The organism is Pseudoalteromonas sp. Ld20, from assembly GCF_045064175.1.
Lineage (GTDB): Bacteria > Pseudomonadota > Gammaproteobacteria > Enterobacterales > Alteromonadaceae > Pseudoalteromonas > Pseudoalteromonas neustonica.
In genome coordinates this window covers 115,343-173,013 of the sequence record NZ_JBISHB010000027.1, presented here as the reverse complement: position 1 = coordinate 173,013, position 57,671 = coordinate 115,343, and the positions used below count along the sequence as shown (strand labels likewise).

The 57,671-nt window shown below is 40.1% G+C and carries 49 protein-coding genes (2 of these 49 running past the window's edge); 28 read left to right on the top strand and 21 right to left on the bottom strand.

Annotated features, from left to right (window positions below):
• Both gppA and rhlB read right to left on the bottom strand, forming a co-directional pair.
• Positions 1 to 1,091 carry the 5' portion of a guanosine-5'-triphosphate,3'-diphosphate diphosphatase gene (gppA, locus tag ACJJVX_RS04880; RefSeq protein WP_054454394.1) on the bottom strand. It extends 403 nt beyond the left edge of the window, so 1,091 of the gene's 1,494 nt are visible here — the first part of the coding sequence; the start codon lies at positions 1,089 to 1,091; its stop codon lies beyond the left edge, outside the window.
• A 47-nt stretch (positions 1,092 to 1,138) separates the two neighbouring features.
• On the bottom strand, positions 1,139 to 2,416 hold the full coding sequence (gene rhlB, locus ACJJVX_RS04875) for an ATP-dependent RNA helicase RhlB (protein ID WP_054205210.1): 1,278 nt from the start codon (positions 2,414 to 2,416) through the stop codon (positions 1,139 to 1,141).
• Positions 2,417 to 2,507: 91 nt separating this feature from the next.
• On the opposite strand from rhlB, the gene trxA reads away from it, so the two are divergent.
• From trxA to ACJJVX_RS04860, 3 genes are all read left to right on the top strand, one after another.
• On the top strand, positions 2,508 to 2,834 hold the full coding sequence (gene trxA / locus ACJJVX_RS04870; RefSeq protein ID WP_054205211.1) for a thioredoxin TrxA: 327 nt from the start codon (positions 2,508 to 2,510) through the stop codon (positions 2,832 to 2,834).
• Between the two features lie 179 nt (positions 2,835 to 3,013).
• Positions 3,014 to 4,273 carry a transcription termination factor Rho gene (gene rho / locus ACJJVX_RS04865; protein WP_054205212.1) on the top strand — a complete coding sequence of 420 codons (1,260 nt, stop codon included), beginning with the start codon at positions 3,014 to 3,016 and terminating at the stop codon, positions 4,271 to 4,273.
• A gap of 353 nt (positions 4,274 to 4,626) precedes the next feature.
• A complete protein-coding gene (locus ACJJVX_RS04860) occupies positions 4,627 to 5,886 on the top strand; it encodes a methyl-accepting chemotaxis protein (protein WP_054205213.1) in 1,260 nt (419 codons plus the stop codon).
• Here ACJJVX_RS04860 and ACJJVX_RS04855 read toward each other — a convergent pair.
• Positions 5,883 to 8,705, bottom strand: a complete 2,823-nt coding sequence (locus tag ACJJVX_RS04855) for an ATP-binding protein (protein ID WP_405630443.1) — start codon at positions 8,703 to 8,705, stop codon at positions 5,883 to 5,885. The two genes, ACJJVX_RS04860 and ACJJVX_RS04855, sit on opposite strands and share 4 nt — an antisense overlap.
• Positions 8,706 to 8,784: 79 nt before the next feature.
• Here ACJJVX_RS04855 and ACJJVX_RS04850 point away from each other — a divergent pair, with 79 nt between their 5' ends.
• On the top strand, positions 8,785 to 9,381 hold the full coding sequence (locus ACJJVX_RS04850; protein WP_054205215.1) for a DNA-J related domain-containing protein: 597 nt from the start codon (positions 8,785 to 8,787) through the stop codon (positions 9,379 to 9,381).
• A 3-nt stretch (positions 9,382 to 9,384) separates the two neighbouring features.
• Here ACJJVX_RS04850 and dbpA read toward each other — a convergent pair whose 3' ends face one another.
• Positions 9,385 to 10,773, bottom strand: coding sequence for an ATP-dependent RNA helicase DbpA (gene dbpA, locus ACJJVX_RS04845; protein ID WP_054205216.1), 1,389 nt, complete (start codon positions 10,771 to 10,773; stop codon positions 9,385 to 9,387).
• 190 nt (positions 10,774 to 10,963) lie between these two features.
• On the opposite strand from dbpA, the gene ACJJVX_RS04840 reads away from it, so the two are divergent.
• From ACJJVX_RS04840 to ACJJVX_RS04830, 3 genes are all read left to right on the top strand, one after another.
• Positions 10,964 to 13,042: a TonB-dependent siderophore receptor gene (locus ACJJVX_RS04840; protein ID WP_405630441.1), complete on the top strand. Its 2,079-nt coding sequence runs from the start codon at positions 10,964 to 10,966 to the stop codon at positions 13,040 to 13,042.
• A 129-nt stretch (positions 13,043 to 13,171) separates the two neighbouring features.
• Positions 13,172 to 14,569, top strand: coding sequence for a M20/M25/M40 family metallo-hydrolase (locus tag ACJJVX_RS04835; RefSeq protein ID WP_405630439.1), 1,398 nt, complete (start codon positions 13,172 to 13,174; stop codon positions 14,567 to 14,569).
• A gap of 84 nt (positions 14,570 to 14,653) precedes the next feature.
• On the top strand, positions 14,654 to 15,595 hold the full coding sequence (locus ACJJVX_RS04830) for a tetratricopeptide repeat protein (protein ID WP_054205219.1): 942 nt from the start codon (positions 14,654 to 14,656) through the stop codon (positions 15,593 to 15,595).
• A gap of 48 nt (positions 15,596 to 15,643) precedes the next feature.
• Here ACJJVX_RS04830 and ACJJVX_RS04825 read toward each other — a convergent pair whose 3' ends face one another.
• Complete coding sequence (locus ACJJVX_RS04825) at positions 15,644 to 17,602, bottom strand: S9 family peptidase (RefSeq protein WP_054454403.1); 1,959 nt, start codon at positions 17,600 to 17,602, stop codon at positions 15,644 to 15,646.
• Between the two features lie 468 nt (positions 17,603 to 18,070).
• The gene (locus ACJJVX_RS04820) at positions 18,071 to 18,991 is read right to left on the bottom strand and encodes a DUF808 domain-containing protein (protein ID WP_054205221.1); all 921 of its coding nucleotides are present in this window, start codon (positions 18,989 to 18,991) and stop codon (positions 18,071 to 18,073) included.
• A 118-nt stretch (positions 18,992 to 19,109) separates the two neighbouring features.
• Here ACJJVX_RS04820 and ACJJVX_RS04815 point away from each other — a divergent pair, with 118 nt between their 5' ends.
• The gene (locus ACJJVX_RS04815) at positions 19,110 to 19,397 is read left to right on the top strand and encodes an MliC family protein (protein ID WP_054205222.1); all 288 of its coding nucleotides are present in this window, start codon (positions 19,110 to 19,112) and stop codon (positions 19,395 to 19,397) included.
• 76 nt (positions 19,398 to 19,473) lie between these two features.
• Positions 19,474 to 21,495 carry a methyl-accepting chemotaxis protein gene (locus ACJJVX_RS04810; RefSeq protein WP_405630436.1) on the top strand — a complete coding sequence of 674 codons (2,022 nt, stop codon included), beginning with the start codon at positions 19,474 to 19,476 and terminating at the stop codon, positions 21,493 to 21,495.
• Here ACJJVX_RS04810 and ACJJVX_RS04805 read toward each other — a convergent pair.
• Positions 21,485 to 24,118 carry an EAL domain-containing protein gene (locus ACJJVX_RS04805; RefSeq protein ID WP_235575764.1) on the bottom strand — a complete coding sequence of 878 codons (2,634 nt, stop codon included), beginning with the start codon at positions 24,116 to 24,118 and terminating at the stop codon, positions 21,485 to 21,487. The genes ACJJVX_RS04810 and ACJJVX_RS04805 overlap by 11 nt on opposite strands.
• Before the next feature lie 168 nt (positions 24,119 to 24,286).
• Here ACJJVX_RS04805 and ubiD point away from each other — a divergent pair, with 168 nt between their 5' ends.
• The 5 genes from ubiD (at position 24,287) to ACJJVX_RS04780 (ending at position 28,344) form a co-directional block, all read left to right on the top strand.
• Positions 24,287 to 25,753: a 4-hydroxy-3-polyprenylbenzoate decarboxylase gene (ubiD, locus tag ACJJVX_RS04800; RefSeq protein ID WP_054205224.1), complete on the top strand. Its 1,467-nt coding sequence runs from the start codon at positions 24,287 to 24,289 to the stop codon at positions 25,751 to 25,753.
• Between the two features lie 106 nt (positions 25,754 to 25,859).
• A complete protein-coding gene (fre, locus tag ACJJVX_RS04795) occupies positions 25,860 to 26,573 on the top strand; it encodes an NAD(P)H-flavin reductase (protein ID WP_054205225.1) in 714 nt (237 codons plus the stop codon).
• Between the two features lie 126 nt (positions 26,574 to 26,699).
• Positions 26,700 to 27,020: a hypothetical protein gene (locus tag ACJJVX_RS04790; RefSeq protein ID WP_054205226.1), complete on the top strand. Its 321-nt coding sequence runs from the start codon at positions 26,700 to 26,702 to the stop codon at positions 27,018 to 27,020.
• 77 nt (positions 27,021 to 27,097) lie between these two features.
• Positions 27,098 to 27,811, top strand: coding sequence for a YafY family protein (locus tag ACJJVX_RS04785; protein ID WP_054205227.1), 714 nt, complete (start codon positions 27,098 to 27,100; stop codon positions 27,809 to 27,811).
• A gap of 119 nt (positions 27,812 to 27,930) precedes the next feature.
• Positions 27,931 to 28,344: a CBS domain-containing protein gene (locus ACJJVX_RS04780; protein WP_054205228.1), complete on the top strand. Its 414-nt coding sequence runs from the start codon at positions 27,931 to 27,933 to the stop codon at positions 28,342 to 28,344.
• Positions 28,345 to 28,360: 16 nt separating this feature from the next.
• On the opposite strand, the gene add is transcribed toward ACJJVX_RS04780, so the two are convergent.
• The 8 genes from add to cyaY form a co-directional block, all read right to left on the bottom strand.
• Positions 28,361 to 29,362, bottom strand: coding sequence for an adenosine deaminase (gene add / locus ACJJVX_RS04775; RefSeq protein ID WP_054454413.1), 1,002 nt, complete (start codon positions 29,360 to 29,362; stop codon positions 28,361 to 28,363).
• A gap of 151 nt (positions 29,363 to 29,513) precedes the next feature.
• The gene (locus ACJJVX_RS04770; protein WP_405630430.1) at positions 29,514 to 32,195 is read right to left on the bottom strand and encodes a CHASE domain-containing protein; all 2,682 of its coding nucleotides are present in this window, start codon (positions 32,193 to 32,195) and stop codon (positions 29,514 to 29,516) included.
• 39 nt (positions 32,196 to 32,234) lie between these two features.
• Complete coding sequence (locus tag ACJJVX_RS04765) at positions 32,235 to 33,344, bottom strand: heme biosynthesis HemY N-terminal domain-containing protein (protein ID WP_054205231.1); 1,110 nt, start codon at positions 33,342 to 33,344, stop codon at positions 32,235 to 32,237.
• Positions 33,341 to 35,188, bottom strand: a complete 1,848-nt coding sequence (locus ACJJVX_RS04760) for a uroporphyrinogen-III C-methyltransferase (protein WP_405630429.1) — start codon at positions 35,186 to 35,188, stop codon at positions 33,341 to 33,343. Before ACJJVX_RS04760 ends, ACJJVX_RS04765 begins: the two co-directional genes overlap by 4 nt.
• Positions 35,189 to 36,127 carry a hydroxymethylbilane synthase gene (gene hemC / locus ACJJVX_RS04755; protein WP_405630427.1) on the bottom strand — a complete coding sequence of 313 codons (939 nt, stop codon included), beginning with the start codon at positions 36,125 to 36,127 and terminating at the stop codon, positions 35,189 to 35,191.
• A gap of 50 nt (positions 36,128 to 36,177) precedes the next feature.
• The gene (locus ACJJVX_RS04750) at positions 36,178 to 37,014 is read right to left on the bottom strand and encodes a DUF2914 domain-containing protein (RefSeq protein ID WP_405630425.1); all 837 of its coding nucleotides are present in this window, start codon (positions 37,012 to 37,014) and stop codon (positions 36,178 to 36,180) included.
• A gap of 24 nt (positions 37,015 to 37,038) precedes the next feature.
• Positions 37,039 to 37,695, bottom strand: coding sequence for an alpha/beta hydrolase (locus ACJJVX_RS04745; RefSeq protein WP_405630423.1), 657 nt, complete (start codon positions 37,693 to 37,695; stop codon positions 37,039 to 37,041).
• Complete coding sequence (cyaY, locus tag ACJJVX_RS04740; RefSeq protein ID WP_405630420.1) at positions 37,692 to 38,015, bottom strand: iron donor protein CyaY; 324 nt, start codon at positions 38,013 to 38,015, stop codon at positions 37,692 to 37,694. Before cyaY ends, ACJJVX_RS04745 begins: the two co-directional genes overlap by 4 nt.
• A gap of 134 nt (positions 38,016 to 38,149) precedes the next feature.
• Between cyaY and ACJJVX_RS04735 the strand changes: the two genes are divergently transcribed.
• The 8 genes from ACJJVX_RS04735 to ACJJVX_RS04700 all read left to right on the top strand — a co-directional run bounded on the left by ACJJVX_RS04735 (position 38,150) and on the right by ACJJVX_RS04700 (position 44,313).
• A complete protein-coding gene (locus ACJJVX_RS04735; protein WP_054205237.1) occupies positions 38,150 to 38,341 on the top strand; it encodes a lipoprotein in 192 nt (63 codons plus the stop codon).
• Between the two features lie 3 nt (positions 38,342 to 38,344).
• Positions 38,345 to 39,598: a diaminopimelate decarboxylase gene (gene lysA, locus ACJJVX_RS04730; protein ID WP_170173337.1), complete on the top strand. Its 1,254-nt coding sequence runs from the start codon at positions 38,345 to 38,347 to the stop codon at positions 39,596 to 39,598.
• A gap of 63 nt (positions 39,599 to 39,661) precedes the next feature.
• A complete protein-coding gene (dapF, locus tag ACJJVX_RS04725) occupies positions 39,662 to 40,492 on the top strand; it encodes a diaminopimelate epimerase (RefSeq protein WP_054205239.1) in 831 nt (276 codons plus the stop codon).
• Positions 40,489 to 41,118, top strand: coding sequence for a DUF484 family protein (locus ACJJVX_RS04720; RefSeq protein ID WP_054205240.1), 630 nt, complete (start codon positions 40,489 to 40,491; stop codon positions 41,116 to 41,118). The genes dapF and ACJJVX_RS04720 overlap by 4 nt, the downstream gene beginning before the upstream one ends.
• The gene (locus ACJJVX_RS04715) at positions 41,115 to 42,080 is read left to right on the top strand and encodes a tyrosine recombinase XerC (RefSeq protein WP_054205241.1); all 966 of its coding nucleotides are present in this window, start codon (positions 41,115 to 41,117) and stop codon (positions 42,078 to 42,080) included. Before ACJJVX_RS04720 ends, ACJJVX_RS04715 begins: the two co-directional genes overlap by 4 nt.
• Before the next feature lie 9 nt (positions 42,081 to 42,089).
• Positions 42,090 to 42,812 (top strand): HAD-IA family hydrolase, encoded by a 723-nt coding sequence (locus ACJJVX_RS04710; protein WP_054205242.1) that lies wholly within the window; start codon positions 42,090 to 42,092, stop codon positions 42,810 to 42,812.
• A 7-nt stretch (positions 42,813 to 42,819) separates the two neighbouring features.
• Positions 42,820 to 43,941 carry a retroviral-like aspartic protease family protein gene (locus ACJJVX_RS04705; RefSeq protein ID WP_054454428.1) on the top strand — a complete coding sequence of 374 codons (1,122 nt, stop codon included), beginning with the start codon at positions 42,820 to 42,822 and terminating at the stop codon, positions 43,939 to 43,941.
• Between the two features lie 12 nt (positions 43,942 to 43,953).
• Positions 43,954 to 44,313 (top strand): HopJ type III effector protein, encoded by a 360-nt coding sequence (locus ACJJVX_RS04700; protein ID WP_054454430.1) that lies wholly within the window; start codon positions 43,954 to 43,956, stop codon positions 44,311 to 44,313.
• Positions 44,314 to 44,654: 341 nt separating this feature from the next.
• On the opposite strand, the gene ACJJVX_RS04695 is transcribed toward ACJJVX_RS04700, so the two are convergent.
• Positions 44,655 to 44,960, bottom strand: coding sequence for a DUF6482 family protein (locus ACJJVX_RS04695; RefSeq protein ID WP_054205245.1), 306 nt, complete (start codon positions 44,958 to 44,960; stop codon positions 44,655 to 44,657).
• An 85-nt stretch (positions 44,961 to 45,045) separates the two neighbouring features.
• Between ACJJVX_RS04695 and ACJJVX_RS04690 the strand changes: the two genes are divergently transcribed.
• The 3 genes from ACJJVX_RS04690 to ACJJVX_RS04680 all read left to right on the top strand — a co-directional run bounded on the left by ACJJVX_RS04690 (position 45,046) and on the right by ACJJVX_RS04680 (position 47,415).
• Entirely contained in the window at positions 45,046 to 45,738 is a 693-nt protein-coding gene (locus ACJJVX_RS04690; RefSeq protein ID WP_054205246.1) for a pseudouridine synthase, read from the top strand.
• 81 nt (positions 45,739 to 45,819) lie between these two features.
• A complete protein-coding gene (locus tag ACJJVX_RS04685) occupies positions 45,820 to 46,194 on the top strand; it encodes a BlaI/MecI/CopY family transcriptional regulator (RefSeq protein ID WP_054205247.1) in 375 nt (124 codons plus the stop codon).
• Between the two features lie 9 nt (positions 46,195 to 46,203).
• Positions 46,204 to 47,415 (top strand): TonB family protein, encoded by a 1,212-nt coding sequence (locus ACJJVX_RS04680; RefSeq protein WP_405630414.1) that lies wholly within the window; start codon positions 46,204 to 46,206, stop codon positions 47,413 to 47,415.
• Positions 47,416 to 47,542: 127 nt separating this feature from the next.
• Here the strand turns inward: ACJJVX_RS04680 and ACJJVX_RS04675 are convergent, their stop codons facing one another.
• The gene (locus tag ACJJVX_RS04675) at positions 47,543 to 47,926 is read right to left on the bottom strand and encodes an MAPEG family protein (protein WP_054205249.1); all 384 of its coding nucleotides are present in this window, start codon (positions 47,924 to 47,926) and stop codon (positions 47,543 to 47,545) included.
• Between the two features lie 292 nt (positions 47,927 to 48,218).
• Here ACJJVX_RS04675 and ACJJVX_RS04670 point away from each other — a divergent pair, with 292 nt between their 5' ends.
• A complete protein-coding gene (locus tag ACJJVX_RS04670; RefSeq protein ID WP_197279073.1) occupies positions 48,219 to 49,100 on the top strand; it encodes a DMT family transporter in 882 nt (293 codons plus the stop codon).
• Positions 49,101 to 49,165: 65 nt separating this feature from the next.
• On the opposite strand, the gene ACJJVX_RS04665 is transcribed toward ACJJVX_RS04670, so the two are convergent.
• From ACJJVX_RS04665 to ACJJVX_RS04655, 3 genes are read right to left on the bottom strand one after another with little or no spacing between them, the layout of a single operon-like run.
• A complete protein-coding gene (locus ACJJVX_RS04665) occupies positions 49,166 to 49,483 on the bottom strand; it encodes a multidrug efflux SMR transporter (protein ID WP_054205251.1) in 318 nt (105 codons plus the stop codon).
• A 3-nt stretch (positions 49,484 to 49,486) separates the two neighbouring features.
• The gene (locus tag ACJJVX_RS04660) at positions 49,487 to 51,019 is read right to left on the bottom strand and encodes a carbon-nitrogen hydrolase family protein (RefSeq protein ID WP_054205252.1); all 1,533 of its coding nucleotides are present in this window, start codon (positions 51,017 to 51,019) and stop codon (positions 49,487 to 49,489) included.
• A gap of 57 nt (positions 51,020 to 51,076) precedes the next feature.
• Positions 51,077 to 51,925, bottom strand: coding sequence for an MBL fold metallo-hydrolase (locus ACJJVX_RS04655; protein ID WP_170173327.1), 849 nt, complete (start codon positions 51,923 to 51,925; stop codon positions 51,077 to 51,079).
• A gap of 119 nt (positions 51,926 to 52,044) precedes the next feature.
• Between ACJJVX_RS04655 and ACJJVX_RS04650 the strand changes: the two genes are divergently transcribed.
• Positions 52,045 to 53,127 (top strand): diguanylate cyclase, encoded by a 1,083-nt coding sequence (locus ACJJVX_RS04650; RefSeq protein WP_249118437.1) that lies wholly within the window; start codon positions 52,045 to 52,047, stop codon positions 53,125 to 53,127.
• Here ACJJVX_RS04650 and ACJJVX_RS04645 read toward each other — a convergent pair.
• The gene (locus ACJJVX_RS04645) at positions 53,109 to 55,430 is read right to left on the bottom strand and encodes a penicillin acylase family protein (protein WP_054205255.1); all 2,322 of its coding nucleotides are present in this window, start codon (positions 55,428 to 55,430) and stop codon (positions 53,109 to 53,111) included. The genes ACJJVX_RS04650 and ACJJVX_RS04645 overlap by 19 nt on opposite strands.
• A 224-nt stretch (positions 55,431 to 55,654) precedes the next feature.
• Between ACJJVX_RS04645 and ACJJVX_RS04640 the strand changes: the two genes are divergently transcribed.
• A protein-coding gene (locus ACJJVX_RS04640) for an ATP-binding protein (RefSeq protein WP_405630408.1) crosses the window boundary here: on the top strand, positions 55,655 to 57,671 show its 5' portion. 1,346 nt of this gene lie beyond the right edge of the window; only the first 2,017 of its 3,363 coding nucleotides appear in the window; the start codon lies at positions 55,655 to 55,657; its stop codon lies off the right edge, out of view.

The window sequence follows — 57,671 nt, the reverse complement described above, 5'->3', positions numbered from 1 at the left end:
TGTGCAATCGCTTTGAGCAAAGGCAATCCGCTTGTATCTAGTAGTGTCCATTGCTCACTAACTTGAAGCGCTAGCTGGCTGGAAAGATCTGCTACACGATTAGCTTGTTTTTGGTCTACATGATAACGCGCCATTAAACCATCAATAGTACGCTTACGAATGTTATGGTTATGAAACTCAGGGATCATGCTATACAAGACGCCTTCTCGGAGTGCTCCTCCGGCAAGTCCCATTTTGTCAATTTCAAGCGACTCAAATAAAGCAATCAAAATTGCTAGCCCAGAAACAAAGACTAATCTGCGTTCTTCACTTAAGCCTGGCAAATCTAATGCGGCAATAGTTTTATAGGTAATTGATTGCTCTTTAATAGCATTGAGTTTGTCTAGACTCAGTAATTCATCTAAAGATTGCGCGACCATAATTTCTTGGATCGCTTGCACTGTACCAGAAGCCCCAGAGGCAATTTCCCACCCAGCGCTCTTATAATCAGATGCTATTTCATCAATCACGAGACGCGCGGCTTTTATTGCTGCATTAAAATTGATTTCATTTAGCTGACAATCTTTGAAGTAGCGTTCAAGGTAGGTAACGCAACCCATATTTAGGCTTTTATAATGCAGTGCATCAAAACCTTTACCAATTACAACTTCAGTGCTCGCACCGCCAATATCGATCACTAACTGACGACCACTACAAGAAGAAGTATGCGCGACACCTTTGTAAATAGTTCGCGCCTCTAACTCACCACTGATAACGTTAATTTTATGGCCAAGAATTTGCTCTGCTTTAATTCTAAATACATCAGCATTTGTTGCTAAGCGTAAAGTAGCTGTGGCAACAATTGTAATATTTTTTTTAGGGATATCCTGTAGACGCTCAGCAAATAAGGCAAGACATTCCCAGCCTCGCTGCATTGCTTGCGTGCTCAGTAAATTATCGTCATTAAGCCCAGCAGCTAATCTGACTTTGCGTTTAACCCGGCCTATGGTTTGTAAGCCGCCAGCAATTGATTTAGCAATCAGCATATGAAAGCTATTTGATCCCAAATCAATTACTGCGTAAACATTTTTTTGCGGTTTAAGTTGCCCCACCGTTCAAAAACCTCTAGTTACTACTACGACTATAATGACGGTCGTAATTACGACCGTGCTTTTTGGTAATTATTATTAGGTCTACGTCCGCTGTTATTATTACGATTACGAGGACCTGTTGAATAGTTACGCTTTCTTTGAATAGTAGGTTTTGTTAAATCATCAAGCAATGCACTTTTATCGTAATGCGATAAAGGAATGCTATGTTCTATATATTCTTCAATTTCATGAAGGTTGTACGCGTATTGTTCACATGCAAAACTAATCGCTTTACCTGATGCGCCTGCACGACCAGTACGACCAATACGATGTACGTAATCTTCACAATCATCTGGTAAGTCAAAGTTAAATACATGACTCACTTCAGGGATATGTAATCCTCGTGCTGCAACATCCGTTGCTACTAGAAAATCTAGATCACCTTTAGTGAACTGCGCTAAAATTGATTGGCGCTTTTTCTGATTTACATCACCGGTAAGCATACCAACACGATGTCCATCTTCTTTTAACCATGCGTACACTGTTTCACAACTATGCTTGGTATTAGCAAAAACAATCGCTTTTTCAGGCCATTCTTCTTCAATCAAGGTTAATAACAGCTTAACTTTGTCTTCTTGAGATGGCTGAAATAACTCTTCACTGATTCGCTTGCCCGTTTTTACATCTGGCTCAACTTGTACATGCTCTGGGTTTGTCATGTGCTCAAACGCCAGCTCTTGAACACGATATGAAAGTGTTGCAGAAAACAATAAATTAAGGCGTTGCGATGTATCCGGCATACGGCGAAACATGTAACGAATATCTTTAATAAAACCCAAATCAAACATACGATCGGCTTCATCAAGTACCACTACTTCGATTTCATTGAGGGTATAACACCCTTGTTTATATAAATCGATTAAGCGCCCTGTGGTGCCAATTAAAATATCAACGCCTTTTTCTAACTGTGCACGTTGTTTTTCGTAATCTTCGCCACCATATACTAAACCTAAGTTAAGATTACAGTGTGGCGCTAAAATTTTTGCATCTTTGTGGATCTGAATCGCAAGCTCCCGAGTTGGGGCCATGATCAGGGCTCTTGGATGTTTACTAGGTGCTTTGCTAGATTGTAATAACCGATGGCACGTGGCTGTTAAAAACGCCAACGTTTTGCCTGTACCTGTTTGTGCTTGACCCGCAATATCACGGCCATCACAAATAAAAGGTAGGCATTTAGCTTGAATGGGTGTGCAATATTCAAACCCACTTTCGGTTAACCCGGCAACCACTTCCGGTGCAATAGCAAAGTCTGAAAACTTTTTATCGGTCAAATGTGTCTTAGTCATAGCGTTTAAGCATAACGTTTAAACTTGCAATAAGAAACAAGAGTGTTTAAATACGCATTAAATAAATTCGCCTAACTTATCGGAGAGCGCAATGAGCGAGAAAATAATTCAATTAACTGACGATGGCTTTGAAGCTGACGTACTACAATCAGACAAACCTGTACTGGTTGATTTTTGGGCAGAATGGTGCGGACCTTGTAAAATGATCGCCCCTATTCTTAATGAAGTAGCTGACGAATTTGACGGCCGTGTTGTTATCGGTAAATTAAATATCGATCAGAATGCTGGCACACCACCTAAGTTCGGTATTCGTGGTATCCCTACATTATTACTTTTTAAAGATGGCCAAGTTGCAGCAACTAAAGTTGGTGCATTATCTAAAACTCAGTTAATTGAGTTTTTAGAAAATAACATCTAATATTGAATCTAAAAAAGGGCAAATGCCCTTTTTTAGATTTTTTTTGTATAAAGACTGGACGCTACGCCAGTGAGCTGCTAGTTTATAAAGCCAACTAATCCTTAGTTTACCAACGAACCTCTCTCATTAATTAATATCGATTATATGAGCATGATAACTGTAATAAAGAACCCACCAATATGCATTTACGCGAATTAAAAGACAAGTCGATTAAAGAGCTTGTAGACTTAGCTGAGTCCATGGGGCTCGAAAACGTAGCCCGCTTAAGAAAGCAAGATATAATCTTTGCTATCCTTAAAGCCCACGCCAAAAGTGGAGAGAACATTTTTGGCGGTGGTGTACTAGAAATCTTACAGGATGGTTTTGGTTTCTTAAGATCATCAGAAGCCTCTTACCTTGCTGGTCCTGATGACATTTATATATCACCTAGCCAAATTCGTCGTTTTAGTATGCGTACTGGTGACTCTATAATGGGTCTCATACGTCCACCTAAAGACGGTGAACGTTACTTTGCACTACTAAAAGTAAACGAAGTAAATTTTGATAGACCAGAAAATTCTCGCACTAAAATTCTTTTTGAAAATCTAACACCACTTCATGCTAACGAACGTTTACGTATGGAGCGTGGTAATGGTAGTACTGAAGATATTACTGCTCGAGTACTTGATTTAGCCTCACCTATCGGCCGTGGTCAACGTGGTTTATTAGTAGCACCGCCAAAAGCGGGTAAAACAATGCTACTGCAAAATATCGCGCAATCAATTACCCATAATCACCCTGATGCAACGTTGATGGTATTACTAATCGATGAGCGTCCAGAAGAAGTAACTGAGATGCAGCGTCTTGTAAAAGGCGAAGTAATTGCATCTACGTTCGATGAGCCTGCGAGCCGTCACGTTCAAGTTGCTGAAATGGTAATTGAAAAAGCAAAACGTTTAGTTGAACATAAAAAAGATGTCATCATCTTACTAGATTCAATCACTCGTTTAGCGCGTGCTTATAACACCGTAATTCCTTCATCAGGTAAGGTACTCACCGGTGGTGTTGATGCTAACGCATTGCACAAGCCAAAGCGTTTCTTTGGCGCTGCACGTAACGTTGAAGAAGGTGGTAGTTTAACAATTATCGCAACTGCCCTTATCGATACCGGCTCTAAGATGGATGAAGTTATCTACGAAGAGTTTAAAGGTACCGGTAATATGGAACTGCACTTAAATCGTAAGATTGCTGAAAAGCGTGTATTCCCTGCAATTGACTTCAATCGTTCAGGTACTCGTCGTGAAGAATTACTGACGAAGACAGATGAACTACAAAAAATGTGGATTTTACGTAAAATCGTACATGAAATGTCTGAAATTGATGCTATGGAATTTTTAATTGATAAACTTTCTATGAGCAAAACCAATGATGAATTTTTTGACTCAATGAGACGTCAGTAAAACTATTCATATTAAAAAAGCCCGTTTAAAACGGGCTTTTTTTTCTCTTATTTACCAACCTACCAATGATTATTTGTCTTACTCTATGCTTTACTCTATAACTTAATTAGTATGCAAAATAAAATCATATGAAATGATTGCTGCTCTGCTAGGGCGTGTTGACCTTTCGTGATTAATTTTGCAGCGGTGTGCTTGGTATTTAGGCAGGGCAGCGCCTATGGTGTGTGGTTATTCCCCATAAATAGGCGATAATGCAGTATAAATGCCAAACATGCGCTGCCCAAAGAGTTCTTCCTAGGGGCGATTAAATACATTATTTTATCTGACAAAATTAAGATCTTAAGGTGTAACGGATGACAATAACTAAAAGTATTTTAATTCTAACTGGCTTTTTAATACTTGGTACGTGTCTAATATGCTACTTTTTTGACCTACAACTCTCTGCACTTTTGAGCTTATTATTTATAATAATGGTAGGTAATGGCACGACCTTACTCATTTATAAAAATGTTGTGTTACCAACTCCGCACTTAGATAACCTAGTCGAAAATTTAATCACCAGTGATTATATAAATTTCACTTTTCGTTTTGACGAAAAACCTAATATCACCCCAAAATCATGCTTTGCACTCAATGCAAGTTTAACCACCATAGAGCATATGTTTCATGAGATATATTGTACTTCATCGCGCTTACTCCCTATGGCAGATGCATTACGAGATACTTATGCTTCAATGACCCAAAAAGCCAGTATTCAACATGCACATGGTGAAGAATTAGCCACAACTATAGAGCACACTATACGTATATCCAGAGAGCTAGAAGGTGATGTTGAACTTATTTACACCTCTGTCGCCTCTGCAACTCAATCAGTTCAACAGACGCGTATTGATAGCGATAATAGCCAAGCAAGCTTATCAAAATTAGCTACAAATATAGAGCAAACAAGTGAACATATGAAAGTCTTAAAACAAGACAGCGATAATATAGGCTCAGTGATTGAAGTAATAAATGCAATTGCAGAACAAACAAATCTACTAGCTCTCAATGCTGCAATTGAAGCGGCCCGTGCTGGCGAGCAAGGCCGAGGCTTCGCTGTTGTCGCTGATGAAGTACGTAATTTAGCAGCACGAACAAGTAATTCCACACAAGAGGTTCGTACTATGGTGGGGAAAATTCAAGAAAGCACTGATCGTGCTGACACTTTGATGCGCAATGCACTAACTGAAGCACAACAAACCGTTAAGCTATCGCATGCAACAAGTAACGAGATTAATACCATTGAACAAGCTATGCTGGCCATCAACGCACTATCAGAAAAAATTAACCATCAAGTTGCTCAACAAAAAATAATGTCCGATGAAGCCCAGTCAAACATTGAAGCAATGGTGGAGCTAAATTCGGATGCACTTTCGAGCACATTGATCCAATCGGTTTCCAGTGAAGATCTTCGAAATTTAGCAAAAAGCCTACATGAAAAGTTGGGGTTATTTCATGTTAGCGAGGGCATTATTGATAACACTCAACGTAATGATAGCGCTAGACGCAACGAAAACACCTCCAGTAGCAACCAAAACACGACCGCACCAACAAATGATATAGAGTTATTCTAAACCTTAAACTGCTCTAACTCATGGATTAATGACTCAACTAATTCTGTTAACCCTGTATTATTTTCGGCTTCGGTACTGTTTAACAATGCCTTATCCAATAATAATGCTGGTTGAATGACACTATCTAATGCGAACATTTGTGCTGCACCAAGGATCCGATGACTATCTTGTTGCAAAGCAGACAGGTCACCTTGCTGATAGTGATCTTTTAATGCATTTACTTCATCATCAAAGCTGGCTACAAAACTTCTGATTAGATCACTAACATCGATATCGATAGCCATTTCTTTTGAAGCTGGTAACACACTTAAGTGCTCGCTAAGTTTAGTGTAAAAATCTTCTTTATCTAGGGGTTTACTTAAATACCCCGAAAAACCTAAGGCCAGATAATCTGCAATTTCATGGCTCATTGCATTGGCTGTCAGTGCAAAAACCGGTTTATTAAAACCACACTTCTCTAGCAAATCGAAGGCTGTTAAGCCATCCATTATTGGCATTTGTATATCTAGTAAAACTACGTCGGGAAATTCACTAAGGCATTGTTCAACAGCTTCTTCACCATTGCTTACAGCAATAACATCTAGCCCTAAGGTGTTTAAGAAGCGTGTAATTAAGCGACGGTTATCCGGATGGTCTTCAGCAAGTAATACCTTCCCAGCCAATGTTTTCGCTGTAGTGGTTACTGGTAATGATGAAACTGGTATGCCTGGTAGATATTGTTTACATGGCAAATAAAGCATAAATTCACTGCCTTTACCGTATTCACTTTGTGCATTGATATAACCCCCCATCATCATAGCTAACTGTTGTGATAAACTTAAACCAAGCCCCGAGCCACCAAAGCGTCGACTGATTGTGTTATCCCCTTGTTGGAAACACTCAAAAACTATCTTTAACTGCTCAGCCTGAATACCGATACCTGTATCTATTACTGCAAACTGGACGCCCAAAGCGGTTTCATTGATGCGTAATGTAACCGAGCCTTGTTGAGTAAACTTAACTGCATTACTAAGTAAGTTGATTAAAATTTGCTTTACTCGCATCAAATCTAGCTTAACCCAGTACTGCTCACCAATTTGATTATCCAATGTAAGCGTCAAACCCTTGCTTCTCGCTTGCAAACTAGACATTGAATACACATCCATTACCAACTGCACTAAATCAAAATCACAAACACTCAGCTCTAAACGATTTGCTTCTATCTTACTGAGATCAAGCACATCATTAATGAGCTCTTTGAGATGATCACTGTGCTTTTTAATTACCAGTAACTCCGTACCTAATTGCTCCGTGTCATATAAACCATTTAATAAATCATCAGTTTGCCCCAAAATAGCTGTTAGAGGAGTGCGGATCTCATGGCTAATATTTGCTAAAAATTGGCTTTTCACTTCATTTGCTGACTGTAATTTTTGAGCAACAGATCGTAACTCTTGCGTACGCTTTTCAACTTTCTCTTCTAGTTGTACTTTAGCTTTTCTTTCAATTGTACGGCGATATAAAGCAACACTGCAGATCAAAACCAGTACGAATACTATCGCCAACAAAATAGTGAGTTGTGAGCGCTTTGCTATCTCTAACTCTTGTAATCGACTAGTTTGCTTCAGATCTTGAATCTCCTGATTCAATTTATTGGATTCAAATTGAGATTGAAACACATTTAGGGCTTTAATTATTTCCTCGCTTGTCATACTACGTTGATACTCTACAAATTTGTCATGTAAGTGCATCGCTCGTCCAAAATCACCTAAGCTTGCACTTAACAACGCTTCAATTCCTAAGCCATCTCTTAAGCGCATTTCATCTTTGTATTGTTTCGCCAGCGCTATTGATTGCTCTAAATTTTTCTTTGCAGCATCAATATCACCTTTGACCAACTGTATTTTTGCTAACACATGCAAAGCGGCTAATAACAGCTGTTTATTATCAATTTGTCGTGCATATCCTTGTGCGGCATTTGAGTGATAATATGCAGCATCCAGTTCGTTTATTTTTAAATTAATGTTGGCTAAATTATTATGTCTTGTAGATAGTTGAAAGGCATTATTGGTACTTTGGTAATAACGTAAAGCCAACTGGTAGTAATGCAGAGCTAGTTGATTTTGACCCGACTCATCATATGCAACGCCCATATTACCGTGCACTTGAGCAACACCATCTTCATCGCCCAACGCTTGAAATACACTTAGTACTTTGCGGTATATTTCCAATGCTGAATCATACCGAGATAAACGAATATAAACCCCTGCAATATTATGCAAAATGTCGGCTTGATCTTGTGCACTGCCATCTTGCTCATAAATAACTTTAGCTTGCTGATAGTAATCAAGGGCTAGTTCCATATTATACATATCGAAATATGATAATCCTATATTACTCAATAAATTAGCTTGTTTTAAAGGGCTATTTAAACGAACGGCAAGACTTAATGCTCGACTATAATCAATAACGGCTTGTTGCATCAAACCTTGGTAATACAGCACCACACCCTGCATTTTTACAGCTCTAAAATGCAACTCAGGTAAATCATTAAAATCGCTGCCTTGCTCCAATAATTTATAGTAATGAAGCGCTTGAGTGTATTCGCTTATTTCAAAAGCATTTTTAGCCATTTCAGAATAAATAGCATTTTTTTGTTTATCTGATAGCTGCACTGAAGATAATAACTCACTAGCCAACAACTGTTTTTGAGGCCAATTTTCAGCCAAATCAAACTGCTCTAACATACTGCTTTGTTGCTTTGCAAAACTCGATACTGCAAAAACACTGATGTAGACCATGAGGCCAATAAGCAATGAGCATTTCAACTGGCTCGGCATAATTATATCCTTGAAACTTTTGTAGCCGTGAAAGCTGTGATAGTTTGTCAAAGATACACTAATTACTAGATTGCAAACAATGCTTAACCCTCTGATTGATGAGATTTTTGAATTGATTTTAACAAAGCAAGTGTGGATGGTTCATACTTTAGCATTGAAATTAAAAGACCGTGGTGTCATTGATAATTTAGACCCTCTTCCTGAACGTGACTTATTTAAACGTAACTTTTTAATCATGAACGCTTTGTATCAGCTTCAACAGCAAGTATTGCCAACGCAGCAATTACTGATATCCAGTTTACATATTGAATTAATCACTGCGCCATCTAATCACTCAGCATTAGATGCAACTGATCCGCTACGTATTTACTACCTTGACTGGAATAATTTTGAGACATCCAGTGTTGAAATAGAAAAGTTATTAAATAGCTTTTGGCATAGCTTCACAACTAAGACTGGTTCGACATTAAAAGTAGATATAACAACCCGAGAACTGCTTTTAAAACGCTGGCAATTACCACCGCAAAGTAAGATAAAAGATGTGCAAAAACGCTGGCGACAGCTAGCAATACAATACCATCCGGATAAAACACACGGCAATGCAGATAAATTTAAACAATTGAAGAGTGAATACGAGCAGCTAAAGAGTAGCTGCTCAACAATATGTAACGGGTAATTATTAACGCGTTAAGCGACGAGCGCGAATTTTACGGCCTTTAATATTACCTTCGGTCAATTTACGTAGTGCAGGTTTTGAAGAGTTACGCTCAACGGCTACAAATGCTACGTTATCAAGTACATTAATTTTACCAACTTGACGCCCTGCAACACCATCTTTACCTGTTAGTGCTCCTAAAATATCACCTGCACGGACCTTCTGCTTTTTACCTGAATCAATCATCAGTGTCACCATTTCAGGCTTGTAAGGCGGTTTTTCTAGTAAGCTAAATGGTGGTAATTGCTCTGGTAAAAAGTCGCATTCATAGTGGTCACCAATTTGCGCCACTTTAAACTGCTCTGCATCACCGTAAATAGAACACGCAATACCTTTTTTACCCGCACGGCCAGTACGACCAATACGATGTACATGCGTTTGTGGGTCATGAGCAAGGTGATAGTTAATTACCATATCCATGTCGTCAATATCCAAACCACGCGCTGCAACGTCTGTAGCCACTAATATTGACGCGCTTTTATTCGAAAAATGGATAAGTGTACGCTCTCGATCTCGCTGCTCTAAATCACCATGCAATGAAACTGCACTAAACCCTTCATCAGCTAGATCGTCACATACTTGTTGAGTTTCAACTTTGGTATTACAAAACACCACACAGCTTTCTGGCTGAAACTTTAACAACAACAATTTTAATGTATTAAAACGTTGTTTGTTATTATCCATTTTATAGAAGTACTGTTTGATAGTGCTTTTTTCTTGCTCTTCTTCAACTTTCACCATTACAGGGTTACTTAACACCCGTTTAGCGATTGCTTCAATAGCGCGCGGGAAAGTAGCACTAAATAGTAATGTTTGACGTTGTTTTGGTATACGCTCGATAATTGCATCTAACGTATCTTGAAAGCCCATATCAAGCATTTGATCTGCTTCATCAAGCACTAAAGTTTCTACGTCGTCTAAACGTAACGTACCTTTGCGGATATGATCATCAACACGCCCTGGCGTACCAACAATAATATGCGCGCCGTGTTCAAGCGAGCCTATTTGCGGTCCAATCGATACACCACCACATAAGGTGAGTATTTTAATGTTATGAATGCCGCGTGCTAATTTACGCATTTCAACAGCAACTTGCTCCGCTAATTCACGCGTTGGGCAAAGCACCAAAGATTGAATACGAAAGCGCTTAACATTAAGCTTGGCCAATACACCCAAACTAAACGCCGCAGTTTTACCTGACCCCGTTTTAGCTTGTGCAATAATATCTTTACCTTCAAGTACTGGAGGAAGACTTTGAGCTTGTACAGCAGTCATGTGGGCGTAACCTAAAGTAGATAAGTTATCAACCAAACCTGATGGTAAAGCGAGTGATGAAAAAGCAGTAGCAGTCACAATAAATCCCGAAACAAAAAATAAATTAGCAAGGAATAGCCCTGCCTCTAGTTGCGCTAATGATAGCAGAAATCAGCCATAGCAACCATTAAGGCCTTTATTATAAATCAATCAATAAAGGCATTGTAAATAAAATCTATTTTCATTAAGAACCGCATCGCTTTTTATCTCACTCAGCCGGAACCATTTAATGAAACTTTGCCCGCTTTATCTTGCACTGCTTACCTCTGTAACCGCTGCACACGCCTCAACTACGGATGAAAACATAGAAAAAATTGAAGTTAAAGGTACTTACTTCAATGACTATAAAGTAGACCATGCAAAAGGCGCTATGCGCACATCAGCTTCATTGCTTGAAACCGCACAATCAGTCACCGTCATCACTGACACAATTGTGAATGAACAATTAGCCACAACACTGGGCGAAGTATTAACAAACGATGCCAGCCTAACCGCTGGCTCACAACAACGTAACCGCGAAGTATTTAATTTACGTGGCTTTGGGTTAAGTTCATCAACAGGTTACTTACGTGATGGTCATCAGCATTGGTCTCACTATCAACAGCCGATTGAGATTTTACAGCAAGTAGAAGTTATTAAAGGACCATCAAGTATTTTATATGGTCAATCAGGTCCTGGCGGCTTGGTTAATATGGTGACAAAAAAGCCAACTGCACAAACAATTTTTAATGCAGGTGGCGATGTCGACCAGCATGGTTCTACACGTTTTATGGTCGATGCCGCAGGTGCGCTCACTGATGCTGAAGATTTACGCGCCCGTGGTATTTTAGTAAAACAAGATGTGCAGTACTGGCGTGAATACCAAAATGGCGAAAACCGCGAACGCGACCGTTTTTTAGGTGCTTTCGTGGTTGATTACGATATCAGTGATAATGCATTAGTACGCGTACATTATGATCGTACAGATGATAAAGCAGGCCTAGATACAGGCGCATGGATTGATGAAAATACCAATGTAATTGGTGATGATAAAACAATTCGCGATATGTCTTGGGCATTTACTGATATTACAGTTGAAAACCTAGGCATTGATTTTAATGTGTTTTTATCTGACAACTGGCAAGTAAACCTTGGTTATAACGAACAGACGTTTGAACGCCAACGTTTTGAATCTTCACCAAGTAAAAGTAGTTTTAATGAGGCAACAAACAGTTATAAATCAAACCCGTACGATCGCTATGATGATTGGCAGTTTACCACCGCATTCGTTGATTTTATCGGTGAATTTGAAACTGCGGGCATTGAACATCAGTTTTTAATTGGTGCTAATTCACTTGACTACTTTTACCGCCAATTACGCACCTCTGCAGACTCTTTTAACTTCACTGCTGGTCAAAATGAGCCTGCTCGACCTGATATAAGCTATAAAACACCAGATAGAACAAGCGAAACTGAATACGATTACTACGGTATTTATATACAAGATTTAATTACTTTCTCACCACAGTGGCAAGTTTCACTTGGTGGTCGTTACGATAAACAAACGAGGAAAGGTAGAAATAACGAATCTTTCTTACCTAAATTCGGCGTGCTATATCACCCCAATGAATCAGCGACGATATATACTAGTTACTCTGAAGGATTTGAACCTCAAAACGAAACTATTAATAATCAAAATGATATTAATGATGGTATGAAGATTGATGCGGTTACCTCTGAGCAAAGAGAAGTAGGCATTAAATGGCAATTGTTTGATGATCGCTTAATGCTTAGCAGTGCACTTTTCGACATTAGCAAAACAGGCACGCTCGTTACTGAAGATTTACCTGTCGCTATTGGCGATATAACAACTATTACCACTCAAATTGGTGAACAACGTCATAAAGGCTTTGAACTTGCAGCACAAGGGGCGGTAACTGATCGCCTATTTGTGATGGCATCAACCATGTATTTAGATGCAAATTACGAGCGCGATGCTAAATTACAAGGTAAACGCCCTGCAGATGCACCTAAATGGTCTGCATCACTTTGGACTCGCTACGAATTAAACGATGCGATTGCGTTCAATGCTGGTGCTTTTTATGAAGGGGATCGCTTTGCTGATAGTAAAAATACAATTACCAAAGACGCTTATACGCGTGTAGATGTGGGTGCAACTTATAAATTTGTTATGAGTAACACCGATATTAACTTACGCCTTAACGTTGAAAACCTATTTGATACCAACTACCTTGGCGGTGGTGGTACAAACAATGTAACGGTCGGCGAAGGCACTAGCTTACGTTTAGCAGCGCAGTTTAATTTCTAAATTAGTTAGTAATTTTAAAAAGCCCGCACGTTAAACTGCGGGCTTTTTACTTTTTATCTTATTATATTTTTTAAGTCGGTCATTTAATGGTTAAATAGTCGGTAAATATCTAACAAGCCAAGGTCAATAATGAAAAAAATCATCACAGGGGTTCTGCTTGCTAGCAGCTTTTTGGTAAGTGCAGCAGAGCCTGAGTTTACAGCTCAACAACTTAAGCAAGTAGCAGAGCTCAGAACAAATGCTAGCAACAGTGACTTAAGCTATCAATTACTGGAATCTCTTACTACTGAGATAGGCCCACGCCTTCCTGGTACAGAAAATGATAAAAAAGCCGTTGCATGGGCACAAGAAAAATTTCAAGCGCTGGGTTTTGATAAAATATGGCTAGAAGAAGCCACGTTCCCTGAATGGCGCCGCTTCAGTGAAAGCGGTAAAATTCTTACCCCGAGTGAACAAACACTACATTTAACCGCACTTGGTCATAGTGTGAGCACACCAAAAGACGGTATTACTGCTGAAGTTATATTATTTGAAACCCTTGATGAGTTGATCGCAGCCCCAGCAAATAGCTTGAAGGGTAAAATTGCTTATATTAACTACCGTATGAACCGCGACATTGATGGTAATGGTTATGGCCCTGCCGTTCGTGCACGTTCAACTGGTTCTGTTGAAGCCGCTAAAAAAGGTGCAATTGGTTATATGATGCGCTCAGTCAGTACTGCACATCACCGCTTTGCACATACTGGTGGAAGCCACTATAAAGACGGTGTAACAAAAATCCCTAACGTAACAATTGCCAACCCTGATGCCGACCAAATTGCTCGCCTCATTGCACTGGGCAAAAACGTTACTGTAAATATCAATGTGCAAAATGAAGATCGTGGTCAAGGTACTGGCTTTAATGTGATAGGCCAATTCAATGGTACCCAAAACCCTGAACAATATGTACTTATTGGCGGTCATCTAGATTCGTGGGATTTAGGCACTGGTGCGCTCGATGATGGTGCAGGTGTTGCATTAACGATGGCAGCAGCAAAACATATTAGCGAAATAAAGCGCCCTAAGCGTAGTATCCGCGTGGTATTATTTGCCGCCGAAGAACTGGGGTTATGGGGTGCTAAAGCCTACTTTAAGCAACATGCTAAAGAGCTTGATAATATTGTTGCCGCAGCTGAATCTGATTTTGGGGCTGATGTAGTATATGGCTTTGAGTCAAATGTATCTGCGCAGTCACTCCCGGTGGTGCGTGCTATTGCTAAACAACTTGCCCCACTCAATGTTCAATACATTGCAAAAAATACCGCTAACGGTGGACCTGACTTAATTCCATTGAAAAATGCCACCAGCGCACCTATTTTTGATTTACACCAAGATGGTACCGATTATTTTGATTACCACCACACGGCTGATGACACACTTGATAAAGTAGACCCTGAAAAACTGAAGCAAAATACGGCCGCTTATGCTGTGTTTGCTTTTATGGCTGCTGATGCTAGAACAACAATCAAACCAAAACCTGCAAAATAATACATATTTTCTTACAGTTTGCAGCTTTGCTTCTCACCTTCCTTGTTTTAACTTATGTAAAACAAGGAAGGGACCAAGGACTACATGCTACTTTTTAATACCAGCAACTCACTGTCATTCTTCAGCAAAACAAAAACCTGCCCACAGTGCAACAGCAATGACTATCAATTAAAAAACCATAGTCGCTTTTTACGTTTTACTATCCTACCTATCCTGCCACTGGCATGGCGATATAAATACCAATGTGCTAATTGCCGCCACAGCGAACCTGTGTCAATCATCAAATTGCCATTGTTAGAGCAACTGTCATTAGTAAAGTATTTTGCAGGCTCACTCTTACTGATATGTTTATGTATATATTTTTACGCACAACATCTTGAAGAGCTCACAACAAAGAAAATGATTCTAGATTCACCTCAAGCATTTGATACCTATTTAGTAAAAGCAGACAAGTTTTCGCATGAGCCATTACGTCCAGAAAATTTGAAAGTGGCACAAGTACTCGAGTTCGATGAAAAGTTTATTACCTTTCAAATCAGCAATTATCGTTACAAACGCGATAGAGCAATCACAATGGCAATGCGCACTAGCTTATTAGTGCAAAAAGATTACTTTTCATCAAAGACACTGACCTTACCCCGCAAGGAAGTAAAGCGCTTATACGATGACGGTGCTATTTATAATGTACTTCGCCCATACGCATACAGTTTATATGGTGGGTTTGTTATGTTTCCACCGACACCAAAACCCTTATATGAAGGTGTAAAGCTCAATAAGAATAATCAGCAAGGGATCGTATATTATAAAGATGGCTTATTTGAAGATGCATTTGAAAGCTTTTTGCTCGCCAGTAAGGAAGGTTCTCAGTGGGGACAACTTAATACTGCGCAAATGTATCGTGATGGTGAAGGTGTAACAAAAGATATAACTCAAGCTATCTATTGGTATCAGCAAGCCGCACAACAAAATAACCATAAAGCAAAAGTGCAACTCAAAGAGTTATGCCAAGAGAATAGCTGCAAATAAAAAATGGCAAGCTATAAGCTTGCCATTTTAATTATAAAGATCATATTTTTACAAGGTTAAATGCTGGTCTAAAAATGCCAACACCTGCTTATAATAACGAGTGCGATGCTCTGGCTTGTAAAACCCATGCCCTTCATCTTCTAATAACTCGTAAACATAAGGATGATTCGCTTTTTTAAGCGCGGCCACAAGTGATTCAGCTTGTTCAATAGGTGCTCGCTCATCTTCCCCACCATGTACTATTAACACAGGTGCTTTTAACTTATCGATATTGTAGCTTGGGGAGAAGGCCTTTAGTTGGGCTTCATCAGTGCCAAGTACATTTTTAAGGTAACGCTGACCACTCTCACGCTCTGCCACATCGCCTTCATCAAACATCAGTGGTAAATCGTAAACACCAACAACACCGATAGCACACTTAAACATATCAGGCTCTATAATCGCACTTTGCAAGGCTGAGTAACCACCAAAACTGGCCCCCATAATACACATGTTATTTTTATCAACAGTTCCCTGCTCAATTAGGTGTTTTACGCCATCAATAATATCGTACTGGATCTCAGCTCCCCACTTTCTATGCCCTGCATGCTCAAAGTTACGACCAAAACCACCCGAACCTCTAAAATTCACTTTTAATACCGCCATACCGCGATTGGCTAACAGCTGTGCATCGGGATCAAACCCCCACCAATCGCGCGGACCATGAGGGCCACCATGAGGCATAACAACCAGAGGCAAGTTTTTCTCTGTCGTATTGTTAGGGAGTGTTAAATAGCCATGAATAGTTAAACCGTCGCGGCTGGTGTAGCTAATTGGTCTTGTTTCAGCCATTAATTCAGGCTTTAGCCAACTACGTGCTGAAAATAAATAACGTAGCTTGTTAGCTTGTGCATTAAACATATAATAGTCACCAGGATTTCGGTCACTTGATGCAATAATGATATTGGTATTGCCATCTTCAGTGCTACTAACAAGTTGCACTTGATTCCCCTCCAACGCTGCAAGTAATGACTTTAAGTGCACACTCTTCTTTGACTCACTATCAATAAAAGCATACGTTGGATAATTTAACTCACTTTCAATGGCGAATAGCTCTTTTGATGTTTCATCCACCCAGATCTTCTTTGGCGATACACCTTCTTCTTTATGAATCAATTCCATTGCTTTGGTTTTTAAGTTGAGCTTGTACAAACCAGCAGCCTCACCACTCACTGACGCGGTTACATAAATTGAACTGCCCGTGCTATCAAAAGCGTGTAGCTGCACATCACCGTAAACCAAACTACCTAAATCAAGTTCTTGCCATTCTCCCCCAGACTTTGCGCGAGTATAAATTGTTGAACTTATATAATCATCCGTTGAGACGGCTATACGCACATTACCTTTATGATCTGTTAAAAATTGTGCCATTCGAGAAGGTGAACGTGCTACCTTTCGACGGTGACCAGAAAACAAATCAACCTCATAAACCACAGTAAACGGCTCACTACTAGAAGACCACGGATAAGTCACTATTAACATTTTACGTTCATCAAAAACTAATGGGTCTAACAAGTAAGAAGTACCGTAAAGAGGCGTCGCCTTTTTCAAACGAGAGCCTGTTTGCATCTCCCCTTGATAGCCAACTAGGTACTTCCCTCGGGAACCATCAGCATTTACAGCAAATAATTCACCATGATACTGAGGATGATCTTGCCATCCTTTTAAATATTCTTTTTGAAGCACTATTCGCTCATCGCTAACCCAGCTATAAGCACCCACTTGTGCATTATCTGGAAATCTCACGGCATGGCTAACCTGAAAGTTTTTAGCGTTGAGGATAACTAATATACTCTTTCCCTCAGGCTTACTAATAACAGATATATAACGACCATCAGGTGAAAGCTTAACTTGACTATATTCACTGCTTTTACTGAAGCTTTCTATAGAAAGCGACTTTGTACTTGCATAACTACTAACACTAAACTGTGCTATAAAAAAAATTAATACTAACAGCCACTTTTTCACGGCAATTCCTTTTTGATATTATTATTAAAAAAACACAACATTACCTATCATACCAACACAAAACCCTCTTAGAAACGATTTATTTACTACCAGCATTAGTATGTCGTAATAGTCGAATAAAACTGCAGAGGTTTATAACGTAAACTAAGCCAAACAGAAGAGCAATCAACATGACCAGAAACTCAAACCTATAATGGATTAAAAATGCCAATTAGAATCACTACAAAATTAATTGGCCATCACAGCTTAACACTGAAGATAATTGACGAGTGATCGATCCATTTCTAGTTACTGAAAAACTTACTAACAGTGTTAAGTATTGATACCCATGAGCAGATAAACGAAACGATACTTACCCTTGATTTCGTGCTAAATAAAATACATCGTTAGGTAATCAAGCGAACTCTACACATAAACATTAAGTACCACCAATCAATTTAATAATACTCTAACACTTTGCCAACAAAGTTAAGTTGTCGGCTTTTTTGCTATAAACCTCACCATAATATGATGTATTAGCACAATCATCGCACCAGCCAACAAACCTAAAGTACCATCAAACAAAAGCGGCGCAATTACCTCTCCAACACTTCCTAAATGCGATAAACCATAATCAGTAACAGTTAGTTGCCAATGATGAAGTATACTAATACCGTGCACTAAAATACCGCCCCCCACCAAAAACATAGCCACAGTGCCTGCAAAAGCCAAAAACTGCATTAAACGTGGGGCAGCCGCTAGTAAACCCTTACCTAATATTTCTTTAAAGCGATTACCTGTTTGCTGGGCTTGTTTAAGCAAATATAATCCGGCATCATCCAGTTTTACTATCCCAGCAACGAGACCATATACACCTATCGTCATCAGTACGGCAATTACACTTAGTACAAGTGCCTGATTAAGTAAACTCGCTCCCGCAACAGTCCCAAGAGTAATTACTATTATTTCTGCTGATAAAATAAAATCTGTCCGGATTGCCCCTTTTATCTTTTGTTTTTCATATTCAACTAAATCAATATCTGCCGCCTCATTATGATCATTAGATTTAGCCGCAGGAAAAGCTTTCTCCACTAACTTTTCAGCACCTTCAAAACATAAGAAAAGACCACCTATCATTAATAAGGGCGTTATCAACCACGGCAGCCACACACTGATCAACAATGCCGCAGGAACTAACATGGTTTTATTTAAAAATGAGCCTTTAGCAACAGCCCATACAACGGGTAATTCTCGATCTGCACTTACCCCTGTCACTTGCTGTGCGTTTAAGGCTAGATCATCACCGAGCACACCCGCCGTTTTTTTAGTCGCAACCTTGCTCATAGTAGCTATATCATCCAATAGCGCAGTTATATCATCAAGCAATGTTAAAAGGTTTGTGCCTGCCATCCTTGTTCCTTAAATTTTAAAATTATTTGATTTTAACATAGCGTAAAGCGACACTTTCACCAACGGTTAATTTTCGTTTGCTATGCTGTGCAAATACCATAACTCAAGGATACCTTTTATGTATAAAGCACTACTATTGACTACGAGCTTATTAATCACACTCAGCGCCTGCACACAGCAGGAGAATATTGATACATTTACATGTGATAGCAAACTCAACGCAACCATAACCAACCAAGATGAAGAGTCTGCAACGCTTGATTACAATAAACACCAATATCAACTAATAAGGCAACGCAGTGCATCAGGCGTAAAATACACCAACGAAAACGTGCTATTTTGGACTAAAGGCAAAGAGGCTATGCTGATTATCGATGGCAATAAATACCACTGCAATTTACAATAACTCAATATCCTCTCATCCTTATATTTTATAAAAAGACTGCTACACTCATTATTTAGCCTGTATTTATGAGTGTGCTATGCAAACAATTGCAATAAAATATAAAGTGGTATTTGCATTTTCCGCAATTGGTCTGCTGATGCTAGCCAGTAGTAGCTTTTTTTATTGGTCTCTTGGCAAAATTAGCATCGCGAACTCAGATATTGAAACGCTCGCAGTCCCTGTGCAGCAGCAAAGTAAGGCACTGCAACTATCACTGCTGTCGATCACTAAATTTAATGCCGTCGCGTATAGCCAAAGTACAGTAGTAAAATTACAGCAAGAGCAGCAACGCGCAATAGCTGAGCAAAAAAAGCTAAACGAAAAGCTCTCTCAACTGCAGCAACAGCTACAAGATCAGCCAAAAATGCAATCGCTACTATCACTTATAGGTAATAGCTATACAAACCTCGCTGAGACTAGCTCCAGCATGTTCAGTGCAAAAAAATCTGGCTTAGACGCTGGCATTGCTGTCGAAAAATCAAGCAGTTTTTATACAGAGAATCTCGCTACTTTAAGTAACGCGCTACTTGATTTAGAGCTTTTAGAAGTAACCAGTCAACAACAGCGATTATTGGATTCAATCGTGGGTACTGCAACTCGAATAGATGATCTACTTTTCACTCTTGCCAGTAATGTAAAAAGTATTAAGTACATTAGTTCACTAAAAGTGCTTAGCGAGCACCAACAAGACACCGATTTTTTACTTGATAATATTCGCTCAAACTTTACCTATTTACAGCAACAAGCCAGTGAACTACACAATGCAGCAAACTTTACGTCTCTTACAGCTCAAATGGCTGACGTTAATGAACAACTAGCTACCATTTACCAGCAGCAAAATACAATGCTTACTAATCGCATTTTAGCCGAAAAAACATTCACAGATTTTCAGCAACAATTTCAAGATACCGAACAACTAATAATCCAACTTACTCAACTTGCTGATCAACGCTTTACAGCCTTACAAAACGATGCAAAGTCAACAATAAGTACAGGCTCTACATTGGCTGTAATTATTAGCCTCATACTGATTTCATTTGCAGCTTTGATCTCTGTGCTGACTACAAGATCAATGCTTAAACCCTTAAATGCGGTAAATAAAGCGCTATCCAGAATAGCATCAGGAGATTTATCAAGACGTACTCACCCACGCAGTGATGATGAGTTCGGCGCATTATTAAATAATATTAATCGGCTCAGTGATGATTTAAGTAAATTGCTCGTTGATATCAGCGACAATGCACATACTTTGGACCAATCAGCAATTAGCACCAGCGAACAAGGGCAGCAAATGACTCTTGCAGCACAGCAGCAACTTACACGAATCGCAGACGCGACATCACTTGCCGAAAATATGCTAAACAATTCTCAAACAGTATGTGAACAAGCTGATATTACCTCTAATGAAATAGCCAATGCTTCGCAATTTGCTAATGACGTAAACCAAATTGCTGATAGGAATAGCCAGCGAATTGAAGCGCTACTTACTCGCCTTGATCAAGCGGTACTTTGTACAGAAGAGCTCACGCAACACACCCAATTAATTGGCGCAATTGTAGATACTATTAGCAGTATTGCCGAGCAAACTAATTTACTTGCCCTCAATGCTGCGATTGAAGCCGCCCGAGCGGGTGAAAATGGCCGCGGTTTCGCTGTTGTGGCCGACGAAGTTCGCTCTCTTGCTGCGCGAACGCAAAGTTCAACGAGCGAAATCCATACCATGATCCAAACGTTACAACATCAAGCCAGTTCTGCCCATCATGAAATCAACGATGGCCAACAACAAGCACAACAATGCGTAACAAACAGCAGTGAGCTAAACCAAGCAGTCGATAAAATAAAAAGTACCTTAGCCACAATTAACCAAATGAGTCAGCAAATAGCTAACTCTTCACACCATCAACTTGATAACAGTAATGATATTAAACAAATCATGGCTAAAGTAACTATACAAGCACAAAATAATGCTAACCACGCCAACACTTTAGCCAGCCAAAGTGAGAATGTAAACCAACTAGCTCACTCTTTAGCAAGTGCTGTTGAAAGGTTTAAATTTTAATGTGCGAGCTATTCGCTTCTAAAAACAACTCAAATTCATCATTCGGTAAGCCCTTACTATATAAAAACCCTTGTATGTAATCGCAATTTAAATTGCGTAGAAAATCCTCTTGCTCTTGGGTTTCAACCCCTTCCGCAATCACTTTTAGTTTTAAATTATTTGCCATGGAAATAATGGCACTGACCAAAGCACAATCTTCAGTGTTATCAGGTAGTTCTTTTATAAACTCGCGATCAATTTTGAGCTTAGTTAACGGAAAGCGCTTTAAATAGCTTAAAGAAGAGTAGCCGGTCCCAAAGTCATCTATTGCTAAACCAACGCCTTGGGCGCGAATTGCTTGTAATTGCTTTAATGTTGTATCACTACTATCTGCAAGCACTGTTTCAGTAATTTCAAGACTTAAACACTCTGCTGCGAGTCCTGTTTCAGCCAAGCACTCTTTAACTAATTCAGATACATTCTGTCGGACAAACTGCACACTAGAGAAGTTAACCGTAATAAAGAAGTTACCATCGAGCTTACAACACCAGTTACTGGCTTGCTGACATGCTTCACGCAATACCCATGCGCCAATCGGCACTATCAAGCCTAGCTCTTCACAAATAGGGATAAAATCAGCAGGCGAAACATGACCTAATTCTGGGTTATACCAACGCAGTAGAGCTTCGCAACCGAGCCTTTCACCATCAATACTTATAATTGGTTGATAATGAATCGTAAACTCATTGTTACTGAGCGCTTTGTGTAACGCCCCCTCAAGCTGACTGCGAGCTTGTGCCTGTTCATGCATGCCTGGTGTAAAGAACTCAAAACAATTTCGCCCCTTTTCTTTCGCTTTATACATTGCACTATCTGCATTGCGAATAAGAATTTTACGCTCCAAGCCATCATCAGGGTAAAGCGTTATACCCATACTGCCCGAAACAAATACTTCATGCTCTGCGATTACAAAAGGTGAGTTCAAAGCATTAAGTACTTTTAACGCAATATGTTCAATTTGATTAACAGTATTGATGTTCGTCAGCAGGAGAGAAAACTCATCCCCCCCCAAGCGCGCAACAAGGTTACCACTACTCATACACGCCTTTATTCGTTTTGACGCCTCTAATAATAATAAGTCTCCCGTTGCATGTCCGAGGGTATCATTCACACTTTTAAATCGATCTAAATCAATAAAGCAAATAGCTAAGCGTTTTTGCTCTGCTTGAGCATGCAACATTTGCTGATCAACCTTATTATAAAAGTGCTGCCTATTTGGCAAGCCTGTTAACGTGTCTAAATTAGTTTGCAGCCACATTTCTTGTTCATTTTCTTTGCGTAAGCTAATGTCGTTTAGAATTGCCACAAACATTTCTATATTTTTTGTATCATCAAAAACGACTGCAATACTCAGCCAGCAAGGGTAAATACAACCATCTTTACGTCGGTTCCATATTTCACCTTCCCACTGCCCTTGTGTATTTAATTGCAAATACATCGCTTTGAAAAACTCACTATTATGTCGGCCAGAGTTAAGTAAACTTGGCGTTTTCCCTAAGGCATCATCTTGTGAGTAACCTGTAATATTTATAAAAGCACGATTCACCATAATGATTTCGTTTTTGCCATTGGAAACAAACACTCCCTCATTAGTAGTCGCAAAAACAGTACTCGCTAAACGTTGTTGACGTCGCGTGGCTATACGCTCTGAAATATCATGTATAAAATGAATGCTTCCCAAGTGACGAGCATCATTATCAACCACTTTCGTACAGGTATATTCCCCCCAAAAATTTCCTTCTGCACCTTTATATTCATGCTCATTAATTGCATCGCTAGATAGTGTTTGGCTCACCTCAAACTCATACATAAAACGACCAAAAAGTGGCATTTTAGCGGTTAGTATTTGTTGTGCTTTTTTATTTGCAGCAGAAATACGTTGGTTCGGTTCAGCAAAAATAAGTAAGTCATCAATACTATCAAAAATAGCTTGCAGCTTAGAGCTATCTTGCTGCGCTGCTCGCTTTGCTCTTCGTAATCGTGTTGCCAGTACACTTAAAATTAGTAATAGTACGCATAGTAAAGCAATTGAAATAATCGCTAGTAAAAGCTGATCACTTTGCTTCTTTTCTATTTCACCTATTTGTATACGAATTAGCTCTTCGAGGTTTTCTTGGTAACGCCATAACTCTTTTTCTAAGCTTCGTTGTGAAGAGATATCATGAATCACCGACAACAGCTGTGTTTTACCATTAACATTAAAGGGGGTTGAATAGACACTGACAGTACGCATATCACCGCTTGCTAAACGATGTTTAAAAACAAAATAATTACGACCTTCAGTACGTGCAGCTGCACGCTCTTGTGCCACCTGCTCGTTAGTAAAAATATTAATTTGCTGAATAGATTTTTTTTCCAGCTCACTTACATTGAAACCATAAAATAAGGCCGCGGCATCATTTGCTTGAACAATATCACCTGACTCAGGGTCAATAATTAACATAATAGCACTGTGGTTTTTAAAAAGAGCCGGGGAAATAATAGTGGATAAATCATCGGCAGCAATACCCGTACGACAATGAAGGCAGGCCATAAAAATAATTACTTTTAAAATTAATACCTTATCAATAAAAGTTTTGCGCAAGTGAACCCCCCTTTCTTATCTAAAGTATAACTATAGCCCAATGAAACTTTAATGTGAGAAAGGCAATAAATGAAAAATAATAATGTAGCATAAACAAAGCCGAGTAAACTCGCTAATAAAAATGACTCAAGTATAATGATTCTAATTTAAGCCTTAAAGCAGCCGACAATGAAATATAAAGATCTCCGTGATTTTATCAAATTACTAGAAGAAAAAGGTGAGCTTAAACGTATTCACCAAGAAATTGACCCTTACCTAGAAATGACCGAAATAGCCGATCGCACGCTGCGAGCTCAAGGCCCAGCTTTACTGTTTGAAAACCCCAAAGGGCATTCGATGCCTGTTTTAGCCAACCTATTTGGCACACCTAAACGTGTTGCTATGGGCATGGGTAAAGATGATGTTAGTGAGCTTCGTGAAGTTGGTAAACTACTGGCATTTCTAAAAGAGCCAGAACCACCAAAAGGCATTAAAGAAGCGCTAGGGCAAATTCCGGTATTTAAGCAAGTACTTAATATGCCAGCCAAAGAAGTAAAAAAAGCACCTTGCCAACAAATTATCATTGAAGGCGATGAGGTAGATTTAACTAAACTGCCAATCCAACATTGCTGGCCTGGCGATGTAGCTCCCCTTATCACTTGGGGCTTAACCGTCACCAAAGGACCTTACAAAAAGCGTCAAAACTTAGGTATTTACCGCCAACAATTACTTGGTAAAAATAAAATAATCATGCGCTGGCTTTCACACCGTGGCGGCGCGCTTGATTTTCAAGAATGGTGTAAAGAAAACCCTGGCGAACCTTACCCTGTATCAGTCGCACTTGGCGCAGATCCTGCTACAATTTTAGGTGCAGTAACGCCTGTACCTGACACCCTAAGTGAATACGCATTTGCTGGCTTACTTCGTGGTAGCAAAACAGAAGTAGTTAAGTCGATATCAAATGATCTACAAGTGCCTGCCAGTGCTGAAATCATATTGGAAGGCTATATCATGCCTGGTGAAGTAGCGCCAGAAGGTCCTTATGGCGATCACACTGGTTACTACAATGAAGTGGATGAATTTCCAGTTATGACCGTCACGCATATGACGCATCGCAAAGATCCAATTTACCACAGTACTTTTACCGGCCGTCCACCAGATGAACCTGCAATTCTAGGCGTTGCACTAAACGAAGTATTCGTACCAATCTTACAAAAGCAATTTCCTGAGATTGTCGATTTTTACTTACCGCCTGAAGGCTGCTCATACCGCATGGCTGTCGTGACCATGAAAAAACAATACCCTGGCCATGCTAAACGAGTAATGATGGGTGTATGGTCGTTTTTACGTCAATTTATGTACACTAAGTTTGTAATCGTGTGTGATGACGACGTCAATGCCCGAGACTGGAACGACGTAATTTGGGCTATTACAACACGCATGGATCCCGCTCGTGATACAACTTTAATTGAAAATACACCGATTGACTATTTAGATTTTGCATCACCTGTTTCCGGCCTTGGTTCTAAAATGGGTATGGATGCAACCAACAAATGGCCTGGTGAAACAACGCGCGAATGGGGTGAACCTATCGTTATGGACCAAGCCACTAAAGACCGTGTTGATGATATTTGGCAAAGTCTTGATATTCTATAGTTTGATCATCTAACTGATGAATTAACAGTCTATAAAACCCCTGTGCAGATATGCTAGAATTGAGAAATTCGAATGCGTATCTGCAAACAGTGCTAAAAGGTAAACCATGCAAACATTACATGCTGACGTTGTTGCTATCAGCCCATTAACTGAATTTGTTCACAAAGTTATTTTAAAACCAATTGAAAGTGTTAAATTTGAAGCAGGCCAATACTTACAAGTTGTGCTTGGTGAGAAAGACAAGCGTGCATTTTCAATTGCTAGCCGTCCTTCACAGTGTGACGAGCTTGAATTACATATTGGCGCATCTGCAGTTGACTCATACGCCATGCAAACCCTTGAACATTTACGTGATGCACACACTAACAATACCAAAGTAACCATTGAAACGGGCTTAGGTATTTCGCAACTACGCCTACAATGCGAACGCCCGATTATTTTACTCGCTGGCGGCACTGGTTTTTCATACGCAAAATCAATGGCTGATCATTTAAGCGAAATTGGTTGTGACCGCCCTGTTTTATTTTACTGGGGTGTACGTGAAGAATCGGCTTTATATGCACACACTGAAATGCAAACGTGGGCTAATAGCCGAGAAAACTTTACTTTTATCCCTGTCGTTGAAAACCCAACAGTCAGCTGGACAGGCCATACTGGCTACGTACATAAAGCCGTGATGAGCGATATTGCCTCCCTTTCGCCATATGATATTTACATGGCAGGGCGTTTTGACATGATTGGCATCGTACGAGATGATTTTATTGCTCATGGTGCAATCCGCGAAAACATGTACGCTGACGCATTCGCGTTTATTAAGTAATAAAAAATCCATTATAGCCAGCTTAATTATTTCAATTGCACCAAATTGATATAATTAAGCTGGCTACTGACACTCCCTGACAATACATTATGGTTTACTGTTCGCTCTTAAACAAGGAGCACAATTATGACCACTAACGTAATCGAAGTTATCACTTTTAAACTAAATAACGACACAGATTTGGCACAATTTCATATCGCCAATAATACCTTCCAAAACTTTATCGACAAGCAACCAGGAGTGTTTTATCGCTCACTTGCTAAACAAGCAGAAACCCAGCAATATATTGATGTTATATACTTTGCGACTCCCGCAGATGCGAAACGAGTGAGTGATATGTTTTTTGAAAACGAGCAGTGCCAACAATTTGCAGCATTAATTGAAAAACAAAGTGTACAATTAACCCATTACGAAGTATTAAGCCAAACAGCTTGCCAGCAAAGTTGAGCTACCTAAAGTCTGAGTTAAATTACTTCCCAAAAATCCGCTTAAATACATTAACTTAAACGATAAAGGATACGTTCGTGCATAAATCAGAGCGGCTGTTTCAATTAGTAAATATGCTAAAAGGTCGCCGCTTTGCGGTTACTGCAAATGAACTTGCTAATCGACTGCAAGTATCTCAACGAACCATTTATCGCGATATTCAACACCTTCAAAGTTCTGGCGTGCCCATTGAAGGTGATACGGGGGTGGGTTACCTAATAGCACACTACGATCTTCCCCCAATGATGTTTACATTAGAAGAATTACAAGCGCTTCTACTAGGTAGTAAAATGGTGAGTGCATGGACTGACCCACAATTAGCTGCCAAAGCCCAAGCTGCAATAGCTAAAATAAATGCCGTATTGCCTGAAAAGCTAAAACAGCAAGTCGAAGAATTACCTTATTTAGTATCGGCCTTTAACCATGATAAAACCCATCAAGAAATTACATTGCAACTTCGTAAAGCTATTACCAATAAAACCTGTATTGAATTTCATTACCTAGATGTTAACCAGCAGCCAAGCCACCGCATTGTAGATCCTCTTGGGCTCGTATATTGGGGCGCAAAATGGACGCTCATCGCTCACTGCCAATTACGTAATGACTATCGGGAATTTCGCTTAGATCGCATTCAAAGCATTACCTCACTAGCGAATACATTCAACACCAGTTCACACAAAAGTCTCTCACACTATATTGAGTTAGTTAAAGCAAAATACCACGTTGATATTGATTGCCCGGAAAATAAATAAATTACCAACAACTGGTGATCTGATTGTTTTAACCTATCAGAGCAATCAACATAAACAATTTCCCAAAAACCCATTCATTAACCATACTTTGTACAAGTCATTAACGGGGAGAGACCCAAATGTTAAATACAAAAGTAAAAGATTTTATGCAACGCAAACTACCCAATATCACACCTGAAACTGAAATGACTACGGCTATTTCAGAATTACAAAAATTCAAACTGATGGGGGCACCTGTATTTAATGAGGATAAGTGTTTAGTAGGTTTTATTTCTGAACAAGAACTACTAAAGCCATTAATGCAAAATAGTTATTTTTGTGATGGCGTAGTCAAAGTAGCTCAGCTGATGCAAACTGATGTGGTTACCGTCAGCGGTGATACCAATATTATTGAACTAGCCGAACAAATGAAAACGGGAAAGCCAAAAAATTACCCTGTTGTAGAGGGCACAACGGTGATTGGTATGATTGGCCGAAGCGATATTCTTAAAGCTCTTTTTGACAACTACTTAAGCTGTCAAAAAGAACATTAGGTGGCGTACGTCGCTGCTATTTAGCAGCGGCACTCTGTTTTAACTGTTGCTTTTCAGCATCACTCAAATAGGCTATCTCGAGTGCATTTACTTGCGCTTTTTCCATGTCAGCTTGCGTCAGACCAGCCGCTGGTGCGGCAACTGCATATTCATGCTCAATTTCAATGCCTTCAACAGCAGGATCATCCGTATTAATACACGCTAAAATACCATGATCTAAAAAGCGTTTCAGTGGATGCACATCTAAGCTAGCAACGGTACTCGTTTGCACATTACTGGTTAAGCATGATTCAATGCCTATGCGATTATCTCGCAGGTAGTCCATTAGCTTTACATCTTCAATCGCTTTTACACCATGGCCAATACGCTCTGCTCCAAGCTCATTAATTGCTTGCCAAATACTTGCAGCACCAAGTGCTTCGCCCGCATGAATAGTAGCGGCTAGGTAGGCATTTCGGACCTGTTTAAAGTGATCAACAAATAGCTCTCCCGGAAAACCAATTTCATCACCGGCTAAATCTACAGCCACTAAATCATTTTTAAATGCAAGCAACGCATCAAGCTCTTGTTGACAAATTTTGGTGCCATAAGTACGTGACATAATGCCAATTAAATTAGCTTTAACACTGCTGCTTTGAGTGGCACTTTTTATACCATCAACCACGGCTTCTACAACGCCTTGCGGATGCAGCCCTTGGCTTTGCGCCATATAATAAGGGCTAAAACGAAGCTCAACATAATCTAAACCTTGCGCTTGTGCATCTTCAATGTTTTCAATTGCAATACGACGACAGGCATCATAATCACCCAGTACGGCGACACCCCAATCTAATTTTTGCAAAAAGGCCATTAGGTTTGGTTCTGGATCAATGACTTGCACATGCGGTATTAGCGCCGCCACATTATCGGCGGGTAATTTGATATTGAACTGACGGCCCAAATCAAGAATAGTTTGCGCACGAACATTACCGTCTAAATGGCGATGGATATCTAGCAAAGGGAGTTTTTTATTAATCATAATTAGCACTCAGTCAGTTAAATTTGCGCGGATCATACGCACTTAAATAGGTAATTCAAGTTTAGATGATTTTGTTTTCTTTATTGAGGTCATTTGTCTGCATGACAAAGATGAAAACATTTAAAATAAATGCCAAAAACGCTTTATACACTTATTGTAAATAATGCCACATCGTTTTAAATAATTTATCAGCATCAATTGGTTTAGTTAAGTAATCGTCCATACCTGTTGCTAATGCTTTTTTCGCATCCTCATCATGCGCATTTGCTGATAAGCCAATAATAGGCAACTCGCTCATAAATAGCTCATTACGAATAACCTTAGTCGCTTGTAAACCATCCATATTAGGCATTTGAATATCCATAAGAACTAGGTCATAAGGTGTCTGTGACACTTTTTCAATCGCCTCAAAACCATCATTAGCAATATCCGCAACGCACCCTTTTGTTTTTAATATTGCAGTTGCAACATGTTGGTTTAGGGGGTTGTCTTCTACTAATAATATTTTAAAATCAACAAACGATAAGCTGCTTGTATCTATGTCGTTGAAGCGTGTTTCTAACTGCTCTGTTTTTGCTAGCGGTGAAATGCGTGGCAAAGTAAAAGTAAATGTAGAGCCCAGCCCTTGTTTACTTTCCAGGCCTATTGCCCCTCCCATTAACTCAACCAGCTTCTTGCAAATACTTAAGCCTAAGCCTGTACCACCATACTGGCGTGAAGTAGAACTGTCAGCTTGTGCAAACGGTTGGAATAATTGCTGTTGAGCATTGTCGTTAATACCTATGCCTGTGTCATTCACACTAAAATAAGTAACGCTCTCACTTTGCCATATTTTTAATGTGATAGTCCCTGCTGCGGTAAACTTAATGGCATTATTTAGTAAGTTTAATAACACTTGCTTTAGCCGAATTGGATCGGTATCTATCTGTAATTGTGCGCCACGATCTAACTCCAACTGCAAGTTGAGTGCTTTAATATCCGCCTCAAATTGCACTAAGTTCATAACCTCATCAATAAGGTGATTAACCTTTATGGGTTCTTGTGCTAAATCAAGCTTATCGGCTTCCATTTTTGAATAGTCGAGCACATCATTCAGCACCCTCAAAAGCACGCTAAGTGCACCATCAGCTTGTTCTATGTAACGGCGACCTTGTTGCCAATCTTGCTGTTGCAACGCTAAATAATGCAAACCTTTAATACCGTTTATTGGTGTGCGTACTTCATGACTCATGTTCGCTAAAAATTGGCTTTTGATTTGACTCGCTTCATCTGCTTTTTGTTTTTCTTGACGTAAAATCCGTGTTTGCTGAGCGACTTGCTCCCTCACCTGAATATTAGTACCCGTTACTGATATCAAGAAGGTAATTAACAACCAAACAAATAACATACCCACTATTTGTGCAAGCCAATACATGACCCATGATGTTTTTGATTTAGGCTCAAATAGCTGCACTTGCCAAATACGCTTTCCAAGTAAAAGTTGATACTCGTTTAGCAATTCAACATTCGCACTTTGAGTTTGATAAATTAATTGCTGATCATTCTCATCTGTTACATCGTAAAAATGGGCGCTTATTTTACTGTCATGATTAAACCATAACGATTGAGATAAGCGCGATAAACTCACCACCCCAACAACAAACCCTTTAAAATCACCCTGAGTATCTAAGTCTCCAAACACAGGGAAGAAAAACAATACACCATTACCATCAGCATTACTTTGGACTAACCCTATAGGTTCACTTATTACCAATTCATTCAATGCTTTTGACATCATTAACGCATCATATCGCTGCTCATTGGAAGCCAAATCAAACCCAAGTACAACCTCATTTCCTACTATTGGATGGGCATATTGCACAGGGTAGTACTCATCTCGCATTGAGACAGGCTGCCAGCTTTGTCCTGATGACTTTTCTTTAATATAAAAATCATCAACCCCTTCAAGCTGAATACCCTGTTGGTATTGGGTTAGCTCGGCTTTAGTAACACGCGGTACCCATTCAAATGCTAAAATTTCATGGCTATAATCCAACTGCTTTGAAGTGAAGCGCTTAAACTCTTGGTAATTAACCCCATCACTACTGGCAAAAAAGGTAGCGAGAAGAGTCAAATGCCCTGTTATTTCAGATATTTTATGATTGATTTCAGATTGCACAGCAGCAATCTTAGCACTTTGTTTTTGAATGTTTTTTTCTTTTTTGACACTAGCCGCAGCGTAAAAACTCAGGCTAATCACCATATAGATAAATAACGAAGGGAGAATAACCTGTAGTCGATGGCGCATTTGTGAATAATTGAACGCTGCCAATATTAGCGGTGTAAAAATCAACACCCCTATACTGTCGCCAATCCACCATGCTATAAAATTATCAACGGCGACATGGGCAGGAATAACCTGATTATAAACCAACAGTGTAGTGCCTATTGACGCTGCAATAACACAACAAATAGGGCCTGCAACAATTAAGCTATGAACGCTGCGTTTTAAAGATGATAAATCTAAAGGGGCTTTAATTACATTTACAATGAGGTAGCTACCAAACCACGCCTGAAAAGTTGCAGCTAAAGAAACTATTAAAGCCTGAAGGAATACTTGCCAATGTAATATATCAACAACACGATCAAGGTGAGCAAGATTAGTAAGCAGTGCACCGAGCAAAATCCCCGCTAAAGCTCGGCGCCCACATAATAAAAAACCAGCTAAAGCGATACCCGATGGCGGCCATGAAGCAACAGCATATCCATTAACAGCCAATAATAAATTACTAAAAAAACCAGTCGTAAAATAAGCAAAAGCAAGGCTAACAGTCAGAGTAAATATATTCTTCATATGCTCTGGCGCTCCTATGCCGATATAAGCCTATTTAGATTATAGGTAAAGATCCAGCGCTTTTTGTGGCTGTGCACTTTTACTATAACTAAGCTGAGCTTGTGCTAAGTAATCTTTACTGTTTTCAGGGTTTAACGCCTTATCAAATACACGTGCAGCAAGCTCGTATTCGCCATGTGCATTCGCTAAACACGCTAGCGATAGTAATAAGTCTTGATTATCTGGTTCTTTTTTCAGCGTATCTTGTAAGCTCGCCTGTAATTTCAGCGCATCTCCCGGTGCAGAAACGTTTAATACTTTGGCAAGATCATTATGTTGCTCTGATTTTTTAAGCATTTTTAATAAAGTTAGCTCAATTTCATTTAAACGCCCTACTTTTGCCATCACAGATAAATAAGCCATATGCGCTTTTACTTTCAAGCTTTTTGAGAGCTGTTGATATTTATCAATTAACTGCGAGTGCGGCTGTGCCATAAAATAAGCTGTGAATAATGACGACCACTGTGTATCGGTTAATGCTTGTTTACTTAATAAACGTGGCATAAATTGCTCAAGAGCCGTCCACTTTTGTTGTTGAACTAACACTTCCGCGTACATTTTCAGCTCTAATGCAGTTGCTTTTTTAGCTTCTGCTAATGCTTTTAAATCACCAGTCACCGTACTGCAATCGCCTGTGGCTAACCAAAGTTTAGCTGCTTTTAATTGATTTTCTGCTGAAATTTTCTCAAGTAAGGTAATTGCTTTATTTATCTCACTTTTTTGCAAAGCGGCTTTGGCTAATAAAGCATAGCGTACATCATGCCAATTATCTGCCACACTATTGTTTTCCAGCGCAAGCTCTAACTGCTCACTATCGCTGTTAATTAAACTCCAAATACCTTGTTCAATGGCTGCTTGCTTGCGCTCTTCACTGCGAGCAAAAAAGCGATGACGAGTATTACTGTATAAAGACCAAACATAGCGAATGAGTTTATAAGTAACATACAGTCCAAGTGCAATAACTAAAAATGCCGCACAAAAAGCAACAATTGAGCCCTCTAATGTAGTGTGATTAAACGAGATAAGTACATAGCCAACTTCACCGATTAACAAGGGTGATACAGCAAGCAAAATTGCAATGGCTAAAATAACCAAAATAATGCGTATCATTGTGCCCACTCCTTGACCTGCTCAGTACTTTTCAAAGTGATTTCAGGGCTAAAGTTTAGTGACTCTTTATTTAAGCCTGCCAATGTTTTAAGTACACTTTGTGTATGTGGATCATCTTGCTTAAAGTAATCACTCACTAATACATGAGCTTGATTTAAAGCGGTAAAATATATACTTGCTTGTTTAGTTAAAAGTGCATCTTGCGCTTGAGATAAATACAGACTTAAACGCTGCTTAATTAAATGACGCTCTTGCTCTGTTAATAAAGGCTCAATTGCAATATCTTCACGTTGACGAATTTTAATAAAATTATCTTGCAGCTGTTCCCATGTTTTAGCTACGTTTTGTTGCCAGTCACTGACATCTTCACTCAAAGCATCTTGCTTCGTCGTAATTGCTACTTGTGGTAACGCCACCGCATTAAAATCTAACTTATCTATTTGTTCTAACACACCGTGAAGTTGTAAATAAATCGCTTCAGCAGGGATCGGTTTTACGATACTAAGCGCTTGCATATCACTATGAATTGCTTGGCGAATAGCACCGGTTCCTGGATGCTCTGCTAGCAAAGCATCTAATCGCGCCAGCACTGCGGCTGCACCTTTATAATCTTTCTCAGCCCATAACTTAAACTCGGCCATGCGTTGTAAACTTGTGACTTCGTGCGGATTAAGGCTGTATGCTTGTTGCTGAGCACGTTGCAATGCACTCTCTAGTTGCTTAGCTGTATTATCCGCATTCTCAGCCAAACTAGCAGCTACTTTTTGCTCACTATTAAATAACGCTTGTTGCAGTGTTTGCTGCGCTGCTTTCACTGCTTGCAATTCTTTACTCAATAATTGATTGTCAGCAGATAGCTGAGTAACTAATTGATTGGCTTGCTGCTCTGTATTAAATTTTTGATAAAATTGATAACCCACACCCGATGCAACAATTAGCGAGATAAGCAACGCTAAGCTGCCTGTTTTACTTATTTTTTGTTTATTATTTTGGTTCATCATGGGTTCTTTTTTAGCAGCTGGAGAAGTTGCCGCTGACTTTGCTGTTTGATTAGTTGATGATGCTGTTTTTACTTCAGCTGCCGGTGTTGTTGGCTTTGCATGTTCGCTCATAGTATTACCTTGACTGATGCAGGTAAACATAGCGCTATCGCTCGCACCTGCAGCAATGTGAATATTTTCCGAATTTACATGTTGTAGCTTGAGGTGTTCACAAATACGACTGCTAGCAACATAAAACTGGCACTGTCTTAACCATTCTAGTTGTTTTAAAGGAAGTTGATTAAAAATAGCATCAACCGCCGCATTACTAGTAATGACTATACCTTTAACATTAAGGCTTTGCCAGTGGTCTAGCCAGTTGCTTGGTTCCCCTTCGATTGGGGCTCGCTGATAAATCACTAAGTTATTTAAAAAAGCACTGCGCTGCTTTAATATTTTAGCTATTGTAGGACGACCATCTTTCCCCTTAACAAGCACAATATTTTGCCCGTCAATCTGTTGCAGCGACTGTAATGCAAGTAAACCTTCCGAATCATGCTGCTTAGGCACCGCGGCACGCACACCAAACCCTTGCCAAATGGCCTCTGCGGTTTTTTCACCTACAGCGTAAAACTGCGCTTTGGTGTTTATATCTGGTTTAAGTGCTAATAAAGCTTTGACCGCATCTTGGGAGATAAAAATAATTTTATCTGCGTTCAACAAAGGGGTTAATTGAGCGCTTTGTAGTGTGAAGTAATCAAGTGTTAAAACTGGAAATAAGGTCGCCTGATAACCCCCTTGCAGCAGCTTTTCTGCAAGGTCAGCGCCTTTTCCCTCTGGGCGAGTTATCAGGATATGTGACATTTATGCGTCTCGGTATACGTCAGCTAAAATTTTATCTGCACCTAATGCTAGTAGTTGCTCAGCTAATTGCACGCCCAACGCTTCTGCATCAATCGTGTTACCTCTAATTTCAGCGCGTAGTATTTCACTGCCATCGATAGCACCCACTAAGCCACGAAGATGAACCTGTTCGCCATCAACTAAAGCATAGGCACCAATAGGAACTTGACAACCTCCTTCTAAACGACGATTCATAGCACGCTCAGCATTCACGCGAATACGCGTTTCACTGTGCTCAAGTGGTGCAAGCAATGCTTTGGTAGCCTCGTCATCAATACGACACTCAATACCAACAGCCCCTTGTCCATTGGCCGGTAGCGATACTTCAGGCTCAATAAACGCTTTAATACGCTCATGCATGTCAAGACGAATCAAGCCAGCCGCGGCTAAAATTATCGCATCGTATTGGCCGTCATCAAGCTTTGCTAAACGGGTATTTACATTACCGCGTAGATCACGAATCTCTAGATCCGGGCGCAACGCACGAATTTGACACTGACGACGCAAGCTTGAAGTACCCACAATTGCACCTTGTGGTAACTGCGCAATATCAGCGCATGTATTGGACACAAACGCATCGCGCGGGTCTTCACGCTCACAAATCGTGTGCAGCGCTAAACCTTCTGGAAAATCTACAGGCACATCTTTCATTGAATGCACGGCAATATCAGCACGGCCATCTAACATAGCTTGTTCAAGCTCTTTAACAAATAACCCTTTTCCACCAATTTTAGCCAGAGGTGTATCTAAAATAATATCCCCTTGAGTCGACATCGGCACGAGCTCAACAGTAATGTCTTTATGAAAATGCTCAAGTTGCGCTTTTACAAATTCTGCCTGCCAAAGTGCTAAGGCGCTTTTTCGGGTTGCTATACGAACGAGTTTATTTGTGTTTGTCATAATAAAAAGTATCCAATTTATGTTCTTTACTTAGCCCTGCGCTGCAGCGTTTATCTGGCTAATATACGAAATTCTTTTTGTGCTAATAAGTGACCTTGCTGATCAATCACGTCAACACGCCAGTGGCCAAGTTGCTCTGATAAAATATGCTTCTTTGAATAAGTACGATAACGCGGTGATGTGACATCAAGTTCAATACTGGCCATTATTTCGTTTTCATAACGCCAAACATGGGTCACTTTTTGCCCTTGTAAATTTTTAAGCTCACTAAAAAAAGCTATAGTATCAACAAATTCACCAATTCGAATATCCGCTTTTAAGACATTAACAGGCTCGCGCCCCACTACATCACGCGTCAATACTGCTCGGCTTACTTTGTCTGTATCTATTTTTGCACCCAACGCAACACTTGCAACATGGGCGGTACTGGCAAAACTTTTTGGCTGAGCGACTATTGAATCAGTCTCACCTGATACTGTCGTAATGTCAGCTTCAATATTCAGTGTTGTTGTTTCACTTAGTTCTGACTCATCGTTATTAGCGCTCTGTAAATCAATGGCATCTTCAATCTCAGCCATCGAGTTATTTGTAATTAGCGCAGGCTCAACCTGCACATCATCACTTTGTTCAATTATAGGCGTAACGAAAGGGAGACCTTCATCAGCACCCTTCGTAGAAACTAATATCGGTACGTCATTTGACACATTAGGCAGATCATTTTGCTCAGCATTAACCGAGCCCAATAGGCTATAAGTAAAAACAACTAATGCAAATAAACCCAGTAAAGTCACAGTGGCAATGCGTTTCCAATGCCATTGATAGGTTACTGACGGTGCACTTGGTTCTGCACGCCTCATATTTGCTGTAATTACTATTTTTTGTTTCATTTTAGCCTCGGTTACTCAACACTATTAACTTAAGCGAGCAATTAACCATTGGCGAATAGCCGCTAGTTCTTCCCCACAAACCTGATGGCCCATTGGGTATTCTTGCCAACTTACATCCATGTTATGCGCTGATAATATGTCAAACGCATGACGACCCGCGCCATAAGGCACAACCTGATCTTGGCTTCCATGAGCCATAAATACAGTTAAGTCTGTATGTTTTGCTTCTGCGGTTAATTTCTCTGGCACGCACATATACGTTGAAAGTGCCATTACTCCTGCAAGCTTTTGCTCTAAACGTGGAGCTAAATGCAGTGAAACAACACCGCCCTGAGAAAAACCAGCCAATATTATTTTATCTGCTGGAATACCTTTTTCAATCTCATGGCTGATCAACGCTTCAACTTTGGCGGCAGATTCCCGCACCCCAGTTTCATCCGCACGTTTATCAAGATCCATTGATTTAATGTCATACCACGAGCGCATTGCCATGCCACCATTAATAGTGACGGGTTGCACCGGCGCATGTGGAAATACAAAGCGTACGCCTAAATCATCAGGAAGTGAAAGTTGAGGTGCGACCGGTAAAAAACCATCACCAGAATCGCCTAGGCCATGTAACCAAATAATCGTTGCTTGATGCTTTGCTTTAGCTGGATATTCAACAAACTCTAAACTCATAATTCAGACTGCCATTGTACAGGTTGGCCGGCTTGACGAGTTGTTGCTTCATTCATAAACTGCCAAAATTCAGCACCAGAGCGGTTATCTATCCATTTATCGCCACGTAATTCAAAGTGGTGACCATTAAATTTTGTTGCAACCCATACTTGATGTAATGGTGCTTGCTTATTAATTACAATTTTACTGCTATCGGCAAAAATAATCTCCAAAATACCTTGTGCAGATTCATAATCAAGATCGGCTTCACAGTCATCCACTTGCTCTTCAATTGTGAACATAAGTGCTTCGGCTAATTGGTGGTATTCATGATCAGTCATTATTATTTCCTTTACGGCAGTAGGATAAATTTGCTTACGGTTAGTGTAACAGGAATAAAATCATCCGCGAATAGCTGCATTTTTTAGATATTCTGTTAATCTGCGATTATAAAGCCAGCAACACGATTAATCTAATGAAAGAGATGCATCTTAAAAAATTAAAACGACTTACCCCTCTTGGTGTACTACTTATCGCTTTAGCTGGTTGCGGACAAAGCGGACCACTGTATTTGCCTGAAGAAAATACGCAGCCAAATCAAACAGAACAAGTAACTGAATCAGTAGCAAACCAAGACACGCCAACAACCGAATCGAAACAGGACTAACAAATGGACTTTTTTGACTATAAAAATAATCAACTACATGGCGAAGACATCGCTGTCAGTGACATAGCAGCACAATATGGTACACCTTGTTATATTTACTCACGCAAAACATTTGAACGTCACTACCTTGCGTTTGCACAAGCGGCTAAAAATCATAAAAATTTAGTGTGCTATGCCGTTAAAGCTAATTCAAATATTGCAGTATTAAATGTGTTGGCTCGCTTAGGTTCTGGTTTTGATATTGTCTCTAAAGGTGAGCTTGCCCGTGTTATTGAAGCGGGTGGTAACGCCAGTAAAGTAGTTTTTTCCGGTGTTGCAAAAACAGCTGACGAAATTGCTTATGCGCTAAAGCTTGGAATTAAATGCTTTAATGTTGAATCTGTATCTGAACTTGACCGTATATCTGAAGTAGCCAATGAGCTTAATTTGGTTGCGCCAATTTCGATTCGTGTTAATCCTGATATTGATGCAAAAACTCATCCCTATATTTCAACTGGCTTAAAAGAAAATAAATTCGGTATTGATATTCTCACTGCAGTGAGTGTTTATCAATATGCCGCTTCATTACCTGGTTTGAAAATCACCGGTGTTGATTGCCATATTGGCTCGCAGCTCACCGAAATAAAACCATTTTTAGAAGCGTTGGATAAAGTACTCGCCCTTATTAATGACTTAAAAGCCAATGGTATTGAGCTAAGTCATTTAGATATTGGCGGTGGTTTAGGCGTGCCATACAATGGTGAAACACCACCACATCCAAGTGAATATGTGGCTCATATCACTGACCGTTTAACTGACTACCAACACCTAGAGCTGATTTTTGAGCCCGGCCGTGCCATTGCCGCCAATGCTGGGATTTTAGTAACAAAAGTTGAGTTTATTAAGCAAAACCAAGATAAGTTCTTTGCAATAGTTGATGCGGGCATGAACGATATGCTGCGCCCTGCGTTATATCAAGCATGGCAAAATATTGTGCCGGTAACGCCACGCAATGACGATACCCCCACACACAACTTTGATATTGTTGGGCCGGTGTGTGAAACAGGTGACTTTTTAGGTAAAGACCGCATGCTTGCACTACAACAAGGGGATTTACTTGCCCAACGTAGTGCCGGTGCTTATGGTTTCACAATGAGCTCAAATTACAACTCGCGCCCGCGCGTAGCTGAAATTATGGTTGATGGCGAACAAAGCCATTTGATACGCGCTCGTGAAACTGTCGAAAGCTTATGGCAGGGCGAGAAAATTTTACCATAAACTTTTTGTAACACGGCTGCTCTGTGGCATGATTAGCGCAGAGCAAATCCGAATTAGAGCGCTATGTTAGTTAATTTTTCCAAAATGCACGGCCTAGGCAACGATTTTGTTGTAATTGATAACATTACACAAAACGTTTTCTTGTCACGAGATCAAATAAAAAAACTGGCCGATCGCCATTTCGGCATTGGCTTTGACCAATTGTTAATGGTTGAAGCGCCCTATTCTCCCGATCTTGATTTTCACTATCGTATTTTTAATGCTGATGGCAATGAAGTCGAGCAATGTGGCAATGGTGCCCGCTGTTTCGCCCGCTTTGTGCGGATGAAAGGCCTGACCAACAAACACAAAATTACTGTGTCTACAAAATCAGGTAACCTCACCCTGTATATCGAAAAAGACGGCCAAGTGACCGTTAATATGGGGCACCCTAATTTTGAGCCAAGCAAAATCCCGCTTAAAGCCACTAAACGTGAACTGACATATATTATTCGTGCACAAGAACACACTGTTTTTAGCGGTGCGGTCTCAATGGGCAACCCTCACTGCGTATTAGAAGTTGACGACATAGTAACAGCCGATGTCAGCACGTTAGGACCATTGCTTGAGAATCACGAGCGCTTTCCGCAGCGCGTAAATGTAGGTTTTATGCAAGTAATAAACGAAGAGCACATTAAATTAAGAGTGTGGGAGCGCGGCGTAAACGAAACACTAGCCTGTGGTACAGGCGCATGTGCTGCGATGGTCATTGGCCAAATTCAAAATAAGCTAGCCACCACAGTGCAAGTTGACTTACCAGGCGGAAGTTTACAAATTCGCTGGCAAGGTGAAGGTCACCCAGTGCGTATGACAGGCCCTGCGGAGCATGTATTTGATGGTCAAGTTGCCTTATGAGTAACATTCCCAGTAAACTAACAAATGAACAAGTTAGTGAGTTTTTGCTAGAAAACCCTGATTTTTTACTGCAAAACCCAGCACTGTTAACGCAACTTGAATTGCAACAGCATGCTCAAGGCGCCACCTCTTTAGTGCATATTCAGCAGCGTCAATTGCGTGAACATAATGCAATGTTAAAACACAAAATTGATGAACTTATTGAACACGCAAAAGAAAACGAGCAAATTTATAGTTTATTTAGTGAGTGCCACCGCCAACTGTGGACTAATTATGACTTTAAAACGCTAGCAGTAAACTTACGTAATATTATTTGTACCAATGCGGCTATTAGTGAATGCCATTTACTTAAGTATGACACTAAGTTTGATGATTTAATTACACATCGCTTAATGAACGATGGTACGTACCTTGGCCGTGTAAGCCAGCAAGAACGCGATTTACTGTTCCGCCCACAAACACAATCAACTGCGCTTTACTTAATTGGCAATAGTAAACACCCAGTGGCTATTTTGGCATTTGGCAGTGATGATGCAAACCACTTTGAACCCGCCAAAGACAGCCTGTTTGTGCTTGAATTTGTACGCTCATTACAATTGAGATTACTGGAACTTGAGCTGGCATGATCGAGCCGCAGCCGCCAAGTGTTGATGAATTGCATGAGCAATTAAGCGACCAGTGGCGCACACCTATTCAATCATTTAGTGATTATCTGCGTTTTGAAAGGCAATACTCTCCACACACGATCACCCAATACACCACGCAACTGAACTTTGCTGCGTTGTATTTCAGTAAGCTATGCGATGATTGGTCAAGCGTACAAGGTGAACATATTCGCCGCTACAGTATGCAGCTCAGAAGCAAGCAACTGAGCGGGCGTACAATTAGTTTAAAGCTCAGCTGCATTCGTAGTTTATATAAATTTTTAAAAGCTAAAAATATCGCCCAACAAACACATTATCATAACCCTGCAGAGGCAATTAAAGGCCCTAAATTTGCCAAGCCATTACCTAAAAATCTTGATGTAGACCAAATGGCACGGTTACTTGATATTCAAGATGACGACCCTCTTGCGATTCGTGATCAAGCGATAATGGAATTAATGTATTCTTCTGGCCTACGTATAAGTGAGTTAGTTGGTGCTAACCTACAAGATATAAACCGCAGCGCCAAAGAAATTTTAGTACGGGGTAAAGGCAGTAAAGAACGCTTATTACCCGTAGGCGGTAAAGCATTAGAATCATTAAATAAATGGCTAAAAATACGCCCTCAATTTGCTCATCCTGACGAAATTGCGGTATTTGTTAGCAGTAAAAAATGCCGAATATCAGCACGTCACGTTAGGTCACGCATGCAAGAATGGGGAATAAAGCAAGGCATAAGTAGCCAAGTCCACCCGCATAAATTACGCCACTCTTTTGCATCTCATATTTTAGAATCTTCTGGTGACTTACGCGCTGTGCAAGAGTTATTAGGGCATAGCAGCTTATCCGCAACACAAGTTTACACTCATTTAGATTTTCAGCATTTAGCAAAAGTGTACGATAACACGCACCCTCGCGCCAAAAAGCGCACAGACCCAGAATAAGGAGCTTTTATGATCCGCTTTAATCGTGCTATTTCCCCTTTTTCCGTGCTTAGTTTTGACTTAGACGATACCTTGTATAACAATCGCCCCATCATTAAAGCCGCCGTACAGGCGCAGTTTGACTATTTAAACTCACTCACTCAGTGGCAAGCACAAGGTAGACATTATTGGCAACAATGCCGTGACCAAGCAGCTCAATCAAATCCCGCTTTAATTGATAATGTAACCCTATGGCGTAAACACACGCTTATGCTAGGGTTAAGTAAAATTGGTTATCAAGATGCTGAACTCGAATATCATGTAAATAATGCCTACACAGCATTTACTGACGCGCGCAGCAATATTGTCGTCAGTGAACAGGTACTCGAATTACTCTCCCAACTAGCTAAGCAATATCGCTTAATTGCTATTACAAATGGCAATGCTGATGTTGAACAGTTTAACTTAAAGGGAGTGTTTGAACTCGTATTACAAGCTGGCATGCATGGAAAAGCCAAACCACACCCAACCATGTTTGAGCAAGCTTGCGCGTATTTAAATGTCGCTCCACAGCAAATTTTACATATTGGTGATAGCTTAGATTCTGACGTACACGGCGCTCATAATGCAGGTTGCCAATCTGTGTGGTTAAACGATCAGCATATTAATTATGCTTACAAGGGGTTACCTGACATAGAAATTGCGAATGTGTTTGCTCTCAAGCAATTACTTAATTCTGCATCAGGGCAATAAAAACAGGATGCAAAGCACGCTATACGTCAAAGTCATCACACTGTTATTATTGGCCTCAGTCGCTTTAAATGGCTATTTTTTATGGCCAAAAGAGCAGGTGCAATTAGCATCAAAGCCAACGTTAATAACACACGAAAACACCTTGATAAATGATAAAAGCAAAACCAATCCGCTATATGAACAAGCCACAGCTGATTTTCAGCAACAGCGTTTTTCTCAGGCGGTTACAAGCTACCAAAAACTAAAAAACACACACCCTTTACACGCTGAGCGCCTTTATTTTCACTGGCTCGATACGCTCGATAATTGGCTTAAAAATAATGAGCTCACCGTTGCAGATACTTTTTTACAAGCGTTTTTAAACAAGTACCCTTATGATATAAAAATGCTACGTCTTAATGCTGAGCACTTAGTTAAAAATCAGCAAATTCATCAAGCGATTGTCGCGTTTTTTTCTTTAAATTCATTCGCAAATGAGAGTGAGCAAGCTGTTATTTTACAACGCTTACAGCAATTGACCTTCGCACAAATAAATACGTTGAGCAAACAACATGCTTGGCAAAAAATAGTTTCTCAAACTTCTGTGTGGCTTGATTATGATAACGACAATCCTCATTACTTACTCGCATTGGCAAATGCGTATTATCAACTCGATGATATAACCAGCTCACAATCAACTTTAGAGCGCTTTGCAGTGGAACACCCGCTACAAAAACAAGTTGATGAACTACAAATGCAGATAACACATGCACAAAGTGGTGTAGATTTAATCTCACTCAAATCATACGGCGCGCACTATTTATTAAACATGCAAATCAATAGCTCATTCAATACCGAGCTAATGATAGACACCGGCGCGAGCTATACGGTGATACCCAATACAGTATTTCAAGCATTACGACCAATACCAGACTATATTGATAGCATAAGAGTTAATACTGCCAACGGCCAAGCAATTGCGCAGCGCTATCAGGTAGATTCCATTTTAATTGGCAAACAATATATTGAGAACTTTGAAGTATTAGTAATTGATAGTCATAGTGACTATGGATTGCTTGGTATGAACTTTTTACAATTGTTTAAATTTAATATAAACCAACAAACTAATCAGCTAGAGCTAGCTAAATAATTAAGGATAACTATGACACTCAATGACTTTTTAAGTCGCCTAGCGGACGAACCACAGAATATCGCTTTTGCAGATACAATGGCCGTGATCGAAGCAAATTACACATTTACACCTAGCGCATTTAATAATCATGGGCTGAAAAGCACTGCAACTGAAAACAATGGTTCATGTAAAATTTTTGCTTTTGCCAAACTCAATCAGCTAACGAAACAAAACACCTTAGATTGCTTTGGCGAATTTTACCGTGATGATGTCTTGAAAAATCCGGATAACAACGACCATATGAACATTCGTACTTTTATGTTGGCACCAGAGGCAACACCGTTTTTAGGTCTCACTTTTGAACAGCAGCCGCTATCAGAAATAGCCTAAAATACCCTAGTGCGTGTTGATCTTTGTGGATTGAAATTTGTTCAATCTAGGGGCGATTTAATCGCGGCGCGAGGTTTGTAATCGAGTGGGCTCGATAACTGCTCCTGCGTTATTCTACTGGCTCACATCCATGTGAGAATAAGTAAAAGCCGAGCAAAGCTTCCGCGTCCTGCTCACGCCCCTTACCTACATCCGTGTAGGTAACAAACAGTCAATCGCCCCTAGGAAGAACCCTTTGGGCAACGCATGTCTGGCTTTATACTGCTGCAAAATTAATCACGAAAGGTCAACACGTCCTAATAGCGCGTTCTACATTGAATAGTCTCGCGCTACTAACAAATTTAGTATAAATGATTTTTACCATAAGGAACTTCTAACATATTGCTCGCTGTTTTTTCGCTTTGACCACACATTTCATCGTATGCACTGGTATGGCGTAACACCATTTGTGCGTAGCTCAAATGATCAAGGCGCTTTTGAATATGCAATGGACTCAGCCCTCGAATAAATTCACCTTTTTCGTCAGTGACATAATATTCAACGTTATTAATCATTACTGATACTTGGTATAACGCCATTTCCAATGAATGAACAATGACTTTTTGTAACGGTTGATGATCTTTAAGTTCTGATAATTTAATAGCCATGATCTGACCTTTTTAGTATTAGGTTAAATTATCTGTACGCAGGTTTGATATACTTTGATCAACTTAAAACCAAATGAATTAATTAATGACTGAACAAACTCGCCTTGCTAAATATATCGCTCATGCGGGTGTTTGCTCTCGCAAACAAGCCTCTCGCTTAATTGACGAAGGCATAGTAAGTGTTAATAACCGCCCAGCAAACCATATTGACCATGTTGATGATAACGACAATATACGTATCGATGGCAAACGAATTCAAGGGCGTGCTGCGTTAACCTATTTTGCTTATAACAAACCCGTTGGCATTGATTGTAAACTCAATCCAAATGATGCAAGTAGCCTCATTCACCATTTACCTAGTGGTACGCGTGTTTACCCCATTGGCAGACTTGATAAAGATTCCCGAGGCCTCCTAATACTCACTAACGATGGCGAGTTTTGTAATCAACTGATCCATCCTGACTTCCACCAGCCAAAGCGTTATTTAGTGACTGTTGATAAACCACTTGATGATAAATTTTGCCAAACAATGGCAAAAGGGGTGCCTGTTGATAAGCACATCACCTTGCCTTGCACAGTTGAAAAAATAGCTGAGCACCAATTTAGCATTATTTTAAAACAAGGCCTTAACCGACAAATACGTAAAATGGCGCATTATTGTGGCTATAAAGTTGTTGATTTATACCGTGAGCAAATTGCCGACCTTAATTTAGCGACTCTCAACTTAACTGAAAACACCCACCTTAAAATAGACAAATCTAACATTTTAAAAAATTAATTTATTTTTCATAAACTAGTTGCAAATTATGATTACAGGCGTAATCTGTTGTTAAAGATTACACTTGTAGGCAATATATTAATGATTGAGTTATCTAAAGCAGAATTTGAAGTGCTTGATGCCCTGTGGGTTAACTACCCTGCGACAGCAAGCCAAATTATCGAACGCTTAAGTGACGAAAAACAATGGCACGAAAAAACCATTAAAACTTTACTCGGACGCTTAGTAAAAAAAGGCGCTCTGAGCTTTGAAAAAGACGGTCGCCAATACATTTACACGCCTTGTATGGAGCGTGCTGAATACACACTAAAAGAAAGCCAAAACTTTATCGAACGCTTTTTTAGTGGCCGTATTGCACCTTTGGTAAGCGGCTTTGCTAAATCCGAGCAACTTTCTCAACAAGACATCAATGAGCTAAAAAAAGTGATTGATGAGTGGGAAAAACAGCAAAAGTAAGGGATTACTATGTTAGAAGTTACCTTTAACTGGCTTATTGAACAGCAATTATTAATCAGTGTAATCATATTCAGTTTACTCATTTTAGAGCGCTATTCGCTTAAGTGGCTCAGTGCAAATTTTGTGTATAAGTTATGGTTATTACTACCCGTTGCACTGCTGCTCGTTAATTTACCCGCGCATTTAAAGCCATTACAAAGCTCGATTATAAGCACGATGCTGATCACCCCAAATCAAGCACTGAACACTCATTTCAGTATTAGCTGGGCACTATTGTATAACGTAGTGCTTGGGTTATTGCTTATTGCTACGATTGTGACGCATCAGCGCTTTATCAAGCAATTAAGACTAACCAAGCTTAATGATGAACAACTGACCATCAGCAACCCTAATATACAGTTACTACAAAGTGAGGTCGTCAGTACCCCCATGGTGATTGGCCTATTTCGTACTCAATTAGTGATGCCAACCGATTATATGCAAAAAGTCGATAGTGCGTCATTAGCACTGATCATAGAACATGAAAAAGTACATATAAAACGCGCCGACAATTTATTCAACATGCTGCTATTAACAACCACCTTGGTGTTTTGGTTTAACCCATTAGCATGGCTTGGCTACATCAGCTTTAGGCGTTTACAAGAGCTTTCATGCGATGAAAAGGTACTCAAAAATAAAACCACCCAACAACGGATTTTATACAGCAAAGCGCTAGTAAACTGTGCTGCAAATACCCGCACCAGCTTAATGGCATATTCACACTATGGAGATAAAAATACGATGTTACAACGACTCAATCAAATCAAACACACTGGTAGTAGCTCAATTATTGCCAAAGGCGCGCTACTCATTTTTGCTGCGGGAATGTTAAGTAGCTTTGCTATTGCAAAACAACCTGATGGGATGAAACAAGTGGATAAAATCACGCCAATTATCCGCATTGAACCAAAATACCCCACTCAAGCCGTCGAACAAAGTATAAGTGGCTCAGTGGTATTAAAATACGATATTAGCCCAACGGGAAAAACACTTAATGTATCGGTTGTCAGTGCTAGCCCTGACGGTGTATTCAATAAGGAAGCTAAAAAAGCGCTAAAACAATGGGAATATAAGCCGTCGGATTCAGGCTTTAAAGATTTGCTCGTACAGTTAGACTTTGCAATAAATGATGATTATAAATCAAAAGATTTAATAGAAAAAATTACGGTTGCTTCCAAGTAAGCATTTGTACCCAAAGACCCCAAAGCAAGCGCCTTGTTTAAGCCGCTTGCTTTGGCGTTTATACTGCAGCAAAATCAATCACGAAAGGTCAACACGCCCAAGTAACCTCAGCTTTTAAATCAACGTATTACATACTGACCGCAATCATTGCCACGGCAGAACCTAAGCCCACAAACCACACCAATGAACGTAATACATCTAAATTTAAGTAATAAAAAACACAATATAATACACGTGCAATAATATGGGTAATAGCGAGCAATTCGGTTACCTGATGAACACTGTTTGTCCCTAACACCACCGCCAAAGCCACTGCGAATACCGCCAAAGCTTCAAAACAGTTTTGATGTGCAGCTAAAGCTCTTGCGCCAAACCCTGTTAGCTTAGTTTGCTGGTCGCGCGGATGTTTATTATCGTAGCCATCGAGTTTGTTCATCGCGAACGCCACCGGAGCCTTAGCAAAGTAAGGCATCAGTACAGCAAGTAGTGCGCAAATAAGTAATATCGTCATTGTTATTCCTCGTTAACCTGAGTTTAAGTTAGTTAAAATTTTAATCAACTTAGCACAGCTAAACTCAACTCGTTATAACTTAAGACACAATTCGAGTAATAAAAAAGCCGCGAGCGCTTATATAAGCAATCGCGGCTAGCAATAACATCACACTAACTATAGCGCAGCGTGAGGTATTTGAAACTGTGGCATATTGTCGCAGTTGATGAATATTCATAAGCGGTAATCCTCCCTCGCTTTAAACTTCGCTGCCTGTTAACTTACCTCTCACTGCTATTTTTTTGTAACGATCATGATCTGGATATTTTTCACTTTTTTAGCCGCCTTTATGCAAGCGTGGCGTAATGCACTGCAAAGTAAATTAAGTAATGATATGAGCGTAGCGGGTGTAACATTAGCGCGCTTTATTGTTGCCAGCCCTATTGCCGCGATTTATCTCTATTCACTTTATCAATACCAGCCGACTGCTATGCCCTCATTTAATAATACCTTTTGGGCCTTTATTGTAGGTGCAAGTGTGATGCAAATTATTGCTACTGGTTTAATGGTTAAGCTATTTAAAATGAACAATTATGCTGTGGGTGCTGGGCTTGCAAAAAGTGAAGCGCTGGTTGCCGCAATTCTAGGCGTACTGTTTTTTGGTTCTGCACTGAGTTTACTCGGTTGGTTAGGGGTGTTTTTAGGCGCTATCGCTGTATTGATACTCAGCGGTATTACTAAAGTTAAACAGTTTAATTTAACCACCGCCTTGCTTGGGCTTACCTGTGGCACCTGCTTTGCGCTTACTTCGTTGTGGGTGCGTGAAGCAAGCTTAAACTCGGGCCTATTATTTCCTCACTCTGCAGCATGGGTCTTACTATTTGTGATCAGCTTACAAAGTATTATGTTACTTGTGTATTTAGCTATTAAAGAGCCGCACACATTAAAGCAAATGTGGCGCTATAAAAGAATGGTCAGCTTAGTGAGCTTCTTTAGCTGTATAGGATCAATTGGCTGGTTTAGTGCCATGAGTTTACAACATGTCCCCTACGTTAAAACGCTGGGGCAGGTAGAGGTTTTCTTTACCATGTTGATCTCGGTGTTATGGCTCAAACAGCCTTTAAAGCGCCAAGATACCGCGGGGCTTGTATTAATCGCTATTGCCGCGGTATTGGTAATGTTGCCCACCAATTAAATAACTTCCACTTAAATAAAAAGCGGCTCACCAAGTAGCCGCTTTTTATTTTTTAGTTATTCCACTTAATGACTTATTTTTAAGGTAATTACACCGCTGATAATCATTAATACACCGGCTATACGGCCAAATGTAGCGGCATCATTATAAAAAAGGATCCCCACTATAAATGTCCCGGCCGCGCCAATACCAGTCCATACAGCGTAGGATGTCCCCATTGAAATATCACGCTGTGCCAGCCATAACATAAAGCCACTGGCAACCATAAACGCCACGGCAACACCTATACCCAACCAACGATTTTCACCCTCTTGTGACATTTTCAATCCAACAGGCCAACCTATTTCAAGCAGGCCTGCGATAATTAAATACACCCATGCCATTTTTTAGCTATCCCTCTTTTTCAAAATAACGTCGTATAAGTCTTCACGACGATCTTTTAAGTTACGGACGGTGCCTTCGCTGTGGAGTACCTTTAACTTATCCATATCTAAATCACTGAATAACAGCATTTCAGTATTGGGAGTGGCCTCGTTGAGCGTCGCATCGTGTGGGAATGAAAAATCCGACGGAGTCAGTACGGCTGATTGCGAATATTGCACATCTAGGCTTTCTACTTCTGGTAAATTGCCGACAGAACCTGCAATGACTACATAGCATTCGTTTTCAATGGCGCGAGCCTGTGCACAATGGCGAACACGTAAATAACTGTTTTTAGTGTCTGTCCAAAATGGTACAAACAGAATGTCGAGCCCTTGCTTTGCTAAAATGCGCGACAATTCAGGGAACTCTACATCGTAACAAATTTGAATACCCACACGCCCTGCATCAGTTTCAAACACCGCTATTTTATCGCCACCTTGGATCACCCAATCATTTTGCTCATGCGGGGTAATATGAATTTTACGTTGCTCATCAATTTTACCGCTACGGTGACATAAATAGCTGACATTATAAATTTTATCGCCTTCGGCAAGCGGCATTGAACCGGTAATTATATTGGCGTTATATTCAATCGCCATTCGCGACATCGCATCACGAAAAGTCTCTGTGTATTCAGCTAAATAACGAATTGCTTCGGTTTGATTTCTTTGTTCGCTGAGCCCCATTAATGGGGCATTAAAAAATTCAGGGAATAAAATAAAGTCACTTTTGTAATCAGATACTGTGTCTACAAAATACTCAACCTGCGTGAGCATTTCCTCAACCGATGCAACACTACGCATTTGCCATTGCACAGCACCAACTCGCACTATCGATTTGGTCGATTCGAGTACAGTGTCAGTTGGTTCAAACATAATGTTATTCCACTCAAGCAACGTGGCATAACCAACCGAGTTTTGATCTTCAGGCAAATACTTTTTAAGCAATCTTTTAACCTGAAAGTCGTTCGATAATTGAAAGCTCAATATAGGATCATACAGTTCCTTATGATCCACCTTGGCGATATATTCTGTTGGTGTCATTTCATCGCTGTGATTGTAATAACGAGGAATACGCCCGCCCGCTAAAATGGCTCGTAAGTTATACTGACGGCACAATTCTTTACGTGCATCATAGAGTCTGCGGCCTAAGCGCATACCTCGGTGAGTTGATGAAATAACAACATCAAGCCCATACAACGCATCGCCATCGGGGTCACTAAATACCCGATCATGACCGTCAACAATATCTTCGTAGGTATGTGGATTTGAAAAACGTGTGTAGTCAACTTGCACACTGAGCGCAATCCCTACTAATACACCATCATCAACCATACCTAATTGACCTTCTGGGAATTGGTCTATCAACCTAAAAATAGTATGGCTAGGCCATGCCCCGCCTAAATCAGGATAGGCTTGGTCCATCAATGTTTTAATTTGTGGATATTGTTCTTTTGTTAAGTTACAAATCTCTAGATGGGTCTTTTCTGCCGGCATACACAACTCCTTTAGGCGTAGGACATTAGTTTGTGGCCACCGCAGTGGCCAAATTTATTATTTTAAGCTTCGATAAAACAGTGTAGTAACGCGCTCTTTTGGTAACCATCCTGCAAATTCAATATTCAACTGGGCAAGAGGATCCGCTTTTAGTACATGTTCTAAACTGGCATTATCTTTCATCGCATTGAGCATAATTGCTTTTGCTCTAGCAACCAAGTCACGATATACCACCAGCTCTGAACGCTTGCTTAGCGGCCCATGACCAGGAATAATGTGCGTGTTATCGTTAATGCTTAGTAAAACATCGTCAACCGCATTTAATATGCCGTCAACACTACCACCACTGTCTACATCTACAAATGGTAAACCACCTGTATTAAAGAAGATATCACCCATGTGCACAATATTTTCTGATTCGAAAAAAACAACGGCATCGCCATCGGTATGCGCATGAGGGTAATGCTTGAGCTTGGCGTGCTCGTTATTGAAATGCAACGTTAAATCATCATTAAAACTGATGCGCGGTAAGTAGTCAGAGCCCACACCATGCTTTTCAGTTAATCGCTTATGTACATTATTATGTGCGATGACATGGGCCCCCGCTTTCGCAAAGTTTTCATTACCCCCAGTGTGATCGCCGTGATGGTGTGTATTTATGACAAACTGAGCACTGCCGGGTTTTAATTCAGTTAACGATTGCTTGATCTGCTCAGATAACGTTGCAAACTGGTCATCAACAATATAAATGCCATCGTCACCAACACTTGCAGCAATATTGCCACCTTGGCCAAATAATACATACATATGCTCACTGATTTTTTGTGTTTTAACAACGCTTTGTTCAGCATGACAACTTAAACTTAAAAGTGCTGACGTAATGAATACCGGAATTAATTTTTTCATTATTGTTCTCTTATTTTATATGTAGGTTAAATATAGAACGTTATGCTCATTATTTTCGCTCAAATTAATTTTTTATCTCCTATACTTTTAAAATGACTCACTCACATTTAGGAGCCCTTTTGACAACATCAGAACAACCCCTACATGCAAGTCTTGATGACGTTGAGCAAGTGAAATTTCAAATTATCAAAAAAGTGGCGTACTTTGCCTTAGCAACCCACGTATTACTGATATTATTTTTTGCGCAAATTGGTGCTCTGACTTTAGCAATTGTCAATATTTTTAGTGTCCTTGCTTGGGGCTCTGGGATCTTTTTAATAAGCCAAAGGTTGCATGCATTAGCCTTGCGAATATTTTGCATAGAAGTGGTATTACACTCGATTTTGGCATGTGCAACATTAGGATTAGAGCTCGGTTTTCAATTTTATCTATGGACCATTTCGTCAATGCTGTTAGTTGATTATCAACTTAAATTGAAGCAGGCTGTTATTTACAGCATGACATTAATAATTACCTTTGCTGGATTGTATTTTTTCTTTGCTGATGTCACTTACAACTATGCGTATGTATCACTTTTACCTTACATTAATATTATTAATATTATTATCGCCGGGCTTCCCATGATTTATGCATTTAGCTTGATCAGAGAAATCTCGATTTCACAGCGTATTGAATTAACTGAAATGGCAGCAAAAGATCACCTTACTAAATTATATAACCGGCGTTTTGCTAAACAGTTAATTATAGAAACTCGTCAAAAAAGCATCATGGCCGACAACCAAATTTGTGTAGTTATGGCTGATATAGATATGTTTAAACAGATCAACGACACCTATGGTCATGATAAAGGTGATGCTATCTTAACGATTATTGCAAGCGCACTAACCAACCAATTAAATTCAACCGATATTATTGTACGCTGGGGTGGCGAAGAGTTCTTGATCGTCCTCGCTAATACTAATGAAGCGGATGCTTTTGAACGTATTGAAGCATTACGCAATCACATACAAGCGCTATCACTTTTATCTATTAAACCAAATCTAACCATTACTATGAGTTTTGGTTTAATAGAATGGCGTCCTTTGGCATCATTAGAAAAAACATTACAACAAGCCGATGCTGCACTTTATAAAAGTAAAAACGATGGCAGAAATATGACCACCATCGCCACACCAGAACAAGACTACATGATAGGTGTATAATTTAGACTTACAGGTGTTATTACAATTTGATGGTTCAGCTTTTGCGGTAATAATGGCGTGAGTTCCGCTGCAATATAGCCCATGAAACCCGCTCGATAAAAAGGTGATAACGGATGCCCAGATTGCCCTCCAGGAATAGCCATTACTGCTTTATCTAGGTGGCCTGGTTGAGCTATAAATCGCTGTGAAGCACCAAAGTTTGGCCCTTGCACTGCTGGCATAAAACTATCACCAAACCCTGCCGCTTTAGGCATATTTAATAAATTACTTAATTGAGGGATCTGCTTTGAAAACGGATGTTCAATGACTAATTCATTCACCTTACCCCATTGCCAATTTTGAATATCACTGCCAAATTCCAGCGTTAAATTTTCAATCGTTTTAATAAACGCACCGACTAATTGAGCATCCCAACTTTTAAATTGAGGATTGAGCCAACTGCTTGGCTGCTGCTCAATTAATTGCCAAATTGCAGGCTCTAAATCACGCTTAATATAACGCAGCGATCCACCCTCGGTTTTTAGCTTTGCCTGCATTGCACTAAAGGCAATGTTAATTACTTCATCACGATAGCGCCTTACTAAAGTGTACCCTATAGACTCTGCACATGCGCACGCTTGCCAGTTTTCAACTGCGCTAATATAGCGCTTATTCTCAAGACTATTTTGATTAAGCTGCCTAAGCAACAAGGTATGCCATGGCTTTAAAAAGCGCGCCTCATTATCATGTTGTAATTGATTAAAGTCAGCTTCAGTAAACTGCTGTTTTTCGTTAAGCCGGTCACGTATTTGACTAGAACGTGCGCCAAGCGCATAACCACCATTACCAAAACGCTTATTATCTTGCGCTGACACAACGCGAGAATTACCCGTCCATAAACGACCATTTTCAGGGTTTTTAACGTCCGGCCTAATTAATTCATTATCCTGCCACTGCGCTGAATAATCACTTTCCTGCACAGCGAGTTCACTAGGTTGAATACGCCCAGGAATTGCCCCCATATTTTTCCATGCGGCATTCCCCTGACTATCGACCACCATTAGGTTTTGTACGGGTATACCCACATCACTTGCAATTGTCAGCGCATCGTCAACCGTAACTGCCTGCTCGAGTTTTAGTAAATCCATATCAACCGCATAAGATTGATGTGCAACCCAACTTAATGCGTAACGTTTACCGCTAATTTCACGCACTGGTCCATAATTACTGAGCGTAAGCTCATAGGGCTGTGTTGTACCATCAGGCAACCTAATTTGCTCTGTCACTTGCCAAGTTTTACTCTCTGCATCAAGCGCAACCCAATCAGCCGTATCAAGGTAACCGTTCGTGAAACCCCAGGCGATTTTATTATTAGTTCCCACCACGATAGCCGGCGCGCCGGGTAAAGAAACCCCCGTTACTTGAGTCGCTTGCCCCGACACTACATAATTAAGTTGAGCTCGATACCAAATAACAGGAACCGCCATCGATAAATGCATATCGTCAGAAAGCATACCCGCACCCGTTTGTGTTAATTGCCCTGTGACCGCCCAGTTATTACTGCCACGCTCTTGATTAACTGCAATTGATTGCCATGCATAAGCATCTGGTATTGCAGGATCTTGCTTTCGCAGCTGCGGTATGTCATCTATGTATTGACTAAGGAGACTGCCATCTAGTGCTGCTTGGAATTTACTTGGCTGCGTTAAAAAGGCCACCATTTCTGCGCCATATAATTGCTCTATTTGTATTAACGCTTTATCTCGTTCGAATGTTGCCGTTTGCAAATCCAAATACATACTAAAAATCACCAGTAAACTATCTTCACTGCGCCACGGCTTTTGAGCCGCGCCAGTTAATATATATTCAAAACTAGCAAACCCTATTTGCGCTAACCCTTCATTGACACCCGCAGCATAGCTTTTTAGCAATAGCTGATCAGCCGCTGGCAACTGCTTAACAATCGAGACACTACGTTTACGCAATTGATGAAAACGCATTTTTTTATCCAACTCTAGAGCTGCCTCACCAAATAGCTCACTCAATTCTCCTGCTGCGTTTCGGCGCAATAAATCCATTTGAAAAAACCGATCCTGCCCATGCGCAAAACCTAAACCATAGGCAGCATCATTTCGGCTATTAGCATTAATCACCGCTTGCCCTAATTCATCTCGGGAAATTGTCACTTTGTTACCGACTTCATGGCTGTGTCCGTTACCATCAAGAGTTGGTAAGCTTAATGACAGAGCACCATAAATGATACCGGTAGCAGCAAGCCCTAAAATCAGTACTGTTAGTCCCAACCACTTAATAATTTTTAGCATGAACGTAATCCTTACAAATGAGTTGCCCTATTCTAAGCATACTTTTATGAAAAAATAATGTTCATTTATTGAAAAATGAAACAAATCAAAACGAAGGACTTTAAATGAGCTAACAAGCCAAAAAGCTGAATAAAAACATATAGTGTAATTTTTCCACACTATTTTTCTTTCCGTGATAAATTGACTATAGTTGAACAGTCTAACCATAAAAAGCTTAATCACTAATGCCGTTGTCACAAACACAAGATCACAAACAAATATATAAGTTTAAGCTGGCATTTTGGTTGTCACTTACTTTTATAGTGCTTACGAGCCTAGTGTTAGATCAAATAAGTTATAGCCGCGCTAAAGATGCGCATCGCTTGCTTATCCTATCCGAAATTAGCACCTATCGCACACGCCTAGAATCAAAGCTTGTTTCTAATATCCAATTAGTACGAGGCTTAGCTGTTGCTGTAGCGGCGGAGCCCAATTTAGATCAGCAGCGTTTTGCACAAATTGCTGCACCATTATTTGATACCTCATCAGAACTACGCAATATAGGTGGAGCGCCAGATATGGTGATCCGCATGACCTACCCATTAAAAGGTAACGAAAAAGCCATTGGCTTAGATTTTCGTAAAAATAAATACCAACGCGCAGATGCCCTCCGCGCTCGCGACACTAATCAAATAGTGATGGCAGGGCCGCTGACTTTAGTACAAGGCGGTGAAGCACTGATCGCCCGAGTTCCTGTTTTTACCCCACCAGAACAACTGTTCTGGGGATTGCTTTCTGTTGTACTAGACATTGAAAAAATTTATAAAAATTCAGGCATTTATGAGCTTGAAAAAAATTATGACGTGGCCATACAAGGCCGCAATGGGTTAGGAACTAAAGGTGCTTTTTTTCGGGGGTCAGCAGAAATATTGGCCCGCGACCCGCTAGCATTTAATTTAAACTTTCAAGGGGGGGAATGGGAAATTTATGTCACCCCTAAAGCAGGCTGGGCCCCTCCAGGTTCAGCCATCTGGCCATTAAGGCTCGCCATATTAATCATTTGCGGATTGTTAATATGGGCATTTATGTTCTTCTTAAAAATGCTAAACCGCCAGCAACAAAGTGAAAAAATGCTGATCACCATGAGTAATATTGCAAAAATCGGCGCATGGTCATTTAGCCTTGAAAATCAAAAAGTTTATTGGTCTGATATGACCAAAGAGATTTTTAAATACCCGTTGGATAAGCAACCAGATTGGCCCACAAACCTTAATTACTTTAAACAAGGTGAAAGTAGAGACACGATAAAAAAACTCATTGAGCGCGCAATTAAGTTTGCCGAGAGTTATGAGGTTGAACTCCAGGTGATGAACTCTGAAAGTGAATCGATTTGGGTGTTAGTTCACGGTGAACCGGAGTTTCGTAACGGGCGCTGCGTGCGTATTTTTGGATCCTTGCAAGATATTAATACCCGTAAAATTGTTGAGCTAGAAAACAGTAAAATTGCACTTCATAATGAAGTTCTTGCATCTTTGACCGTTAATAATGCTGTTTTAACCGGCTATTTAAAACAATCTAAAGATATTATCACGCAGGCTATTTGCCAAGGGCTCACTGTTGAGCGCGCAAGTATATGGCTTTTTAATGAATCTAAAACCCAACTAATTCCTTTTGCTTATCATGGTAAAAATGTACATGAACATTCGATGCTGCAAGTATGGGAAAGCACTGAGCTCCATGATTTTTTCATTGCGGTAAACAAACAAGCAGTCGTCGATGCCTCAAATGCCAAAAGTCATAAGCTTACAGCCCCACTGAGTCAAAGTTATTTAACGCCTTTAGGTATTCAATCAATGCTCATCGCCAGCCTTTCCGGCGGAAGTGGGACTATTGGCATTGTGTGCGCCGAACAATGCCAACATCCTCGCGTGTGGTCACGAAACGAAGAAAGCTTTTTAATTGCAGTTGCCGCTTTAATTGGCAGCTTACACTCTAGTGAGCAACGCATTGAAACAGAGCAAAAATTAGTAACCGCTAAAGAGGCCGCTGAGCAAGCCGTTGCTGCTAAAAGCGAGTTTTTAGCCAGTATGAGTCATGAAATACGCACACCAATGAATGGTGTATTAGGCATGCTTAATATTGTGCAACAAACTGTGCTTGATCAACAACAAGCGCATCATATTGAATTAGCACAATCGTCAGCACAATCGCTGCTGAATATAATTAATGACATTTTGGATTTTTCTAAAATTGAAGCAGGCA

Excerpts from the sequence above, each read along its gene's own strand:
- rhlB (WP_054205210.1), bottom strand. The coding sequence starts at position 2,416 with ATGACTAAGACACATTTGACCGATAAAAAGTTTTCAGACTTTGCTATT.
- trxA (WP_054205211.1), top strand. The coding sequence starts at position 2,508 with ATGAGCGAGAAAATAATTCAATTAACTGACGATGGCTTTGAAGCTGAC.
- rho (WP_054205212.1), top strand. The coding sequence starts at position 3,014 with ATGCATTTACGCGAATTAAAAGACAAGTCGATTAAAGAGCTTGTAGAC.
- ACJJVX_RS04860 (WP_054205213.1), top strand. The coding sequence starts at position 4,627 with ATGACAATAACTAAAAGTATTTTAATTCTAACTGGCTTTTTAATACTT.
- ACJJVX_RS04855 (WP_405630443.1), bottom strand. The coding sequence starts at position 8,705 with ATGCCGAGCCAGTTGAAATGCTCATTGCTTATTGGCCTCATGGTCTAC.
- ACJJVX_RS04850 (WP_054205215.1), top strand. The coding sequence starts at position 8,785 with ATGCTTAACCCTCTGATTGATGAGATTTTTGAATTGATTTTAACAAAG.
- ACJJVX_RS04840 (WP_405630441.1), top strand. The coding sequence starts at position 10,964 with ATGAAACTTTGCCCGCTTTATCTTGCACTGCTTACCTCTGTAACCGCT.
- ACJJVX_RS04835 (WP_405630439.1), top strand. The coding sequence starts at position 13,172 with ATGAAAAAAATCATCACAGGGGTTCTGCTTGCTAGCAGCTTTTTGGTA.
- ACJJVX_RS04830 (WP_054205219.1), top strand. The coding sequence starts at position 14,654 with ATGCTACTTTTTAATACCAGCAACTCACTGTCATTCTTCAGCAAAACA.
- ACJJVX_RS04820 (WP_054205221.1), bottom strand. The coding sequence starts at position 18,991 with ATGGCAGGCACAAACCTTTTAACATTGCTTGATGATATAACTGCGCTA.
- ACJJVX_RS04815 (WP_054205222.1), top strand. The coding sequence starts at position 19,110 with ATGTATAAAGCACTACTATTGACTACGAGCTTATTAATCACACTCAGC.
- ACJJVX_RS04810 (WP_405630436.1), top strand. The coding sequence starts at position 19,474 with ATGCAAACAATTGCAATAAAATATAAAGTGGTATTTGCATTTTCCGCA.
- ubiD (WP_054205224.1), top strand. The coding sequence starts at position 24,287 with ATGAAATATAAAGATCTCCGTGATTTTATCAAATTACTAGAAGAAAAA.
- fre (WP_054205225.1), top strand. The coding sequence starts at position 25,860 with ATGCAAACATTACATGCTGACGTTGTTGCTATCAGCCCATTAACTGAA.
- ACJJVX_RS04790 (WP_054205226.1), top strand. The coding sequence starts at position 26,700 with ATGACCACTAACGTAATCGAAGTTATCACTTTTAAACTAAATAACGAC.
- ACJJVX_RS04780 (WP_054205228.1), top strand. The coding sequence starts at position 27,931 with ATGTTAAATACAAAAGTAAAAGATTTTATGCAACGCAAACTACCCAAT.
- add (WP_054454413.1), bottom strand. The coding sequence starts at position 29,362 with ATGATTAATAAAAAACTCCCTTTGCTAGATATCCATCGCCATTTAGAC.
- ACJJVX_RS04770 (WP_405630430.1), bottom strand. The coding sequence starts at position 32,195 with ATGAAGAATATATTTACTCTGACTGTTAGCCTTGCTTTTGCTTATTTT.
- ACJJVX_RS04765 (WP_054205231.1), bottom strand. The coding sequence starts at position 33,344 with ATGATACGCATTATTTTGGTTATTTTAGCCATTGCAATTTTGCTTGCT.
- ACJJVX_RS04760 (WP_405630429.1), bottom strand. The coding sequence starts at position 35,188 with ATGTCACATATCCTGATAACTCGCCCAGAGGGAAAAGGCGCTGACCTT.
- hemC (WP_405630427.1), bottom strand. The coding sequence starts at position 36,127 with ATGACAAACACAAATAAACTCGTTCGTATAGCAACCCGAAAAAGCGCC.
- ACJJVX_RS04750 (WP_405630425.1), bottom strand. The coding sequence starts at position 37,014 with ATGAAACAAAAAATAGTAATTACAGCAAATATGAGGCGTGCAGAACCA.
- ACJJVX_RS04745 (WP_405630423.1), bottom strand. The coding sequence starts at position 37,695 with ATGAGTTTAGAGTTTGTTGAATATCCAGCTAAAGCAAAGCATCAAGCA.
- cyaY (WP_405630420.1), bottom strand. The coding sequence starts at position 38,015 with ATGACTGATCATGAATACCACCAATTAGCCGAAGCACTTATGTTCACA.
- ACJJVX_RS04735 (WP_054205237.1), top strand. The coding sequence starts at position 38,150 with ATGAAAGAGATGCATCTTAAAAAATTAAAACGACTTACCCCTCTTGGT.
- lysA (WP_170173337.1), top strand. The coding sequence starts at position 38,345 with ATGGACTTTTTTGACTATAAAAATAATCAACTACATGGCGAAGACATC.
- dapF (WP_054205239.1), top strand. The coding sequence starts at position 39,662 with ATGTTAGTTAATTTTTCCAAAATGCACGGCCTAGGCAACGATTTTGTT.
- ACJJVX_RS04720 (WP_054205240.1), top strand. The coding sequence starts at position 40,489 with ATGAGTAACATTCCCAGTAAACTAACAAATGAACAAGTTAGTGAGTTT.
- ACJJVX_RS04715 (WP_054205241.1), top strand. The coding sequence starts at position 41,115 with ATGATCGAGCCGCAGCCGCCAAGTGTTGATGAATTGCATGAGCAATTA.
- ACJJVX_RS04710 (WP_054205242.1), top strand. The coding sequence starts at position 42,090 with ATGATCCGCTTTAATCGTGCTATTTCCCCTTTTTCCGTGCTTAGTTTT.
- ACJJVX_RS04705 (WP_054454428.1), top strand. The coding sequence starts at position 42,820 with ATGCAAAGCACGCTATACGTCAAAGTCATCACACTGTTATTATTGGCC.
- ACJJVX_RS04700 (WP_054454430.1), top strand. The coding sequence starts at position 43,954 with ATGACACTCAATGACTTTTTAAGTCGCCTAGCGGACGAACCACAGAAT.
- ACJJVX_RS04695 (WP_054205245.1), bottom strand. The coding sequence starts at position 44,960 with ATGGCTATTAAATTATCAGAACTTAAAGATCATCAACCGTTACAAAAA.
- ACJJVX_RS04690 (WP_054205246.1), top strand. The coding sequence starts at position 45,046 with ATGACTGAACAAACTCGCCTTGCTAAATATATCGCTCATGCGGGTGTT.
- ACJJVX_RS04685 (WP_054205247.1), top strand. The coding sequence starts at position 45,820 with ATGATTGAGTTATCTAAAGCAGAATTTGAAGTGCTTGATGCCCTGTGG.
- ACJJVX_RS04680 (WP_405630414.1), top strand. The coding sequence starts at position 46,204 with ATGTTAGAAGTTACCTTTAACTGGCTTATTGAACAGCAATTATTAATC.
- ACJJVX_RS04675 (WP_054205249.1), bottom strand. The coding sequence starts at position 47,926 with ATGACGATATTACTTATTTGCGCACTACTTGCTGTACTGATGCCTTAC.
- ACJJVX_RS04670 (WP_197279073.1), top strand. The coding sequence starts at position 48,219 with ATGATCTGGATATTTTTCACTTTTTTAGCCGCCTTTATGCAAGCGTGG.
- ACJJVX_RS04665 (WP_054205251.1), bottom strand. The coding sequence starts at position 49,483 with ATGGCATGGGTGTATTTAATTATCGCAGGCCTGCTTGAAATAGGTTGG.
- ACJJVX_RS04660 (WP_054205252.1), bottom strand. The coding sequence starts at position 51,019 with ATGCCGGCAGAAAAGACCCATCTAGAGATTTGTAACTTAACAAAAGAA.
- ACJJVX_RS04655 (WP_170173327.1), bottom strand. The coding sequence starts at position 51,925 with ATGAAAAAATTAATTCCGGTATTCATTACGTCAGCACTTTTAAGTTTA.
- ACJJVX_RS04645 (WP_054205255.1), bottom strand. The coding sequence starts at position 55,430 with ATGCTAAAAATTATTAAGTGGTTGGGACTAACAGTACTGATTTTAGGG.